The organism is Duganella sp. Root198D2, from assembly GCF_001428585.1.
In the GTDB taxonomy this organism is placed as follows: Bacteria; Pseudomonadota; Gammaproteobacteria; order Burkholderiales; family Burkholderiaceae_D; genus Rugamonas.
This window is the reverse complement of sequence record NZ_LMIC01000001.1, coordinates 55,817-112,296: the sequence shown is the minus strand read 5'-3', so window position 1 is coordinate 112,296 and position 56,480 is coordinate 55,817. Positions and strand designations below refer to the sequence as shown.

The window sequence follows — 56,480 nt, the reverse complement described above, 5'->3', positions numbered from 1 at the left end:
CGCCCGAACAGCAAGCCGCCCTGGCCGGCGCCCGCGCCGCCAATACCCAGGCGCCGAACAATGTGCTGGCCGCGCAGGCCCCGTCCGCTGCCGGTTCGCTGCTGCAGACCATCCTGTCGCTGGGCTTCGTCATTGCCCTGCTGGTCGGCCTGGCCTGGCTGCTGAAGCGCTTCGGCCCGAAACACATTACCGGCGGCAGCAAGGTCAAGCTGGTCGGTGCCCTGAGCGTCGGCGCGCGCGAGCGCATCCTGGTGGTGGAAGTCGGCGAGCAATGGATCGTTGTGGGCGCCTCGCCAGGCCGCATGAATGCGCTGGCTACCATGCCGCGCCAGGACAGCGGCGAAGCCGAACTGGCGGGTGCACAGGCCGCGCCGGGAGCCAATTTCGCCGAGTGGTTCAAACAGACGATTGACAAGCGCAATGGCAAATAAACGCGCACTGTGCCTCGCTGCCGGCGCCGTGCTAGTCCTGCCGCTGATTGCCGCCGCCGAACCGACCATCCCAGCCTTCACCAGCACGCCCGCGGCGGGCGGCGGCACCAATTACGGCCTGACGCTGCAAACGCTGATCCTGATGACGGCGCTGACCTTCATCCCGGCGGCGCTGCTGATGATGACCGGCTTCACCCGCATCGTGATCGTGCTGTCGCTGCTGCGCCAGGCGCTCGGTACGCAGTCGGCACCGCCCAACCAGGTCATCATCGGCCTGTCGCTGTTCCTGACCTTCTTCGTCATGAGCCCGGTGTTCGACAAGATCTACAGCGAGGCCTGGGTGCCGCTGCAGGACAACAAGATCAGCATGCAGCAAGCGATGGAACGCTCGGCCGCGCCGCTGAAAACCTTCATGCTGAAGCAGACCCGCCAGTCCGACCTGGCTCTGTTCGTGAAAATTTCACGCAGCCAGGAATTGCAGGGGCCGGAAGACGTGCCGCTCAAGATCCTGGTGCCGGCCTTCATTACGTCCGAGCTGAAGACCGCCTTCCAGATCGGCTTCGCCATCTTCATCCCCTTCCTCATCATCGACATGGTGGTGGCGTCGGTACTGATGTCGATGGGTATGATGATGATGTCGCCCGCCGTGATTTCGCTGCCGTTCAAGCTGATGCTGTTCGTGCTGGTCGATGGCTGGCAACTGCTGCTGGGTTCGCTTTCCCAGAGCTTCTACTAGCGAGGTGTGCGATGACGCCTGAAACAGTCATGACCATGGGCCGCCAGGCCATGGAAGTCACGCTGATGGTGGCGGCGCCGCTGCTGCTGGTGGCGCTGCTGATCGGCCTGGTGGTCTCGATCTTCCAGGCCGCCACCCAGATCAACGAAGCGACCCTGTCCTTCATCCCGAAACTGGTCGGCGTATTCGTCACCCTGGTGGTGGCGGGGCCGTGGATGATTTCCGTGATGGTCGACTACATGCGGCAAGTGCTGACCGGCATTCCATCGCTGGTCTCGTGAGCGATGCTGGTCGTTACCGCCGCTGAACTCAATACCTGGATCGCCGCCCTGCTGTGGCCGGCGGCCCGCATCCTGTCGCTGATCGCGGCCTCCCCTATTTTCGGCAATGCCCGCATCCCGCAGAACGTCAAGCTCGCGCTGGGCATACTGATCGCCATGGTGGTCGCACCGGCCGTGCCTGCCATGCCGGCCCTTGATCCCGCCGGCTGGGCCGGGCTTTCAGTGCTGGCGCGCGAAATCGTGATCGGCGCCGGCATGGGGTTCGCTTTGCGATTGGTCTTCGCGGCAGTGGAAATGGCGGGCGAGATTTCCAGCCTGACCATGGGCCTGGGTTTCGCCAGTTTCTTCGACCCGATGTCGCAAGGCCGCTCCTCGGCGGTATCGCAATTCCTGGTGTGGGTGGTGACGCTGGCCGTGCTGGCGGTGAATGCCCACCTGGTGCTGATCGAAGCGCTGGCGGAAAGCTTTTACACCCTGCCGGTGGCAGCCATTCCCTTCCACAACGATGGCTTCTGGGATTTGGCGCTGTGGGGCTCGAAGATCTTCACGGCCGGCCTGCAGTTGTCGCTGCCGATCGTCGCGGCGCTGCTCATCACCAACGTCGCGCTGGGCGTCCTGACGCGCGCCGCGCCGCAGCTGAACCTGTTCGGCATCGGCTTCCCGATCACCCTCGGCGTCGGCTTCCTGACGATCACAATGACCCTGCCCTACATGAGCATGCCGATCCAGGTGCTGGTCAACGAGGGCATAGAAAAAGCGCGGCAATTGCCGCGCGAGTGGGATAGCAGGAAAGCCCGGCCGCCGATGCCGGGCAAACCTCAGATCAAATTGAACAACGACAAGCCTGCCAGCGCCTTGTAGGATTTTTGCGCTGCTTCCAGCGTGGTTTGCTGCTGCGTGAAGCGCGAGATGGCTTCCACCGGATCCAGGTCGACCAGGTCGGAAATCTGGCTCGAGTACTGCAGGTTCAAATCCTCGCCTGCGCTGTCGAGATGATCGAGCTCGCTCAGGCGGGCGCCCACCGAGGCGCGCACCGACAGCACATTGTCCAGCGAATTGGTGATGTTCTGGTTGGCCAGGTTCAGCGCATTGGTCAATGCGGTGCCCGCCTGTGGCGTACCTGATGGACCGCGCAACGCAGCGATCAGCGTGGTCATGGTTTCGAACACCGACTGATTCTTGCTCGGATCGACATTGAACACGTCGCCGTTGGCCGGTGCGCCTGTGACGTCCATCTGGATGCCATCGAAGGCGATCGGCTGGCCGGACACGAATGGTACGTTGGAGGCGACCGCGGTGCCGGCAGTAACGTCGTTGACGGTATACGTGGTCACCGCCGGCGTACCGGTCACGCTAAAGTTCAGCGTGTAGTTGTGGCCCGTCACAGCCGAGGGTGTCTTCACCACGCCCGGCGAAATGATGCCGGTGCCGCCGCGCGTGTAGTTGGCAGGGTCGACGCTGGTCTGGAAGGTGCCGTTGCCGGTGATATTGCTTTCAAAGATAGCCGAACCGGTTTCGCTGGTGGCCAGCTTGCGCGACGACGCCACCTGCAGTTCGCGCTGGCCCTGGTCGCCGTTGTAGGTGGCGCCGGTAGCGGAACGGGTAAACGGCTTGATGTCGCTCTTGTAGCCGGAGAACAGGTAGGCGCCGGTGCCGTCGGTGGCATTGGCCTGGCCCAGCAAGTCTTCCAGGCGCCCTTCCAGTTCCTTGGCCAGCGCTTCGCGGTCGGCCAGGGTAAAGCCGGGGTTGCCGGCTGCGACGATCTTGCTCTTCACTTCCTGCAGCAGGTCGTCGGTGTTGGCCAGCGTATTGTCCACCAGCGACAGCGAGGAATTGGCATTGCTGCGGTTGGTGACGAACTGGGTGTTTATTGACTTCGACTGCGACACTTCCAGCGCGCGCGCCGAGGCAACCGGGTCGTCCGACGGGTTCACGACACGCCGCATGGTCGATAACTGCATCTGCGTCTTCTGCAACTGCGCCTGCAGCGTATTCAGCTGGCTGACGCCGTTCTCGTAAATCGTCCGGGTGGCAATACGCATGACCATGATGCTATTCCTTCAAAAATCTTACCTGCCCAGCGACAGCAGGGTATCGAACAATTCGCTGGCGACCTGGATCACTTTGCCAGATGCCTGGTAGGCCTGCTGGTAGCGCAGCAGGTTGGAAGCTTCTTCGTCCAGGTTCACCCCGGACACCGAATCGCGCGCGGCCTGGGCCTGCGCCACCGTGGTATCGGCCGCTGCGCCGGCAATCTGCACTTCGCGCGTCTTGTTGCCGACGAAGTTGACCATCTGCGCATAGCTGGCCTGGAAGGTCGCATGGCCATCGTCCAGGATGTTCTTCGTCTGCAGGCCGGCCAGCAGCACGCCATTGCGCGCGTCGCCTACGCCGCTGCCCGGCGAAATGGTGAACTTGTCGTTGTTGGCCGGGCTGCCGGTGATCTCGAATTCAATCCCCTGGAACGCCATCTTGGCCCCGGCGGTGTAAGGCACCGGCGTACCCGCCGGGTAGCTCGTGGTGGTGCCGTTGACCGTGACATCCACCGCCGTCGGGAAGCCGCTGAGCTGGTTGGTCGCACTGTTGTAGGTCAGCGTCACCGGCGCGGCAAGCTGGTTGCCCGGCAACAAGTAGTTCGAATTCACCGCACCAGCGCTGATCTTGCCGGTGCCGGTGTTCGTGGCCGGCAGCGAGGTGCTGATCGGCGCACCCAGCGCAATCTTGTTACGGTCCTTCAGTTCGACGCCGAAATCCTGCGCCGCGTTATAGGTCGGGCGCACCAGGAAATGGTCGGGGCCGCCTGCGGCACCGGTGATCGAAAACGCCACGCCGTCGATCACTTGCGGCTGGGCCTGCGGATACGGTGCGATGGTCGTGGTCGCGCCATCGCTGGCGCGCGTCACGACGAAGTCGGTACCGTTGTAGTTGATGTCGTAATCGGAGGTGGTCAGCTTGGCCGCGTCGACCACCACCGCATCGATTTTCACCGTGCTCGACGACGAATTGCGGGAGTCGTAGCCGACGTAGGCGTGGATGTCCTTGAAGAAGTTGCCGCCCAGGTTGCCATCCAGGTCGATGCCGAGCTTGTGCTGGTCGTTGAAGGCGTCGGCCAGGCCGGCCGCAATCTTGCCCAGGTTGGCATTCGCCACGTCCAGGCCGCTGTTGCGGAAGTCGATCAGGCCGCCCAGCTGGCCGCCGGTCAGGACGCTGTCCGGCAGTTGCGAGAAGGCGCCGCTCTGGGTTCGGTAGCCGACCACGATGCGCTCCGGGTCGGACGGCGAGGTGGCGGTGGCCAGTTCCTGGCTGCGGTTGCCGATCACCAGCGGCTGGCCGGTGCCGAACGAGACGTTCAGCATATTGTTCTCAGCCGGAATCACCGTAACCTTGATCTGCTTGTTCATCTCGGCGATCAGGGCATCGCGCTGGTCCATCAGGTCGCTCGGCAGGGCCGAAGGATCGACCGACAGGCCGGCAATCGTGTTGTTCATCTCGGCGATACGGCGCGCAAAGGAATTGATCTCGTTGACGCTGGAGGTAACGCCGGTGTTGACACCTTCGTTCAATTCCTTCATGCGGCTGGACAGGCCGTTGAAGCGCGAAGCCAGCGACTCGGCCGCCGACAGCATGGCCTGGCGCGCCGCGGTCGATTGCGGGTTGGAGTTGGCATTCTGCACGCCGCTGAAGAAGCTCTGCAGTGCCGGCCCCAGGCCGACCGTGGTATCGGCCAGCAGGTTGTCGATCTGGCTGACCTGGTTGAAATAGGTGTCGAGGTGGGACTGGTTGGTCTGCGCGCCCAGCAGTTGGCGATTCAGGAAATCGTCATAGACGCGCTTGATCTGCGCCACTTCAGTGCCAGTGCCGATGAAACCTTCGCCGCTCTGGATCGGCTGCGTGGTGCTTTGCACCGTTACCTGGCGGTTATAGCCGAGCACATTGGCGTTGGTAATGTTGTGCCCAGTGGTGGCCAGGCCCGTCTGGGCAGCCAACAAACCACTTTTACCGATGCTGAGTAAGGACATTTTGATAATTACCTTCGCTAGATATTCAGTTTACGGCACATCCGGACAAAACTTGATGTTTGTCAGGCAAGAGTGCGCTTGATAATGCCGGCCAGCTTGCTGGCATAGTTGGGGTCGGTAGCGTAGCCGGCCCGCTGCAGGCCCATGGCGAAGCCGGCGGCATCGGTGCCGTTGGCTGCTGCCAGCGCTTTTTCATAGCGCGGATTGCTGCTCAGCAGGCGGGCGTAGTCCTTGAAGCTATCGGCATAGCTGTCATAGGCGCGGAACTTCTCGACGCGGGTCTGTGCCTTGCCGTTGATATATTCGGTTGTGGCCGTTTCGACAACACGGCCCTTCCAGTCCGGGCCAGCCTTGATGCCGAACAGGTTATGGCTGTTGCTGCCATCGCGGCCCTTGATTTCGCGCCGGCCCCAGCCGGTTTCCAGGGCCGCCTGGCCCAGCATGAACTTGGCCGGAATGCCGGTGGCGCGGCTGGCCTCTTCGGCGTGGCTGGACAGCTTGTCCTGGAAGCTGCGCACATGGGCCGGCTTGTCGGAGGCGGCCGCCGGGTTCGCGCCGGCCTTGGCCACGGCCGCGGCGCCGCCGCTGGCCTCGATCGAACGTTGCAGCCTGGCTTGATCCATCAGGGCGCGCGTCATGGCCGGATCGGTCGGCACGCCATCCAGCGGCAGCGTTTTCGACAACTGGCGCACCAGCACATCGGCCAGGCCCAGGCCCTTTTTGGCGATGTCCTGGCTGGTCTGCTGGTCGAGCATGGTGGTGAACATCTTCGATTGCTGGCTATCCATCAAGCCATCTTGCGGCGTGGCGTCGCGCATGCTCTTCATCATCATGTTGACGAACATGGCTTCGAACTGGGTCGCCGTGGCTTTCAGCGCTTCCGGCGAACCGGCACGCGCCGACTGGCGCAGCTCGGACATGCCCTTGGTATCCATGGCAAGGTTGGAGCTCAGGTCGGCGGTAGCGGTACGCGGGATCATGGCGACGTCCTCAAATGATTTCCAGCTCGGCGCGCAGCGAACCTGCTGCCTTCATCGCCTGCAGGATGGCCAGCAAGTCTTGCGGGGAGGCGCCGATGGCATTGAGGGCTTTCACCACGTCGGCCAGCGACGCGCCGCCTTTCAGCATGATGACCTTGCCGGAATCTTTCTTGATGTCGACACTGCCCTGCTGGGATACCACGGTCTGGCCACCGCTGAGCGGGTTCGGCTGGCTGACCTGGGTGTCGGCATTGACCGATACTGACAGGTTGCCGTGCGAAATGGCGCACGTCTCAAGCGTCACTTCCTGGTTCATCACCACCGAACCGGTGCGGGCGTTCATGATGACTTTGGCGGCCTGGCGCGCCGGGCGCACGTCCATGCTTTCCAGGTCGCCGATGAAGGCCACCCGCGCATCGCTCGAGGATGGCGCGGTGACGCGGATGGTGCGGCCATCCTGCGCATAGGCCACGCCGGCGCCGTATTTATCGTTGATGGCGTGGACCACGCGGCTGGCGGTGGCAAAGTCGGTGTTGTTCAGTTCGAGGCGGATCTGGTTGCCGTCGCCCAGCGTGGTCGGCACCGCGCGTTCCACCGTAGCGCCGCCGGAAATGCGGCCGACCGACAGATGGTTGACGACGACTGCGGCGCCGCCACCCGGCGCTTGCGCACCGACGCCGCCCACCAGCACATTGCCTTGCGCCATGCCGTAGACCTGGCCGTCGGCGCCTTTGAGCGGCGTCATCAGCAGCGTGCCGCCGCGCAGCGATTTGGCGTTACCCATCGAGGACACGGTAACGTCGATCTGCTGGCCCGGTTGCGCAAAGGCCGGCAGGTTGGTGGTGACCATCACGGCTGCCACGTTCTTCAATTGCAGCGTGGTGCCAGGCGGCAGCGCCACCCCCATCTGCTGCAGCATGGAAGCCACCGATTGCACGGTGAACGGGGTTTGCGTGGTCTGGTCGCCGGAACCATCGAGGCCGACCACCAGGCCGTAACCCATCAACTGGTTCTGCCGTACGCCGGCAATGCTGGCCAGGTCTTTCAGGCGCTCAGCCTGCACGGCAGGCGCCAGCAGCAAGGCGGCGCAAAGGGCGAGGAGCTTGAAATTGTTCATGATCAGAAAGGCAGCAGGCTGAGGAAGAAGCGCGACAGCATCGACTGCACTTCAGCGCCATCGATATTGCTCTTGGTGCGGTATTCGACGCGCGCGTCGGCAATCGAGGTCGAAGCCACCGAATTGCCGTTGATCGAGTCCGGGTTCACCATGCCGGAGATGCGGATATATTCAGTGGCCTTGTTCATGCCGACCTGCTTTTCGCCGGCAATGACCAGGTTACCGTTCGACAGCACTTCCACCACGGTGGCGCCGATGGTGCCGCGGAAGCTGTTGCTCAGGGATTGGCTGTCGGCATCGGCAAATTTGTTGTCGGCGCTGGTGGCGATATTGGTGCCCAGCTTGTTCTGCAGCAGGCCGGGCACGCCGAAGTTGACGCTGCCCGACTTGTTGCCGGCGCTGGCGCCATTCTTGACGGCGGAGGTGCTTTCCGTGATGACGACATTGATGACATCGCCCACATGGCGCGCGCGGCGGTCTTCGAAAGCCGGGCGATAGCTGCTTTGCTGGTAGATCGCGCCATTGTTCTGCGCCACCGGCGGGTATGGCGGCGGCAGCGGACGGGCGCTGGTCGGGCCGTTGACGATCGAAGTCGGCGCAGCAACGCAGGCGGACAGCAGCACAGGCGCGATGAGGGTGGCGGCAAGACGGAATCGCATGGCGGGCTCGCTCTATTACAGCTGCGACAGGCGCTGCAGCATCTGGTCGGAAGTGGTGATCGCCTTCGAGTTGATTTCGTAGGCGCGCTGGGTCTGGATCATGTTCACCATTTCCTCGACCACGTTGACGTTCGAAGTTTCCACGTAGCCCTGCATGATCACCCCGGTACCGTTGGTGCCCGGCTGGTTCTGCGTCGCCGCACCGGACGAGCCGGTTTCCACGTACAGGTTCTCGCCCTTCGATTCCAGGCCGGTCGGGTTGATGAAGGTTGCCAGCTGGATGGCGCCGATCTGCTGCGGTGCGGCCTGGCCCGGCAGGGTGACCGACACGATGCCGTCACGCGCCACCGTAATGCTGGTGGCATTGATCGGGATGGTGATGGCCGGCTGCAGCACGAAGCCGCTGGAAGTCACCATCTGGCCATTGTTATCGCGCTGGAAGGAGCCATCGCGGGTGTAGGCCGTGGTGCCGTCCGGCAGCAGTACCGGGAAGAAGCCATTGCCGTTGACCATCAGGTCCTTGTCGTTGCCGGTCGACTGCGGGTTGCCCTGGGTGTGGATGCGCTCGATAGCCACCGGGCGCACGCCGGTGCCGAGCTGCATGCCCGATGGAAGCTGGGTCTGCTGCGAGGAAGCAGCGCCCGGCTGGCGGATGTTCTGGTACAGCAGGTCTTCGAAGACGGCGCGCGACTTCTTGAAGCCATTGGTGCTCACGTTCGCCAGGTTATTGGACACCACGTCCATCTGGGTCTGCTGCGCTTCCATGCCAGTCTTGGCAATCCACAGTGATCGAATCATTTGCCTGCCCCTTCAACAGTAAAACTAAGCGGTTTTTCTATGCAGGCATTATCCCGTGGCAAGGGTCAACTCAAAACGCCGATCTGGCCGGTTTTCCCCCGCCTATTCAAGTGTGTGGCATGGATCGATTAGCTCTGCTACTGCTTACGATTTGCCAAGTATTGCCAGAAAGACAGAGCACGAGTATTGCTCGGCCTGGTAGCCGGGGCATTATTGATGCGAACCCGGCCCGCAATCGAAACATTATGGGTGATGCCACTCGCCACAAGTCCATTCCTGCTCTGGGCGATAGAGCTGGCCGGTTAGCCGGCCGCGACGGAGTCGCGCACGAGGTTCGCTGGCTGTGCGGCCGGCAAAGGCTCGGGCCGCCCTACCCCATAACCCTGGGCGAAATCGACACCCATCGCACGCAAACAGGCCAGCACCGCATCGTCCTCGACGAATTCGGCGATGGTCTGCTTGCCCATCACATGCGCGATCTGGTTGATCGACTCCACCATGGCGCGCTCGGTCGGGCTGTGCAGGATGCCTTTGATGAAGCTGCCGTCGATCTTCACGTAGTCGACCGGCAGGTGTTTCAGGTAGGCGAAGGAAGACATGCCGGCACCGAAGTCATCGAGTGCGAAGCGGGCGCCTTGCGCTTGCAGGTCCTGGATCAGGGTTGCAGCCTGGGCCAGGTTGGCCACTGCCGCCGTTTCGGTGATTTCGAAACAGACGTCTTCCAGCGCCACGCCGGTGAGGCGCTGCTGCTCCAGCACGAACTCCAGCAAATCATCGTCGCACACGGAGGCGCCGGACAGGTTGATGGCCCAGCTGGTGCCAGCCGGTTGCTGTGCCAGCGCTTCAAAGGCGTGGCGGATCACCCAGCGATCGAGCAGCGGCATCAGGTCGTAGCGTTCGGCAGCCGGGATAAAGGCCATCGGCGGCACCAGACCGCCTTCCTCGTCCAGCATGCGCACCAGTACTTCGGCATGGGCCCGGCCGCCAGGTCGCAGCGGGGCGATGGTTTGCAGGTGCAGGCAGAAGCGGTCGTTTTCCAGCGCGGCGCGGATGCGCGAGACGGCTTCCATTTCCGTCTGCCGCACCGAGAGTTCGGCGTCGTCGTCGCTGTACAGGTGGATGCGGTTGCGGCCCTTTTCTTTCGCCATGTAGCAGGCGGCGTCGGCCGACTTCATCACTTCCTTCAGGCTGCTGCTGCGGCTATCGAGCAGCACCAGGCCGATGCTGACGCCGATGCGGTAGCTGCGCACGCCCCAGGCGAAATGCAGGTCGACCACGGCCTTGCGCACTTTCTCTGCGACGCGCAAGGCGTCTTCGTGGCTGCACTGGGTCAGCATGATGCCGAATTCGTCGCCGCCCAGACGGCCGACGATATCGCGCTCGCGCAGCGTGGCTTGCAGCAGCTGGCTCACTTGCTTGATCAATTCGTCGCCTGCGGCGTGGCCGCTGGTGTCGTTGATGATCTTGAAGCGGTCCAGGTCGAGGTACAGCACCGCATGCTCGCCGCCGCCGCCCTGGCGCAGGGCAGCCAGCAATTCGCGCAGGCGGCGTTCGAATTCGCGCCGGTTCATGATATCGGTCAGCTCGTCGTGCGTGGCCTGGTAACTCAGTTGGGCGGCGTGGCGGCGTGCTTCGCTGGCGTCGTGCAGCACAATGACCTGGCCGATGGCGGTTCCGTCGGGCGCGTGAATCGATGCTTCCGAGAGGTCGACCGGGAGCAGCTCGCCGTCGCCTGCCAGCACATGCAGCGCACCGCCCTCGCCTTCCAGCCGGCATACTTCATCCAACGGGCGGCCCAGCATGTCGGCGCCGGACATACCCAGCATCTGTTCAGCATTGCGGTTGCTGTAGCTGACGCGCTGCTCGCTATCCGTGGTGATGACGGCGTCGGCAATCGAACCCAGGGTCACCTGCATCAATTCTTTTTCGGCGAAGGCTTCCGCTTCGCTTTGGCGCAGTTGCTGCAGCAGGCGCTCGCGGCGGGCGAAGGAGCGGCGCAAGTAGCCGTGGCCGCTCCACGCCAGCAGCACTGCCGCCAGCACCAGCACGGCCAGCAAGGCGTTCGAGACCTGGCGCGCCGCGTCGTTGATGGCGGCCGCAAAGCCGATGGCGAGCGGCGTCAAGCGGCGGTCGATTTCCTGGATTTCCAGCAGTACCACCGGCGAGGAACGTGCGGCCGGCGGCATGCCATGCACGCGTTCCCCCAGCTCGCGCAGGCGCAGCAAGTGCTGGTCGCTGTGTTCCCAATAAGTGATGGCGCGCGCCATCAGGTACAGGTCTTTGAAATTGCGGTACAGCCAGACCATGCCGCGCACGTCTTCCTCGGCGTTGCGGCCGCCGAGGAATCCTTCGCGCACCACTTCCCGGTCCATTTGTTCCTTCTCCATTTCGCGCCGCGCGCGCATGTCGGACAGCGGCACTGCCAGTTCGGATTGGAATTGGGTGTAGTCCTGCTCGTCGGAAGTGACCAGGTAGCGCTGCAGGGAGGCGATGGCAGCCTTCTGGCCTTTGGACCAATGGCTTTCGCCGCTAACGTAGGCACGCAGCGTGGCGGCGATGGACAGGCTGAACACCGCGACCAGGGCGAGCGCAGCCACGGCCAGCACAAACGGCAGGACCACGGCGGCATATCGTTCCTCGCGAGGAGCCATGAACAAGGACAGCTAAACAGAAAGATTCCATGATGAGGAATCCAGGCGCGACGCGCAATGGTTCGCGCGCCACGCGTTGCCTCATAGCAACATCATTGACGCAATATTAATTCAAAGCCAAGATCTGTGTCGCTTTGGCAGCATTGTTTTCCGCGTTCTTCAACAGGCTCATTTGCGTTTCGAAGGAGCGCGCCAGGGTAATCATATTGACCATGGCATCGATCGGGTTGACGTTGCTGCCTTCCAGCGTGCCGTCCGCCAGGCGCACGCCCTGGTCGGGATCGGCCGGCAGGCCGCTTTGCTGGCGGAACAGGCCATCGTCGCCGCGCACCAGGCCTTTGACGTCCGGGTTCACCAGCTTGATGCGGCCCAGCACATTCGAGGGGCCAGGCTGGGTCTGGGTAGTGTCGATGGCCGACACCGTGCCATCGGCGGCAACGGCCACCTGGGCGTCGGGCGGAATGGCGATCGGGCCGTTCTCGCCCACCAGGGTCAGGCCGGCAGCCGTTTGCAGCATGCCGTTTTCGCTGACCTTCAGGCTGCCGTTGCGGGTGTAGGCCTCGGAGCCGTCGCTCGACTGCACGGCAATGAAACCATCGCCGCGCAAGGCCACGTCCAGCGCCCGCCCGGTCGTCTGCATAGCGCCGGCGCGGAAGTCCGAGCCGACGGTGTTGTCGACCACGAAGGTCCGGGTCGGCAAGCCTTCCGCCACCACGGGAACGGCGCGGAAGGAATCGAGCTGGGCGCGGAAGCCGGTCGTGGTTGCATTGGCCAGGTTGTTCGAGGTGGTGGCCTGCTGCTCCAGGATGTGGCGCGCGCCGGTGGCGGCGGTGTAGACAAGGCGGTCCATCGCTTGCTCGCTTTATCCGGTTAACGCAGGTTGACCAGGGTTTGCAGCACCGAGTCCTGGGTCTTGATGGTCTGCGCATTGGCCTGGTAGACGCGCTGCGCAGTGATCATGTCGACCAGTTCCTTGGTCAGGTCCACGTTCGACGATTCAACCGACGAGGAACGCAAATTGCCAAGGCCGCCCTGGCCCGGCGCACCGACCTGCGGCGCACCGGACGCCGAACTTTCCGCCCAGACGTTGTTACCGAGCGGGATCAGGCCGTCCGGGCTGGCGAAATTGGCCAGCACGAATTGCGCCAGGGGACGCGACTTGCCGTTGCTGTACTGGCCGATGATGGTGCCGCTGGCGTCAGCCGAGAAACGCTGCAGGCTGCCCGAAGAGTAGCCGTTCTGCGTCGATTCCTTTTCGCTGGTCGGCGAACCGTATTGGGTGGTGCCGACGAAGTTGGTGGAGATCGTCATGACCAGGTCGGCCCCGTTGTCCGGGAAGATCGGCAGGTTGATCGAGAACGGCAGGGTCTGCGGCGGCACCATCAGCGCCATTTTCGCTGCGCTCAGCTGGCCGTTGGTGTCGAAGCCCAGGGTGCCCACTTTCACGGCCGGCACTGTAATTGCCGCTGCCAGTTTCTGGTCGATGATGTCCGGGCTGTTGCCGGGGATGGCGCCAACGTCGGTCGGGGGCGTGTACACGGCGGCCAGTTTCGCCAGCTGGGCGGCAGTCGCACCGGCAGCGGTAGCGGCGGCGGTCATGGCGGCGCCGGCGGCTGCGGAGTAGGCCTGCTGTGCTGCCAGCATGCCGGCTGGATTGTTCGCGGCTGCGGCAGCATCGTAGGCCACGCGGGCTGCCTTGGCAGCCGGGTCGGCCAGTACGGCCTGCGCCACGGCCTTGGCACTGACCTGCACGCCATCGCTGCCGGCGTACACATCCCATACGCCGCTGCCCTTGTTCACGTAGAACATCGACATGGTGTGGGCATTGCCCAGGCTGTCGAACACGTCCATCACGGTCTGCTTGTTGTAGGTCAGCGGATCGCCAGCATCGAACGGCACTTTGCTCGGGATCGGCGAGGTGGACGACAGGTTGATCTTGAAGTTCGCTTCGGTGGTCTCGACCGGGGTCAGGTCGGCGGTGTCGATCTTGATCGGCACCGGTGCGCCGGCCAGGATGACGCCGTCCTTGGTGGCCAGGTAGCCGGTGATGGCATTGCCCTGGGCATTGGTGATGATGCCGTTCTTGTCGAGCAGGAACTGGCCGTTGCGCGAGTACTGCACTTCGCCGCTGGGCGCCACGGTGCGGAAGAAGCCGCCGCCATTGATCGAGATATCGAGCGGGTTGTTGGTGGTTTCGATGTTGCCCTGCGTGAATTGCTGCGCGATGCGCGAAATGCTCACGCCGATACCCGGGTTGTTGCCGGCCACGCCGTTCAGCGAGTTGGCGTACAGGTCGGCGAACTGTGCCTGCGAACCTTTGAAGCCCACCGTGCTCGCGTTGGCGATGTTATTGCCGATAACGTCGAGCGACTTGCCTGCGGCGTTCAGACCGCTGAGACCTTGTTGAAACATGGTATTTCCCCTATCAGGTTGGGCTTACAAAACTTGTTTGATGTCGTCCATGGTCAATTGACCGATGGCAGGAACATTGAGCCTGGTGCCGCCGGCGCCGGTGGACACGCTGGCCACGGTGCCGAAAGTCAGCGCCTGCAAGCCTTCGGCAGCCTTGCCGCCCAGGGTGCCGCTGACTTCCACGCTGTACATGCCATCGGGCGCGGTGCTGCCGTCAGCCAGTTTGCCGTCCCAGCCCAGCGGCAGCACGCCGGCATCGACCGACTGCAGCGAGAGCGAGTGCACCACCTTGCCGCTGGCATTCTTGATATCGATCTGCAGCGTGTCGACCGCGTTCTTCATCTCAACACCGAACAGGCCTTTGCTTGAAGCCAGTTGCAGGTTCTTGCCGGCCGCCAGCACGCCGTGGTTGATCAGGTTGGTCGCCTGCAGCGAAGCCGAATTGGCGTAATCCTTCTTCAGCGATTCGATCGTCTCGTTCAGCTTGTTGATGCCGGTGACGGTCTGCAATTGCGCCAGCTGGCTGGTCACTTGTGCGTTGTCCAGCGGGTTCAGCGGGTCCTGGTTTTTCAGCTGCGTGATCAGCAGCGTCATGAATTTGTCCTGGTCGGCAGTTACGCTCTTGTCGGAGCCGGTACTGCCGCGGGTATTGACCGCGTTGAGCAGGGCTTGCGTCGGCGTGCTGCCGCCAGTGACGGGGGTATTGGTGATGGCCATGGTTACTGTCCGATCGTCAGGGTTTTCAGCAGCATGGTCTTGGCTGCATTCATGGTTTCAACATTGGTCTGGTAAGAGCGCGAAGCCGACAGCATATTGACCATCTCATCGACTACGTTCACGTTCGGCATCGTCACATAACCCTTCTCGTCCGCCAGCGGATGCTTGGGGTCGTAGACTTGCTTGAGTGGCGACGGGTCTTCCACCACCTTGCTCACTTTGACCGAGGTGGCGGCGCCGTTGGCGCTCGGGGTGGCTTCGAACACCACCTGCTTGGCGCGGTAGGCTTCACCGCTGGCCGAGGTGGCGCTGTCGGCGTTGGCCAGGTTGGAGGCGACGACGTTCAGGCGCTGGGCCTGGGCGCTCATGGCCGAACCGGAAACGTTGAAAATGCTGAACAAGGACATTACTGGCCTCCCTGGATCGCGGCCAGCAGGCCTTTGATCTGCGAATTAATAAAGGTCACGCCTGCTTCGTAGCGCAATGCATTGTCGGCAAAGTTGTTACGTTCAACATCCATGTCGACCGTGTTGCCATCGACTGCGCCCTGCGCCGGGTGGCGGTACAGCAGCGGCGTGCCGTCCGGCAGCGTGCTGCCATCCTGCGGCGGACGCGGGAAGTGCTTGTTGGCCGTGGTTTGCAAGGGCTGCGGCGTGGCCGCGCGCTGCATGGCTTCCTGCAGGTTGGCGGAAAAGTCGATGTCGCGCGCCTTGTAATTCGGCGTGTCGGCATTGGCAATGTTCGACGCCAGTACGGCCTGGCGCTTTTCACGCAGGCTGAGGGCGGTTTCGTTGAACAGCAGGTAGTTGTCGAGTTTGCCTAACATGGCGCTTCTCCGCTTGATGACAGGTTCGATGATACGGAGCAATGTGCTTGCTTGATCGGAAGAGAAAGGCGGGGTTTTTGCCCTTATTCGCGGCTTGCGGCTTGCGCGCCGGGGCTAAGATGGGCAGCATGAAACAAGTCCTCATCATTGCAAGCCTGTTTGCCGCCAGCCTGGCCCATGCCGCTCCGGCCCGCATGGAGCCTGCTGCCCTGCGCCAGGTCGCCGAGCAATTCCTGCAAGTCCAGACTGCCGGCCTGCCGGGCAAGGTCACGGTCAGCGTCGGCGCGGTCGACCAGCGCCTGAACCTGGCGCCCTGCCCGGCCCCGGAAGCGTTCCTGATGCCGGGTGCGCGCGCCTGGGGCAAGACCACGGTCGGCGTGCGTTGTGCGGCGCCTTCGCCGTGGACGGTATATATTCAGTCCCAGGTATCGGTGTTAGGCAGTTATGTGGCCGCCGCCGTACCGCTGGTCCAGGGCCAGGCGATCGAAGATGCCCAATTGGCAATGATGCAAGGCGAACTGACCGCCCTGCCGCCGGGAATTGCGACCGACAAGGTGCAACTGGTCGGCAAGTCCAGCAGCATGTCGATTTCGGCCGGCACCCCGCTGCGGGTGGACATGGTCAAGGCCAAGCCGGTGATCCTGCAGGGCCAACTGGTCAAGCTGGTCACCAAGGGCAATGGCTTCTCGGTGTCGGCCGAGGGCAAGGCAGCCGGTTCGGCGGCCGAGGGCCAGGTGGTGGCAGTCCGCACCGGCAATGGCCAGCAAATCAGCGGAATTGCCCGCCTGGGTGGAATGGTCGAAGTAGCTTTTTGAACAAGTTTCACGATGCCAGCTAAAGTTTGGCCGCAGATTGCCGTTATAGACTCGTATGCCGGGGTAAGTACTCCAACCAGACGAGGATAAAGCTGTGAAGATCAACGATACATTGAAGAACACGCCGGGCTTGCCAAGTTCGCCCGCGACGGGCACGAACGCGCGCAGCGCGGACAAGGCCGCCGCAGCGACTTCCACCGCACCACAGGCAGGTACCGACAATGTGCGCCTGTCCTCGCAAGGACAGGCAATGGCGGCCAGTGGCGCTGCCGCCAGCAATGCCGTGTTCGACACGAAAAAAGTCGAGCGCATCAAGATGGCAATTGCTGACGGCCAGTTCCAGGTCAACTCGGAAAAAGTGGCAGACGGTTTGCTGGACACGGTCCGCGACCTGCTGCACGCACGTAAGCAACGCTAAGGAAACATGATGGCCGCTGTCTCCCCTAAACACAGCCTGCAGGCTGAGTTGAGCAAGATCACGGAATTGCTGGATGTCCTGAAACAGGAACAGCAAGACCTGGTAGCGGCCGACATCGACCACCTGACCTCGCTGACTCCGCACAAGTCGGCCCTGGTCAACGAAATGGCCACCCTGGCCACCGCGCGCCACCGCGCCCTCGCCGAGGCCGGTTATCCGGCGCTGGAACTGGGCATGGAATCGTGGCTGGAAGCCCAGCATGACGACGCCGCCAATATATTGTGGCAGCAACTGCTGGACCAGACCCGCGCGGCCAAGGAATTGAACCGCCTGAACGGCGTGTTGATCAACAAGCACCTGGGCCATACCCAGGGCGCACTGCAAGCCTTGCGCCCGGGGCAAACCACGGTCTACGGACCGAGCGGCATGACCACCGGCGGCACCACGCGCCGCGGCTTCATCGCCGGCTAAGCCTTTCGCAACCGGCACACCGCCGGACCTTTCGAATTAATGACTTTTTATGCAACCTTCTGCATAATGGGCGAATGCGCACATTTCTCTCAGGAATTATTCTGGCGGCCACGACCGCCCAAGCCGGTGCTGCCTCCGTTCATTCCGCCCTTGGCGGTGAACAATTCGGACTGCAGCCCGCCGACAACTACCGCCTGAGCAACGGCCGCTGCAACGACTGCGGCCAGAAGCAGGCCTTGTGGTACTTCCAGGATGAGGTGATTGCCCTGCCGGCTGCCGGTGCCAAGGATGCACCGGGCCTGGTCTGGCTGGGTTCGCCACAACTGGTGCCGCAGGCGCGCTTTGACGGAAAAGCGCTGCACACGGCCGATGGCGGCACGCTCGATTTCCGCCTGGCGCCGAAGATCGCGACCAACCGTTCCTACTTCAACGCCAGCTCGGAAGCCTTCTTCCGCCAGCGCGAAGTGCGCGTGCGCGGCCAGTGGGACGAGGCCGGCCAGCAGTTCGTGGCACGCACCATCTGGCCGCGCGACTATGTGATCGATGCGGGCAAGCTGCCAGTACAGCCCTTGTCCGGCGACGACGACCTGCAAGGTTTCGTACGTCATGCGGACGGCGGTGCGCGCGGCGAGTACGCGGTGCGCAAGGTATGGCAGCGGCCTGGCGCCGCGCCGGCCGACTTGTCCGGCAAGCCGGTGCTGGCCATGATGCTCAGCGGAGCCCAGGGCGACGACGACGAAGCATATGGCGGCCATTTCGCCATCGCCACCGGCCGGCTGGGGCCGCAGGGCGAGTGGTCGGACTGGCTGGTGAATAACTTCTACGGCCTCGATTCGACCAGCGAGAAAGGTATCGTCGCTTCGGCCCTGCCGATGGATAACTACCTGATGGACTTGAACAGCGGACAGCAGTATTACCGGCCGTCGTACATGCTGGTGGCGGTGTTGAAAGATCCGCGCACCGCGCAGGCCTACCAGGGCAATGTGAACCAGGTATTCCGCGCCTTCTATGCCCACCATTTCAGCTACCAGCACGCGGCTGCCAACTGCACCGGGATCAATGTCGACGTACTGCGCAAACTGGGCTGGCAATGGCCCCTGCAGGGTCCGACCAATCGCCTGAAGGCCGTTGGCGCTTTTGCCTACATGGCGGCGAAGGAAATGAGCATCGCCAGCGGCAAGAAGGCCTACAGCTATTTCACCGAGGAGCAGACGCGCCTGCATCCGGCGGTGGCGTTTGATGCGTTGGGCAAGGATTTGCTGAATGTGCTGGGCGGCCAGGCCGGGCGCCAGTTGAGCGGGTTCGAGCAGCAGCTGAAGTCGGATGTGGAGGCGGTGATGCTGGTGCGGATTCCGCAGATCCCTTCCAGCCGCGCGTTCGGTTCGGCGCCGGCGTATTCGATCGACGAGTTCATGGCGCGCGCGCCGGAGGATCGCAGCAAGTGGCAGGTGGTACCGGTGGAGCCACGGCCATTTCCTGAAGAGTTGATGGACGAGCAGGCGAAGCAGAACTTGCAGAAGTCGGCGTGGCCGGTGGCGGCGCTGGTACTGCTGGTTGCGACGATCGGAACTGCATGGCATTGGCGGCGCAGGCAGAAGCTGCGGGAGCAGGTGCCGCATCCGGAGCGGCTGCGCGCCTAAACCCGGTAAATCAGGGTCAGACCCAGGTCTGCGGCGGTCGCGTGTCAGGGTCTGACCCTTGGGTCTGACCCTGGTTTTACGGGTTGGGAATTTCGGTAGCCGGATCGGGGACCCCTGACAAAATCGTCACAGCCACCCGCCGATTCCGCGCCCGCGTCTCGGGATCGTCATTCGACGCCACCGGCTGGTTGTCCGCATGTCCCACCGCCGTCATGCGCGAAGCGGCAATCCCGGATTCGATAAACAGCCGCACCACAGTCCCCGCCCGCACTGCCGACAACTCCCAGTTCGACGGAAAAGCCGCATTCCTGATCGGCACATTATCGGTATGCCCCTCCACCTGCACATTGTGCGGGTCATCCTTCAGCAGCGTCGCCACCGCGGTCAGCGCCTCGCGCGACTCCCCGGTCAGCCTTGCATCGCCCGGATTGAACAGCACCGAAGCATTGATTTCCACGCTCACGCCCCGGCTATTCTGGGTCACCCTTACCTTGCCCTCTTTCACCAGCGGCGCCAGGGTACTGGCCAGGTCCTTGGCCAGCCGCGTCATCTGCTCCTTCTCCTTCTTGATCGCCTCGTTGCGCTTGCGCGAAGCGGGATTGGGAATCGGCAGGCTCTGGACTTCGGTATTGGTCGGGGGGGCAGCGCCAGCCCCGCCAAACGCATCGCCCAGCGCGTCGGAAAACACCTTGTACTTGCCAACGTTGACCGACGATACCGCGTACATCACCACAAAGAAGGCAAACAGCAGCGTGATGAAGTCGGCGTAAGAGATCAGCCAGCGCTCATGGTTCTCGGCGTCGTCGTCGAACTTGCGGCGTGCGCGGCGGTACTGCATGTCACGGCTCCCGCATCAGGGTCGCGATCCGCTCATCGATAACGCGCGTGAAGTCGCCGGTGGCGATGTCGTACATCACCGTGGCCGTCAGCTCCTGCAGGTAGACCTGGCGCGTGACGATGGTCTTGAGCTTGTTGGCGATCGGGTAGAAGAACAGGTTGGCCAGGCCGACCCCGTAAATGGTCGACACGAAAGCCACCGCAATGCCGGAACCGAGCTTGCTCGGGTCGGTCAGGTTTTCCATCACATGGATCAGGCCCAGCACAGCGCCCAGGATGCCGATGGTCGGCGAATAGCCGGCCGCCGATTCCCAGATGCGCACCGCCTGGCGCTCCGCCGTTTCGAAGGCGGTGATTTCCATGTCCAGCATCTGCCGCATCTTGTCCGGGTTGATGCCGTCCACGATCATGCGCAAACCCTTGGCGATGAACTTGTCCTTGGCGCCCAGCATGGGGCGCTCCAGCGCCAGCAGCCCGTCGCGGCGGGCCAGCATGCTCCAGTTATTGATATCGCGCGCCAACTGGGCGCGGTTGTCCGGCGGCGGCTTGAAGACCCAGCGCAGCATGGTCAGGCCACGGCGCAGGGTCGGCAAACGGGTTTGCAGCATGACAGCGCCGAACGTGCCGACTACCACGATGGCGAAGGCTGCCGGCTGCAGCAGGGAAGTGATCTTGCCGCCCTCCAGCCCCTGGCCGACGATGATGCCGGCCAGCGCCAGCAGCACTCCGGCTACGCTGGACCAGTCCATGCCTGCTCCCGCAGCGAGGCACGCAGGCGCGCCACGGCTTGTGTGTGCAACTGCGATACCCGGGATTCGGAGACGCCCATCACGGCGCCGATCTCCTTCAGGTTCAGCTCTTCCTCGTAGTAAAGGCCCATCAGCATTTTCTCACGTGGGGGTAGCGCATCAATCGCATCGATCACGGCCTGGCGGAAGTCGGTGTCGAGCAGCGCGCGCAGCGGATCGGCATCTTCATCATGGGCGTAGCGGTCGAGGAAGCTGTCGTTGCCGTCTTCCGCGTGAAAATCTTCGTAGTACACCAGTTGGTGGCCGCCGCCCTCGGACAGCATTTCCTGGTAATCGGCCAGCGACAGTTTGAGCGACTTCGCCACTTCCGACTCGGTCGGCGGGCGGCCCAGGCGCTGCTGCAGCGTGGCCATGGCGGTTTCAATCTTGCGCATGTCCTGCCGCATCGAGCGCGGCATCCAGTCGGAAGAGCGCAATTCATCGAGCATGGCGCCGCGGATGCGCATCACCGCGTAAGTCTCGAACTGGGCGCCGTGGGTTTCTTCATACCTGTTAATAGCGTCCAGCAAGCCGATCATGCCGGCCTGTACCAGGTCATCCACTTCCACACTGGGCGGCAATTTTGCCTTCATATGGTGGGCCAGGCGCTTGACCAACGGCATGTGCGTCGTCAGCAAGGAATCCTTGTCCACCTTCCCTTTGACCGTGTACATAAAGGTTCTAATTCTTTTCAGGCTCTAAAATGGTTGCAGCTCCCCATCGCAAAACGCCCTGCCAGCTGGCGGAAGGCCACTGACGCCCCGGCCAGGGGGAAGGCGTCCACCACCGCACGACCCAGCCGGGCTGCACGCTGCAGGTATTCGTCGGCCGGCACAGACCCCATGGAAACGAGGTTGACTGCCAGGTAACGGCTTGCCGCATGTGCCATATTATCGTAAACCACCCTTGCTTCGGCCTCCGAAGCGCCGGTGACCAGGATGCCGAACGGCCGGCGCCCAAGTTCATGGTTGAGCCGCTTGATCATCATATAAGCATTCTTGATCGAAGTGGCACTGTTTGACACCTGCACCACGATCTCGGAACTGGCCATCAAGGGTACCGGGAAGGCTTCGCCATCAAATTCGCCGTCCACCAGCACGATGCCGCTCTGGCTGGCCAGCACGCCGAAAGCCTTGGCCAGGCGGCGCCCTTCGTCCGGGCCACGGCGCGATTCGCCGCGCGTCATCGACACCACATTGAAGCCTTGCGGCGCCGCATGCAGCACCTGGTTCAGGCCGCAGTGCTGGCGCGCCACGTCGAGCAGGCTGGCGCCGTGGTCCAGGCCCAGGCGCGATACCACGCCGTGCGCGCTGGCGCAGGCGTCGACCAGCAGCACGTCGTTGCCCGCCTGCGACAGCGAGGCGCCCAGGTTAACCAGCATGGCGCCTTTGTCGTCCTGCGGCGTGGCCGACAGGAACGTGATGATGCGTGGCCGGGGGCCGGCCAGCATCCGGCGCAGGCCCTCGGCCTGGTCGAAATCGAAATTAGCCAAAGCGTACCTCGCGCAGCATTGGGTCGTGCACGGCGCCGGCTACCAGCAGCGGCAGTTCGGCGTCGCCGTATTTCGGGGCGGACTGGCCGCCGAAGGCGCGTCCCACCAGCGCCGCCGGATCGGCCAGGTGCAGGTCTTCCGGCACGCGCTGGCCGTTGGACGCGTAGAACAGGCGCAGCTTGTGGCGGATCACCACGTCCAGCGCGGAGCCGATCGAGGCGGCTTCGTCCAGCTTGGTGATGATGGCGCCGGCCAGGCCGCTGCCCTGGTAGGCGCGCACCACTTCGGACAGGGTTTCCTGGGTCGAGGTGGCATTCATGCACAGGATGCGCTGCACGTCGGTGCCAACGCCCTGCAACATGGCGACCTGCTCGGCCACCATCTGGTCGCGCTGGCTGACGCCGACAGTGTCAATCAGCACGGTGTGCTTGTTGCGCAGTTCATTCAGGGCGATGCGCAGGTCGGCTTCGTCTTTCACCGAGTGCACCATCACGCCCAGGATCTTGCCGTAGATGCGCAGTTGTTCGTGGGCGCCGATACGATAGGCATCGGTAGTGATCAGCGCCAGTTTTTCCGGGCCGTGGCGCATCACGCAGCGCGCGGCCAGCTTGGCGGTGGTGGTGGTCTTGCCGACACCGGTCGGGCCGACCAGGGCGAACACGCCGCCTTTTTCCAGCAGCGCGACTTCGTTGCTCATGGCGTTGATGTTGCGGGCCAGGACGGTGCGCATCCATTGCAACGCCTCGGCGCCGTCGCGGGCGGCCGGCAGCTTGTCGGTCAGGTAGCGTGCCAGGCTGGCGGAGAAGCCGGCGGCCAGCATTTCGCGCAGCACCACGGTCTTGTGCGGCTCGCGCTGCTGGGTGTTGGCGAAGGCCAGTTCGTTGAGCTGGGTTTCCATCATGCCGCGCATGGCGCGCAGTTCGCTCATCATGCTGGTCATTTCGGCAGCGGCCGTGGCTTTGGCGCTGGCGACCGCCTCCGCGACCAGCGAGGAAATGCGGTCCATGTCGACTGCCGGCGCGGCAGGTGCCGGTGCAGGTGCGATCGGGCGGGCCGGTGCGCGCGGCGCGGCTGGCGCCTGGCGGGCAGTGGCGCGTACCACCGCGGCGGCCGGCTGGGAGACCAGGGCCGGCGCCAGCTCCAGGTGCGGCGCGGGCGCTGACATCGGCGAATCCGGGGAGTGCGGGGCCAGGGCTGCGGCATCGTCGCCGGCCAGGGCCAGGATTTCCACCGCGCCGTCGACAGCGCGGTTGGAGAGGATCACCGCATCCGGGCCAAGCGCTTCGCGTACCTTGCGCAGCGCTTCACGAGATGTTGGGGCGGTAAATTTTTTAACGTTCATTTCCTGCTACTCCGGCTTATTCGCACATGGTCAAATTATTGACGATGCGTCGGGGTAACAATCGGTGGAATAGCTTGGGAAATGCCGCTTAATTCAAAACCGGCAAACCTGGGTCTGACCCGCAGGGTCAGACCCAGTCAGCGCCGCGGCCACCGGTTTGGGTGGTGCGCCGTTGATATTCGTCGAAAGTCAAAGACCTGGATTACCGGTTTTACTGCGCACCCACCAGCGAAGTAACCCGGATGGTCTTCGTCTCCGGAATCTCCGAATGCGACAGCACCTTGAGCTGTGGCAGCGCACGGCGCAGGAATTTGGACAGCAGTGGACGCAGGGCCCCCGGCACCAGCAGCACCGGCGTCACACCCAGCGCCTCCTGCTGCTGCGTTGCCGTCGCAGCCTGCTGCGCAATGGTATCGGCCAGCCCCGGCTCGATACCCGCTGAATCGCCGCCACTGGTCATGGCCTGCATCAGCAAACGTTCCAGGCGATTGTCCAGGGTCATGACCGACAGCTCGCCCCCGGCCGGGAACAGCTGCTGCACGATCGCCCGGCCCAGCGCCACACGCACTTGCGCGGTGAGGTCGTTCGGATCCTGGGTATGCGGGGTGAACTCGGCCAGCGTTTCGATAATGGTGCGCATATCGCGGATATGCACGCCCTCCGCCAACAAGTTCTGCAGCACCTTCTGCAAGGCCGACAACGACAGCATCTTCGGCACCAGGTCTTCCACCAGCTTCGGCGAATCCTTGCCCAGGTGATCCAGCAGCGACTGCACTTCGGCGCGGCCAAGCAGTTCGGAAGCGTGCGAAGTAATCAGGTGATTCAGGTGGGTTGCCACCACGGTGCCGGCATCGACCACGGTATAACCCATGCCGGTAGCCTGGTCGCGCAGCGAAGCATCGATCCAGATCGCTGGCAGGCCGAAGGCCGGGTCGGTGGTCACCATGCCGGGCAGCGTGCCGCTCGCCATGCCCGGATTGATCGCCAGGTACTGGCCGTTGAACGCCTCGCCGGTGCCAACCTCCACGCCCTTCAGCGTGATGCGGTAGGCGGAGGGCTTCAGCTCGAGGTTGTCGCGGATATGCACCGGCGGCGCCAGGAAGCCCACTTCCTGCGCAAACTTCTTGCGGATGCCCTTGATGCGCTTCAGCAGTTCTCCGCCCTGGGTCTTGTCGACCAGCGGGATCAGGCGATAGCCCACTTCCAGCCCGAGGGTATCGACCGCCAGCACGTCCTGCCAGGTTGCCTCTTCCTGCTCGGGCGCAGCCTGCGCCCCGGCCGCTGCACCGGCCGCACCGCCGCCGCCCGCACCGCCGGCCTCTTGCGTGGCATCCGCTTCCGCTTTCTCCTTCGCCTTTTTCTGCAGCATGTAGCCGGAACCGATCAGGGTCGATGCCAGCAGGATGAACACCAGGTTTGGCATACCGGGAATCAGGCCCATGCCGCCGATGATGGCGCCAGTGATGAACAGCACTTGCGGCTTGGCGAACAGCTGGCTGATCACCTGGGTGCCGATGTCGGTTTCGGAGGCCACGCGCGACACCACGATACCGGCCGCGATCGAAATCACCAGCGAAGGAATCTGCGCCACCAGGCCGTCACCGATCGCCAGCAGCACGTAGTTTTTCAGCGCGTCGGCAAAGCCCATGTCGTGCTGGATCATGCCCACCAGCAGGCCGCCCACCACGTTGATCACGGTAACCAGGATGCCGGCCACCGCATCGCCGCGCACGTATTTCGAGGCGCCGTCCATGGCGCCGTAGAACTCCGCCTCCTGCGACACTTCATTACGGCGGCGCTTCGCCTCCGGCTCGCCGATCAGTCCCGCATTCAGGTCGGCATCGATCGCCATCTGCTTGCCAGGCATTGCGTCCAGGGCGAAACGTGCGCCCACTTCAGCGATACGGCCCGCGCCCTTGGTCACGACCACGAAGTTAATGATGGTCAGGATCACGAACACCACGATACCGACCGTGTAGTTACCGCCGATCAGGAAGTGGCCGAAGGCCTCGATCACCTTACCTGCCGCATCCGGGCCGGTGTGGCCTTCGGTCAGCACGACACGGGTCGACGCCACGTTCAACGACAGGCGCAGCATGGTGGACACCAGCAGCACCGTCGGGAAAGCCATGAAGTCCAGCGGCTTGACCGTATACAGGCTGGTCAGCAGCACGATGATCGACAGTGCGATGTTAAAACTGAAGAACAGGTCGAGCACGAACGCCGGCAACGGCAAGATCATCATCGCCAGCAGCATGATGATCAGGATCGGTGCGGCCAAGGATTGGCCGTTGCCGACGATGCCTCTCATCCACGGCGGCATGTTCAGGGCGTTCATTCTCTTTTGCTCCGTTTATTTCTTGTTCAGTGGATCCATATCGTCCGGCACATCGAGCCTGGTTGGACGATCCGGGTAACGCAGGCCTGGACGATAGGCCTTGATCTGGTATACATAAGCCAATACTTCCGCCACGGCGGCGTACAGGCGCGGCGGGATTTCGTCGCCGATTTCGGTATGCTTGTGCAGCGCACGCGCCAGCGGCGGCGCTTCCAGGATGGCGACGCGGTGCTCTTTCGCCAGTTCGCGGATCCTGGCCGCCACCTGGTCGGTACCCTTGGCCACCACGCGTGGCGCGCCCTGCCCGCCTTCGGCGTACTTCAGCGCCACCGCATAATGGCTCGGGTTGGTCACCACGACGTCGGCGGTCGGCACTTCCTGCATCATGCGTTTCTTCGCCATGTCGCGCTGCAGTTGGCGGATCTTGCCCTTGATCTGCGGGTTGCCGTCCGACTCCTTGGACTCCTGGATCAGCTCCTGGCGCGTCATCTTCAGCTTGTTCGCGTAATGCCACATCTGGTACGGCGCGTCGATCAGGGCGATAAAGCCCAGTGCACCGACGATCACGATAAAGCTGAAGCCCAGCATATTCATCACGTGCGTGCTGCCGGCGTGCAGCGGCTCCACCATCAGGCCGATCGCCTCCTGCTGCTGGCGCGAAATGACCATATACGCCACCACGCCCACCACGATGGACTTGACGATGGCCTTGAGCAGTTCCACCAGCGAGTTGGTGGAAAACATATTGCCGATGCCCGTGATGGGATTCAGCTTCATGAAATTCGGGGTAAAGGCCTTGGCCGAGAACAGCCAGCCACCGACCAGCAGCGGCGACGCCAGCGCCACCACCATCACGGCGACGGCGATCGGCAGGCAGGCCAGCATGACCTGCACCACATCGACCAGGATGCGGTTCACCAGGACATCAGGATTGAACACTTGCTCGCGCGTCAGCGACAGCCCCGAGGTGAGGCTGCGGCTCAATTCGCGCACCAGGCCGGAACCGGTCATCCACAGACCGGCCCCCGCTGCCATGAGAACGGTAAAGGTCGCGACTTCGCGCGACCTGGGTACGTCCCCTTCTTCACGCGCCTGCTCGAGGCGCCTCTGTGACGCGGGTTCTGTTTTCTCGGCTTCGCTGTCTTCAGCCATTGACCGCTCCTGTTATCGACCGTGCCATTATCGCTGCGGCCGGGCAAGAGCTATCGCTGGAAAAAGCGGGGAAAACCGGCCTTACTCGGCCCCGTCGGCGGTGGTCGCGGCCTCTGGTACGGTCTTCGGACGGCCCAGCTGCCAGACCTGCTGGTCGATGGCGCCGAAAATGGACTTGCCGTCCGCATCCAGCATCTCGATCTTGATGGTGTCGCCGAAGGACATGAAGGAAGTTGTCGTTTTACCATTGGCAATCATCTCCAGGCAGCGCTTTTCGGCGATACAGGAGTAGCCCTTTTTCACATCCTTATTCGATACAGTGCCGGAGCCGACGATGGTGCCGGCGCGCGCGTTGCGGGTTTTCACAAGGTGCGAGATCAACTGGGCGAAGTTGAAGACCGTGTCGACGCCGGCATTCGGCTGGCCCACCAGCTTGCCGTTCCAGGTGGAACGCAGTGGCAGGTGCACCTTGGCATCCTTCCAGGCATCGCCCAATTCGTCCGGCGTGACGGCTACCGGGGAGAAGCTGCTGGCCGGCTTGGACTGGAAGAAGCCGAAGCCCTTCGCCAGTTCTTCCGGGATCAGGTTACGCAGGGAAACGTCATTGACCAGCAGCAGCAGGCGGATCTGCTGGAAGGCCAGGTCCGGCGCAGCGCCCATCGGCACGTCGTCGGTAATGACTGCGATTTCCGACTCGAAATCGATGCCCCATTCCTCATGCTTCAACTCGATGTCGTCGCAGGGGCCGATGAAATCATCGCTGCCGCCCTGGTACATCAGCGGATCTTCCCAGAACGAGGCCGGCATTTCCGCGTTGCGCGCCTTGCGCACCAGCTCAACGTGGTTGACGTAGGCGGAACCGTCGGCCCACTGGTAGGCGCGCGGCAGCGGGGCCATGCAGTTCGCGGGTTCGAAGTCGAAGCTGCGGCGCGCCTTGCCCTCGTTAAGCTGGCGGTACAGGTCATCGAGCTGGGGCGAGATGAAAGCCCAGTCATCGAGCGCGCGCTGCAAGCTGCGGGCAATGCCATCGGCGACCACGGCGGTCTTCAGGTCGCGGGAGACGACGACCAGCTGGCCATCGCGGGTGCCGTCTTTAAGGGTGGCGAGTTTCATATGGGAATGCTATCGAATCGGTAGAGATAATCAATTTTACCTCTTAGATACGAATCATTACCATTTGACTCAAGCAGAAAGGATTTCGACCATGGCAGCAATCGCAGCGAAGAAAATGAGCCAGGCAAGCACCCACATGGGGATTGCGTTCGGCCTGATGTACGTGCTGACCGGCTCGCTGGCATTCGGCGGCCTGGCTGCCGTGCTGGAGCCGGTGATCAACGTCGCGCTGCTGCCATTCCATGCGCGCGGCTGGCACACATTACGGATGCACTTCAATGCGCGCCGGCGAGCGCTTATCGCGGCAGAAAAGGTCTCGCAAACCATGATGCATGCGCTGATTGCGTTTGCCACGCTATACGCCGCTACCGGCTCGCTCGCCTTCGGCGGCCTGGCTGCTGTGCTGGAACCGATCATCAACGTGATTGCCCTGCCGTTCCACGACCGCCTGTTTGACCGCCATGTGCTGCGTCGCGCCCATGCTTCCGCCTGAGCAGTACTTCACCGTCCGGCCAAAGAGCCCTCCGCCCCTTCGTTTCGCGCCCCTGGCCGGTGTGCGACAACTAACCGACACGAACTCCCATGCGGCCTAGTCTCCCCACATCAGGGAACAGGGGACATTCATGCTTGCCGACAAAGATGCGATTGCAATGATCGCGGTGAAAGACCTGGCTGCGGCCGCCAGGTTCTATGGCGAAGTTCTTGGACTTGAAAAGCTCGACAGCCCGGAACGGGAAGTGCTGTTTTTCCGCAGTGGCGCGACAAGGATTAATGTCTATCACTCGCCATATGCGGGCAGCAACAAGGCGACTTGCCTTATGTGGAACGTAGGGAGCGAACTGGAAGCGATCGCAGCGCGCTTGAAGGCAGACGGCGTCAAGTTCGAACACTACGACATGCCCGGCCTGAAGCTCGAAGGCGACATCCACCGCGGCGACCGAATGAGCGTCGCATGGTTCAGCGATGTCGACGGCAACATCCTCAGCATTGTGAACGGATAGGAGGCCATATGAATCCGAAAGCACTTCCCTTGATTGTTGGCGCGCTTCTTTCAGGCCGGTTGCTGGCGGCCCCGCCGGATGTGGAAAAGGAATTCGCTTCGATGGATGCCGACCGTGACGGCAAAGTGTCCACAACCGAGCATGCAGCCGCGGCCAGGCAGATGTTCGGGAAGATGGACGCCAATCAGGATGGCAAGGTGAGCGCCGCGGAAATGGCTGCGGCCCACCAGGCGATCACTGGCCAGGCGGCGAAGAAGAACGATATGCCGGCGGCCGAGAAAATCAAGGCTGTCGATTCCGACGGGGACGGCGTGCTCACAGCCGAAGAGCACAGCAAAGCGTCGGCATCCATGTTCGCAAAAATGGATACCGACAAGGACGGCTTCCTGGGCAAGCAGGAGATGGCCGCTGGACACGCGGCCATGATGAAGAAGCCGTAATCAGGCCGGCGCCAGCAGCGCAAGCTGTTCAGGTGTGAGATAGCACCATTCGCCTTCCTGCAGGCCGAGAGCGTCGAGTTGCAGTTGGCCGATGGCGGAACGATGCAGCGCGGAACAGTGATTGCCGGCAGCAGCCAGCATGCGCTTGACCTGGTGGTATTTGCCCTGCTCCAGCACGATCTCCAGCAGGTTTTCACCGCGCTTGATGCAGGTGACAGCGGCCAGCGGGGCCGGCTCATCGTGCAGCTGCACGCCGGCCAGCATCTGTGCCACCAGCTCATCGCTTACCGGTTCCGCCGTGGTGGCCAGATAGACCTTGGGCACATGGCGCTTGGGCGAAGACTGGGCGTGGATGAACGGGCCGTCGTCGGACATCAGCAGCATGCCGGTGGTGTCGTGGTCGAGCCGGCCGACCGGTTGCACTTCGCGCCAGGTGAATTGCTCAGGAAGCAAGGTCAGCACACCAGGATGATGGCTGGGCTTGCGGGAGCATTCGTAGTCGGAAGGCTTGTACAGTGCAATATAGAGATGTTCGCGATAAACCCACTCTTCGCCGAACACTTCCAGCACCAGGCCGTTGGTTTCGATAGTCGCTTTATAGTTGTCCTGCACTTCGCCGCCGATGGAAACGTCACCGTCTTCAATCAGCGCGCGGCAGTATTTACGGGTGCCGAAGCCTTGCGACTGCAGGATTCGGTCGAGGGATAATTTACTCATGGGGCGGAATTTTACCGGATTTACGCTACCGCAAGCCTCCCTATTGATGCAGATCAAAGGGCGTGACAGTCGAGTTGGTACACTTAAATAGCATTAGGAATCTGCTGACTGGGCTATAGGAATTTCTTTGGGAGATCTCAGCAATGAAGCTCTATATCAACCGTAGGTCGTTGGCACAGGCCCATGCCGCTTCTCTGGAAACCAAATTGGCTGTAGCGCGCTGGAGCGGCCAGGCTGGCGTTATGCCGCAAGCATTGTGGCGGCGCCAGCAGGAAACGGAATTGCTGGAGTGGCTGGTACAAGGCGGTTTTTCCACCGAAGACCTCGACGCAGAAACGAAAACAGCGGCCAGGGGCCGCCGTTCTCTTGCCTCCCAAAGAGACAGTGACGAGGAATGTGAATTCACTCAAGTCCGCATCCGTAATGCGGCTGCGTAGTCTGCCTCAAGATTTGATTGCTGATCGCCCTCCCCTTGAATCGAACTACACCGTCAATATAGTCCACGTCGGGGAAATGGCAAGCAAAAATGCCAATGTTAATTGCTGAGCCATTCGCGGCCGCAGCCTAGCGCAAGCTAGGCTTGGCCGCGTCTGCAGCGGCCTTGATCGCGCCATAACCAACGGCAGCACCAAACTTCTTCAGCACGCGCTCAGGCAGGTTCTCATGCTGGGTATAGTCGACAATGTCTTCTGCTTTCACCACGTCGCGCGCCACGCTGTCCACGCTGCCCAGGTCATCGGCCAGGCCCATCTCGATGGCGCGCGCGCCAGTCCAGTAGAGGCCGGAGAACATGTCGGGCGTTTCCTTCAGCCGCTTGCCACGGCCGGTACGCACCACCTCGATGAATTGCGCGTGGATTTCTTTCAGCATGGTCTGGGCATGCTGCTTCTGCTTTTCCGACTGTGGGCTGAACGGGTCCATGAAGCCCTTGTTCTCGCCAGCGGTCAGCAGGCGCCGTTCGACGCCCAGCTTTTCCATGGTGCCGGTAAACCCGAAGCCGTCCATTAGGACCCCGATCGAGCCGATGATGCTGGCCTTGTTGACGTAGATGCGGTCGGCGGCGGACGCGATGTAATAGCCGCCCGAGGCACATATTTCATCGACCACCACATACAGCGGCTTTTGCGGATAGCCGTGGCGCAGGCGGCGGATTTCGTCCACGATCATGCCGGCCTGGACGGCGCTACCGCCCGGACTGCTGATGTGCAGGACGATGGCGACCGAGCCGGTGTCCGAGAAGGCCTTATTCAGTGCGGGAATGACGACGTCGGCAGCGCCGCTGCCTTCGGCTTCGATGCTGCCCTCGATTTCGATCAAGGCAGTATGGCGGCCAAGGGCCTCGGCGTCGCCGCCCATCAGGTTGACGCCAAAGTAGCTGGCCAGGGCGAAGAAAATGATGGCCAAGGTCGACACCTTGAAGAAGATGCTCCAGCGGCGGTTGGCGCGTTGTTCTTTCAGCGTGGCGAACACCAGCTTTTCCAGCACCTCGCGCTCCCACTTGATGGGCGGGTTCTCGGCTGGCGCGGCCGGCTGGCTGTTATTGTTGTCGTTGTTATCACTCATGGTCGTGGGCGAACATAGTCGTCAGGCTGCCAGTAAATGTTTTCATCGCGTTCAGTCACGGCAATCGGGCGCAGGCGGCCGCCGCGGCATGGGCCGCCGGCGCACTGGCCATTTTCCGGCATATAAATGGCGCCGTGCGTGGAGCACATGATATAAAGGCCGCTCGATTCGAAGAACTCACCCTCGGCCCAGTCCAGTTCAATCGGCACATGGGCGCAGCGGTTCAGGTAGCCATACACCTTGCCGCCGTAGCGCACCACAAAGCCGGTGGTGTCTTCGCCGCCGGCGCGCAGCGGGAAGCGGATGCCTTTGCCACCCTCCAGCAGCAAGTCGGCAGCGCACACCAGGACTTCAGCATCCATCACGCATACTCATTCAGCCACTGGTGCAGCTGCGGCACTGTGCGCGCCGAGAACACCGGGTTGCAGGCAGACAGTTGCTCCAGCGGATGGGCGCCATATTCGACGGCGATGCCCGATGATCCCGCATTTTGCGCCATCATGAGGTCGTGTGTGGTGTCGCCAATCATGACGGTGCGACGCAAATCCTGGCCCAGTTCGCGCGTCAGTTCCTGCAGCATCGCGGGATGTGGCTTGGAAAACGTTTCGTCAGCGCAACGCGTCGCATCGAAGGTCGACAGCAGCCCTGCCGCATTGAGCGCGCGGTTCAGGCCTACGCGACTCTTGCCGGTGGCAACGGCGAGGAAGAAGCCTTGCTGCGACAAATCCTGCAACATTTCAGGCACACCATCGAACAAGGTCAGTTCGTGGTCTTTTGCCAGGTAGTGATAGCGGTAGCGCTCAATCATGCGCGGATAGACCTTGGGGTCGAGGCCGGGCATCGCCACTTGCATGGCTTCGCCCAAGCCCAGGCCAATGACATGGGCTGCCTGCTCCCGGCTGGGGATGGGCAGGGCCAGGTCCCTGGCGGCGGCCTGGATGCATTTCACGATGGTGGCGGTGCTGTCCATGAGCGTGCCATCCCAATCGAAGACGATCAGGTCAAATTGCTTACGCGGCATTATTTTTTTCTCAATTCAATGGTTTCCCCAAGCTTACCAAGAATCGCTGGCATTCGGCGGCCAAAGGCGCATTCAGGGTCATTTGCTTGCCCGTTTCCGGATGGGTAAACGTAATCTGGTGGGCGTGCAGGAACATGCGTTTCAGCGCACCACGTGTTTCAGTCGCTTTCTGCAGCGCCTTGTTGAGCGCGAAATCGCCGTATTTATCGTCACCTGCGATAGGGAAGCCCGAAGATTGCAGATGAACGCGAATCTGGTGGGTGCGCCCGGTCTTCAGCTCGGCCTCCAGCAGGGCAAAGCCTTCGAATTTCTGCAGCAGGCTGAATACCGTGTGCGAAGCCTGGCCATCGGCTTGTACCCGCACCCGCCGCTCGCCATCCGCCAGCGTGAATTTATGCAAAGCCAGCTTGACGTGCTGGCGCTTGTTCTTCCAGTCGCCCACGGCCAGGGCCAGGTAGCGCTTGTCGGTCAGGCCGTCGCGCATCTGGTCATGCAGGTTGGTCAAGGCGGTACGCTTCTTGGCGATCAGCAGCAGGCCGGAAGTTTCCCGGTCGAGGCGGTGCACCAGCTCCAGGAACTTGGCGTCCGGGCGGGCAGCGCGCAGTTGCTCGATGACGCCAAACGAGACGCCGGAACCGCCATGCACGGCAACGCCGCAGGGCTTGTTAATCACCAGCAAGTTGGCGTCTTCGAAAATGACTTCGAACTCGGCGGCAGGGACAATGACTTCTTGCTTTTCAGCAATTCGAATTGGTGGAATGCGGACCAGGTCGCCGTCATTCAGGCGGTACAACTGGTCGATGCGGCCTTTGTTGACCCGCACTTCACCCGAGCGCAGGATACGATAGATGTGGCTCTTCGGCACACCTTTGCAAACACGCAACAGGTAGTTATCGATCCGCTGACCGGCCTCTTCTTCAGTGATCGTCACGAATTGTGCTTGCGGCAGGACCTGTTGGGGGGAAGCGGAATCGGCTTTTTGCGACTTGTTTTGGCCGGGCTTCCCAGAATTTCTCTCTAAGTCCTTCATTTTGAATATATAATCGTTATGCCGCAGTTTATCTGCTGCATGTGTAAAGAATTAAACGTACATTTTACACAGGGGCGTATCTACTGGCCTCGCCAAACGCAAATTCGGTAGAAAAAATTGTATACGCACATTCGTGCGCCGATCAGGGTCGCAACCATTGTTGCCATCGGCTCGAGCGCCCGTGTGCTGAATTAGACTGGCTGGATTGTTAGGATAAGTCCGGCGAGCAAGCACTACAGTCGTTGCTCGCTGGTTGATGAAGTGGATTACGCTTGCCGTTTCGCCAAGGCACCATACAAGATGTCCTGGCCCGACGATGTGCGCACGCCTGCATTCTCCCGCCACCCGGCAACGCTCGGGCCGTTGGATGATGTTGCACGCAGTGCGCAAACTCGGCATGACGATTTGCTTCATGCGCCCAATGCGGCGGCAGCGCTTCGCGCCTGCCGCATGACGAGGCATTTCCCCCTACAGCCTCCTTAATTCACGCGTATATCCTTGTACTTCGCCGTCTCCACGGAGGCGGCTTTGACATGGCCCAAGGGTCGCGGAGTTAATAAAAATGAAACGCATGTTGTTTAATGCTACGCAGCAAGAAGAGCTGCGCGTAGCAATTGTCGACGGTCAAAAGTTGATCGACATCGACATCGAGACCGCCGGACGAGAGCAGCGCAAGTCCAATATCTACAAAGGCGTCATCACTCGAATCGAACCCTCCCTCGAAGCTTGCTTCGTCAGCTACGGCGAAGACCGCCACGGCTTCCTCCCCTTTAAAGAAGTTGCCCGCACCTATTTCCGCGAAGGCGTCGACGTGCGCAATGCATCCGTCAAGGAAGCACTGCGCGAAGGCCAGGAAATCATGGTCCAGGTGGAGAAGGAAGAGCGCGGCAATAAAGGCGCGGCACTGACCTCCTTTATTTCGCTGGCTGGCCGCTACCTGGTGCTGATGCCGAACAACCCGCGCGGTGGCGGTGTCTCGCGCCGGGTGGAAGGCGAAGAACGCCAGGAACTGCGCGAAACCATGGACAAGCTGGACCTGCCGCAAGGCATGTCGGTGATTGCCCGTACCGCCGGCATCGGCCGTACCGTGGAAGAGCTGCAGTGGGACTTGAACTACCTGATGCAACTGTGGCGCGCCATCGAAGGCGCCTCCAAGGCAGCCAACGGCGCCTTCCTGATCTACCAGGAATCGTCCCTGGTGATCCGCGCCATCCGCGACTACTTCCAGCCTGATATCGGCGAGATCCTGATCGACACCGACGAGATCTACGAACAGGCGCACCAGTTCATGTCGCACGTGATGCCGGACATGGTGCATCGCGTGAAGCGCTACAGCGACGACGTGCCGCTGTTCTCCCGCTTCCAGATCGAACACCAGATCGAAACCGCGTACTCGCGTACCGTGCCGCTGCCATCCGGCGGCGCCATCGTGATCGACCATACCGAAGCCCTGGTCTCGATCGACGTCAACTCGGCCCGCGCCACCCGCGGCTCGGACATCGAAACCACCGCCTTCCACACCAACTGCGAAGCCGCCGACGAAGTGGCGCGCCAGCTGCGCCTGCGCGACTTGGGCGGCCTGATCGTGATCGACTTCATCGACATGGAAGTGTCGAAGAACCAGCGCGAAGTGGAACAGCGCCTGAAAGACGCCCTGCACCACGACCGTGCGCGCGTCCAGATGGGCAAGATTTCCCGCTTCGGCCTGATGGAACTGTCGCGCCAGCGCCTGCGCCCTTCCCTGTCGGAAGGTTCGCACGTGACTTGCCCGCGCTGCTCGGGCACCGGCCACATCCGCGATACCGAATCGTCCGCCCTGCAGGTGCTGCGCATCATCCAGGAAGAGGCGATGAAGGAAAATTCCGCCGCGATCCACGTCCAGGTGCCAGTCGACGTGGCTGCCTTCCTGCTGAACGAGAAGCGCGGCGAAGTGCTGAAGATCGAGACCCGTCACCGCATCACCGTGATCCTGATCCCGAACAAGCACCTGGAAACCCCGCATTACAAGCTGGAACGCATCAAGCACGACGATCCACGCCTGGAAGACCACGCTGCCTCCTACACCATGGCCGAAGCTGCCGAGACCGACATGTCGTTCTCCAAGCGCCACAAGGAAGAAGCCAAGCCGCGCCAGGAAGCCGTCGTCAAGACCATTACTCCGGAGCAACCAGCACCGCTGGTGGAACACAAGCCGGAAGCTGCCAAGCCAGCTGCTGCGCCACGTGCTGCCGCCGTCGCAGCGCCGGCAGAAAAAGGCTTCTTCGCCAAGCTGATCTCCTTCTTCACCGGTGGTGACAAGGAAGAGCCAGCGCAGCCGAAAGCACCGGTCATCGTCACCAAAGCACCAGCCAACGCCGAACGCGGCGACCGCAAGGACCGCGGCCAGCGTGGCCGCAACCGCGGCGGTAAAGGCGGCCGTGGTGAACGCGAAGACCGCGAGCCAGGTTCCCGTCCAGGCGCCGAGGAAGCAAAACCGGCCGCAGAAGCGCGCAAGCCACGCGAACAGCGCGAGCCGCGCGAAACGCGTGAACCACGCCAGCCGCGCGAACCGCGCGAGCCACGTGAACAGCGCGAAGGCGCCGAGGCAGCCCAGGCCCAAGGCCAGCGAGCCGAGCGCGAGCCGCGTGAACCACGCCAGCCACGCCAGCCGCGTGAGCCACGCGCTGAGAAACCTGTTGCGGCCGAGGCCAAGGCCGAGGAATTGGCACTGGCTGCAGCCGGCGTGGGTCCGGTTGGCACCGGCTCCGGCGCGCCTGACACGCCGGTACTGGTGAAAGCTGTCGCCAACACCGGCCCAGAGGGCGAAGACGCAGACGGTGCGGAAGGTGGCGATGAGCCGCGCCGCCGCCGCCGCCGCGGTGGCCGTAACCGCAACCGTCGTGAACGTGAAGGCGCCGAGGGCATGGACGGCGTGGACGGTGCCGAAGGCGCCGAAGGCGCAACCGAGGCAACGTTCACCGTTGCTCCAGATGAAGGCGTTGTTGCCCCGGCCGCGGCTCCGCTTGTTGCCGATGCAGCGCCTGCTGCCATCGCTGTGGAACCGGCATCGACCGAGGCTGCCAGCGCCGCTGCTGCCGAAGGCGCCGCCGCTCAAGCTGTGGCTACCGCGGCTGTCGAAGCTCCCGTGGTTGCCGAGCCAGTTGGTGCCGCGCCGGTTGCCACTGCTGCCGCCGCGGCGCCAGTCGAGGCAGCGCCAGCCGAGGCAGCACCAGTGGTTGCCGCTCCAGTGCCGCCAGCCGCTGTGGACCTGCCAGTTGCCGCGCCGGCAGCTGCGGAACCGGTCGAAGTGGAAGCTGTTGCAGCTGCTCCAGCTTCGCCACAAGGCGTGCTGCCGTTCGCGGATGCCGCTCAGGCAGTCGCCGAACCGGCAACCGCGGAAGAAGTCGCTGCCGACGTGGTCGAGCCAGCGGCCGCTCCGGTTGCTGCTGCGCCAGCGCCAGCCCCAGTTGCGCCAGCGCCAGTTGCCCCAGCGCCAGCTCCTGTAGCTGCCCCGGCGCCAGCTCCTGTAGCTGCTCCGGCGCCAGCGCCGGCCGCAGCCAAGGCTGACGTCAACGCCATGCTGGCCGCTGCCGGCCTGTCGATGGCAGTGACCGACCCGGCCAAGGCGCGTGCCGCGCAGGAGGCGGCCGCCGCAGCCGCCACCTCACAGCCGATCCGCGTGCCTCGCGAGCGCAAGCCGCAGGAAGCTGTCGCCAGCGAGCCGTTGGTGCAGGTTGAAACCAAGGTGAATGGCTAAGCAGCCTGGCACTGACGAAAAAGGGAAGCCGAGCGCTTCCCTTTTTCATGTCCCATTGTCGGAAGCCTTCCTGTACTGGCTCAAATTGGGCTTCATCAGCTTCGGCGGCCCGGCTGGCCAGATCGCCCTGATGCATGCCGAACTGGTTGAGCGCCGGCGCTGGATCTCCGAACAGCGCTTCCTGCACGCCCTGAACTACTGCATGCTGCTGCCCGGCCCCGAGGCCACGCAGCTTGCCATCTACATCGGCTGGCTGATGCACCGCACCCTGGGCGGCATCCTTGCCGGCGTGCTTTTCGTACTTCCTTCACTTTTACTGCTGATCGGCCTGTCCTGGGCCTACATGGCCTATGGCAGCCTGCCCGCCATCGCCGGCATCCTGTACGGCATGAAGCCGGCCGTCGTTGCCATCGTGCTGGCCGCGGCCTGGCGCATTGGCAAACGCACGCTGCGCAATCGCCCGCTGCTGGCGATCGCACTGGGCGCCTTCACTGCCATCAGCTTCATCAAGCTGCCCTTCCCTGCCATCGTCGCCACGGCTGCCCTGCTGGGCTGGCTGGGCGGCCGCCTGCGCCCGGACCTGTTCGCGCTGGGCGGCGCCGCGCACGGCCCGGCCGCAACGCAAGGCGCGCATGCCGCCGCCCTGATCGACGATGACACGCCAACCCCGCAGCACGCCCGCTTCAGCTGGGCCGCACTGGCCCGCGTCGCCGGCGCCGGCAGCGCATTGATGGCGGCTGGCTGGCTGCTGCTGGCCTGGATATTCGGCGTCGACAAACCGCTGGCGCAAATGGGCTGGTTCTTTACCAAGGCCGCCATGATGACCTTTGGCGGGGCTTACGCCGTGCTGCCCTACGTCTACCAGGGGGGCGTCGAGCATTTCCAGTGGCTGACAGCGGCCCAGATGGTAGACGGCCTGGCCCTGGGCGAAACCACGCCGGGCCCGCTGATCATGGTGGTCGCCTTTGTCGGCTTTGTCGGCGCCTGGACGCAGGAGGCGATTGCCGGCCATCCCGCCCTGGCAGGCGTGCTGGGCGCCACCGTGGCGGCCTGGTTCACCTTTGTCCCTTCGTTCGTCTTCATCCTGGCCGGCGGCCCGCTGGTCGAATCCACGCGCGGCAATATCCGCATGACCGCGCCGCTGACCGCCATTTCCGCCGCCGTGGTGGGCGTCATTGCCAGCCTGGCACTATTTTTCGGCGTCCACGTGTTCTATCCGGCCAACCGCTGGGAATGGCCGGCCGTGGCAATCGCCGCTGCCGCCGCCATCGCCTTGATGCAGTACAAGCAAGGAACAATCCGCGTATTACTAGCCTGTGCAATTGCTGGCGTCGTGCTATCGTACCGGGTGTAACCGCACACCCAGCATGACCGAAAAAATCATCCTCCTGAATGATGGCCGCAGCCTGGCGCCGGCCATCCCGGCAACATTAGTGGCGCCCACCGGCAGCCTGTTGGACAGCTTCGCCCGTCCGCTGCACGACCTGCGCATTTCCATCACCGACCGCTGCAACTTCCGCTGCGTCTACTGCATGCCGAAGGAAGTGTTCGACAAGGACTACCAGTACCTGCCGCACAACGCCCTGCTGACGTTTGAAGAGATCACGCGCCTTGCCCGCCTGTTTGTCGAACACGGCGTCGAAAAGATCCGCCTGACCGGCGGTGAACCGCTATTGCGCAAAGACCTTGAGCGGCTGGTCGGCATGCTGGCCGAACTGCGCACCGTGAGCGGCAAACCGCTCGACCTGACCCTGACCACCAATGGCTCCCTGCTGGCCCGCAAAGCCCGGTCGCTGAAAGACGCCGGCCTGCAGCGTGTGACCGTCTCGCTCGACGCGCTGGACGACGCCACTTTCAAGCGCATGAACGATGTCGACTTCGCAGTGGAAGACGTGCTGCACGGGATCGACGTGGCGCACAGTGTCGGCCTGGGCCCGGTCAAGGTAAACATGGTGGTCAAGCGCGGCATGAACGAGCAGGAGATCCTGCCGATGGCACGCCATTTCAAAGGGTCGCCCGTCATCTTGCGCTTCATAGAATTCATGGACGTCGGCACGTCGAACGGCTGGAACATGCACGACGTGGTGCCATCGGCGGAGCTCGTGCGCATGATTGGCGCCGATATGCCGCTGCTCCCCGTCGATCCGAACTACAGCGGCGAAACGGCCGAACGCTGGCGCTATGCGGACGGCGGCGGCGAGATCGGCGTAATCTCCAGCGTGACGCAGGCCTTCTGCAAGGATTGCTCGCGTGCGCGCCTGTCGACCGAGGGCAAACTCTACACCTGCCTGTTCGCCTCGCGCGGCCACGACCTGCGCGCCCTGGTGCGCGAAGGCCGCAGCGACGCGGAAATCTCGTCCGCCATCGGTGCGCTGTGGAGCGTGCGCGCCGACCGCTATTCAGAACTGCGCACCATCAATACCGAAGGCCTGGCGCCGGGCGCCGGCCGCAAAGTCGAAATGTCATATATTGGGGGTTGAGCCGGCGATGGGACAAAACATCAGTGCATTGATCCTGGCAGGCGGACGCGGCACCCGCATGGGCCGCGTCGACAAGGGCTTGCAGCCGTTCCGCGGCGGCACGCTTGCCTCCCAGGTGCTGCAGCGGCTTGCGCCCCAAGTAGCCAGCGTGACCATCAACGCCAACCGCAACCTCGGCGCCTACAGTGCACTTGGCGTGGAAGTGCTGCCGGACGAACTGGAAGGCTACGAAGGCCCGCTGGCCGGACTGCAAACCGGACTGCGCCATTGCGCGACCGACCTGCTGCTGACAGCCCCATGCGACTCCCCCTTCCTGCCGGCGGACCTGGCGCAGCGCCTGTACGACGCACTGAATGCGCAAGGCGCCGACCTCGCCGTGGCGTCGACGCTGGAAACCGGCGAAGACGGCAAAACACGCACGCAACTGCATCCCGTATTCTGCCTGGTACGCAAGAGCGCCCTGCCCGCGCTGGACGACTACCTGCAGTCCGGCTCGCGCAAGATGGATGGCTGGTACAAGTCGATCAAGGTGGCCGAAGTGCTGTTCAACGACGCTGCGGCCTTCCGCAACATCAATACGCTGGCCGAATTGCAGAATGAGGAAGATGCCGCCGCCAACCCTTCGCTGAAAGACGTGGCCAGCTGCCTGTCCGGTTACGATCCGGACGCGCTGCCGGTGCGCACCGCGCAGCGCATCATCCGCGACTTCATCCAGCCGCTGCGCGGCATCGAGAAAGTCGCGCTGCGCAGTGCCCTGGACCGCGTACTGGCGGCGGACGTGATTTCACCGATCAACGTGCCGGCGCACGACAACTCCGCCATGGACGGTTTCGCCTTTGCCGGCACCCAGCTGAAAGCCGACGGCAATACCACGCTGAAGGTGATCGGCACCGCCTACGCCGGCCGGCCGTCCGCCTTGAAGCCCGGACCTGGCGAATGCGTGCGCATCATGACCGGCGGCGTCATGCCCGAGGGCTGCGACACGGTGCTGCCGCAGGAACTGGCGGCCGACCTGAGCGACGTCGCCGTGACAATTGCGGCAAACACCGTGCGCACCGGCGACAACCGCCGCTTCAAGGGTGAAGACCTGGCCGCCGGCACGCCAGCCCTGCGGCAAGGCAAGGTGCTGCGCCCGGCCGACCTGGGCCTGCTCGCTTCGCTCGGCCTGGCCGAGGTGCCGGTGCAGCGCCGCCTGCGCGTGGCCTTCTTTTCCACCGGCGACGAATTGCGCTCGATCGGCGAGCCGCTGGCAGAGGGCTGCGTCTACGACAGCAACCGCTACACCCTGTTCGGCATGCTGCAGCGGCTTGGCTGCGATATCGTCGACATGGGCATCGTGAAAGATGACGCGGCATCGCTCGAAGAAGCCTTGCGCACAGCCTGCGAGTGCGCCGATGCCGTGATCACTTCCGGCGGCGTGTCCGTTGGCGCGGCCGATTACACCAGGCAGGTCATGGCCACGCTGGGCGACGTGCACTTCTGGAAGATCGGCATGCGCCCCGGCCGCCCGATGGCTTTCGGCCGCATCCGCTCCAACGGCCACAGCGCTTATCTGTTCGGCCTGCCGGGCAATCCGGTGGCAGTGATGGTTACCTTCTATTTCTTCGCCCGCCACGCCCTGCTGCGCATGATGGGTGCGGACTCGCCTGGCGACCAGTTGCTGCGGGTGCGCTCCGCCCAGCCGATCCGCAAGAAGCCCGGCCGCACCGAATACCAGCGCGGCATCATTGTCACCGCAATGGACGGCACGCGCGAAGTGCGCATCACCGGTTCGCAAGGCTCCGGCATCCTGCGCTCGATGTCGGAAGCGAACTGCATGGTGGTACTGCACGACGAGCAAGGCAATGTGGCCGAGGGCGACCTGGTCGACGTGATCATTTTCGACGGTCTGGTTTAGGGGACCAGCAATGCCTGGATCTCCGGTTTCCCGTAGTTGTCGCGGGTGACCATGACGGCATCGGTCAGGATGGTCTGGTCTTTCATGGCCGCGCCCCGCGCAGCCGCCAGCGCCGCTTTCATGGAGAGATAGCCCATCTGGCGCGGGTCCTGCACCATCAAGCCGTTGATTTCCTGCTTGCTCAATCCATCCAGCAGGAAGTCGGTGGTGTCGAATGCGACGAATCTCTTCTTTCCGGCAAAACCCGCTTGCCGCAGCGCCCGCAGCATGCCGTCGCTGGTCGATTCATTGACGGCGAATATGCCGTCAAGACCAGGGTGTTTCTCCAGCATCAGCGCTGCGCCGCGCGCCGCTTTGCCGCGTGTGCCGCCGCCATATTCGTCGGCCACGATGTTGATACGCGGTGCGTTCTTCTTCATGTAATCGATAAAGCCCTCGGCCCGCTCTTCCGTGGATCCGCTGCCTTCGATGGTGCGCAAGATCGCCACACTGCCCTGCCGGTTCAGCAGGCCGGCCAGGCGTTCGGCCGCCAGCCTGCCTGCCGCAAAATTGTTGGTGGTGATGAAGTTGGTGTGCGCCTTACCGTCCAATGCGGAATCCACGGCAATCACCTTGATCCCTAGCGCAGCAGCATATTCGACCGGCGCCACCAGGCGGCTGCGATCGGTCGCGGCGATGATGACAGCGTCGACGCCCACTCTGGAATAGATGCGCAGGATCTCGATCTGCGAGTCGACGTCGTCGTTGTGCGCCGGGCCGCGCCAGGTCAATTGAACATGCCCGTCCTCCCGCATCGCGCGCTCGACTCCCTGTCGCATGAAAGTCCAGAAAACCTGGTCGCGCGACTTGGGGATGAAGACGACATCCAGGTCCTTGGCCGATACCGGGCACGCCGCCAGAGCGATATAACTCAGCAGGAGCAAGATCCATTTTTTCATGATCTCACTATCTTACCCCCTGCCATGCGCCAGGGAGCGCCTTCAGCCACATCCGATCTCCACCCGATTCAGTAACGGTAGCAGTGCGCCTGCTGCGGCTCGCTGCGCACCAGGGCGGTGGTCCAGGCGGGGTTGGTGGCTTGCTGGCACTTGACCAGGACGTCGGACCAGGCTTTCAGGTTGGCCTCGGACGCGCCCTTCTTCCACGCTTCGTCCATGGCGCGCGCCACTGCTGTTTGCTGGCGCGGGGCGCCTAGCGGACGGCCGAAACTGTCGCGTGCGGGGGCTAAATCAAGGGGTGCGCGCAGGGCCGGCTTTGCGGCCTGGAGTTCAGGTTCGCCGCCCCACGCGCCGACTGAAGCTGGCAACAGCAGTGCTAACGCGAGGCGGGCGGCTGCTTTCATCACTCAGATGGGGCTGTCGGCGTCTGCGTCACTGTTGTCCGCCGCGCCCAGCATGAGCAAGGCTTCTTCAGGGGGCAGCGCTTCGACGGATTTCAGCTTACGGGCCATCTGGCGGCTGCGAACTTCGGCATTTTCGATATTGCGCGCGGCGCGTTCCAGCGTGGTCTTGGTCGCGGCAAGCACGTCGCCGAATTTCGCGAATTCGGTCTTCACGGCGCCCAGCACTTGCCATACTTCGGACGAGCGTTTTTCCAGCGCCAGCGTGCGAAAGCCCATTTGCAGGCTGTTCAGCAGCGCAGTCAGCGTGGAAGGACCGGCGATGCTGACGCGGTTCACGCGCTGCAGTTCATCTGCCAGGCCAGGGCGGCGCATCACTTCCGCGTACAAGCCTTCGGTCGGCAGGAACAGGATGGCAAAGTCGGTCGTCATCGGCGGCGAGACGTATTTTTCAGAGATCGTCTTCGCCTCGCCGCGCACAGCGCGTTCCAGCTCGCGGCCAGCGGCGGCTACGCCTTCGGCGTCGGCGCGGTCGGCCGCCTCCAGCAGGCGTTCGTACTGTTCTTTCGGGAACTTGGCATCGATCGGCATCCACACCGGCGCCCCGCCCTCTTTCTGGCCTGGCAGCTTGAGCGCGAATTCGACGCGGGCATTGGTGCCGGGTATGGTCTCGACGTTCTTGGCGTATTGATCCGGCGTGAGGATTTGCTCGAGCAGCATTTCCAGCTGTACTTCGCCCCAGGTGCCGCGCGTCTTCACGTTGGTCAGTACGCGCTTCAAATCGCCCACCCCCAGCGCCAGCTGCTGCATTTCGCCCAGGCCCTGGTGCACGCGCTCCAGGCGTTCGGACACCTGGCGGAACGATTCGGTCAGGCGCGTCTCCAGCGTTTCATGCAGTTTTTCGTCGACCGTCTTGCGCATTTCCTCCAGCCGCGCGCCGTTATCGGCCTGCAGCTCGCGCATCCTGGTCTCCAGCGCCACACGCACCTCCAGCAGGCGGCGCGTATTCGATTCGGTCAGGACCTCGATCTGGCGGCGCATGGTTTCCAGCTGCTGCACGGTGGCAGCGTGCGACTGCGACAGCATATTGCCCATTTCCTGGCGCTGCGCCTGCGCGGTAGCCTGCAACTGCAGCCGCACTTCACGCTCGACCCGGTCCAATTGGTCGGCAACATCGCCGCCGCGGCTACGCAGCAGCGCAACAATTTGCAGCACGAAGATGACGGCGGCCAGCGCCAGCAGGATGGTCAACTCCATCAATCGGCCTTGTTCCGCATCCAGTCCGCGGTCTGGTAGAACGACTCCATCAGCCGCAAACGCAGGTCTTCTTCGATGCCGACATCCTGCATCGCCCACGCCATGCAGCGCAGCCATTGGTCGCGCTCACTGGAGCCGACTGCGAAAGGCAGGTGGCGTGCGCGCAGGCGCGGGTGGCCGAAGCGTTCGATAAACAGGTCCGGACCGCCCATCCAGCCGCTGAGGAACCAGAACAGCTTGTCGCGCGAGCCGTCGGTGCTGGCCGGATGCATGGCGCGGATGCCGGCGAACTCCGGCTCCAGTTCCATCAGGTCGTAAAAACGGTCAACCATCGCGCGCAGCATGGTTTCACCGCCGATGACTTCGTAAAGGGTGCGTGCTTCATCATTCATAAAGCAATGATAGCGCATGGACGTATTGATGTGGATCAAGCATAGTGTTGATTCTGCGCAAAATGCGCCAACAAACCGCCATCATTGCCAGATGATCCGACGCCTTATCCGAACCCGCCTGCGTGCCCGCAGTGCCGAGGAAATCGCCGACCTGCGCCTGGCTGCGTTAAGCTGGCTCGGAATCACCTGCTTTCCACTGTATTACGCGATTTTCGGCTGGCTGGTGCCGCAGCCTTATGAAAACCTGGCGGCGCGCATGATTGGCACTGCGCTCGGGATCGGCGGCCTGCTGGCACGCCGCCTGCCGCCGCGGCTGCGCGATCGCTACACCCTGGTGCTGGTGACCTACGAGCTGCCCTTTTTCTGCACCTTCATGTTCCTGATGAACCACGCCAACGTGACCTGGTCGCAGGTGATGCTGGTGATGCTGGTTGCGCTGTTCCATTTCGACTTCCACCTCGCGCTGCGTGCCGGCGCCATCGGCATATCCAGCGCCATGCTGCTGGCAATCGCGCTGGGTGCCGGCGACGTGCTCGTTTCCACGGAAGTGCTGCAATTGCTGCCCGTGCAGTTGTTCCTGGCCGGCTGGATGTGGGTCTTCTCGCAAAGCCGGAAAGCGCTGGAAGAAGAAAAGCTGGAAGGCCTGGGCGAAGGCCTGGGCGCCGTGGCGCATGAAATGCGTACGCCGCTGGCCAGCCTCGATGCCAACGTGCGCGGCCTGTCGCGCATGCAGCAGCGCGCCGGGCAGGACAATCCGGTAATGCGCCAGGCACTCGGGCGCATGCAGTACGAGGTGCGCCACATGAATCATATGATCGACCTGTTCCTGCTTAGCGCGCAGGCAGTACGGCAAAAGCTGGACGCGCACGAAACCGTGTCCATGCTCGATACGGTCGAATCGGCGCTGCGCCGCTATCCTTTCACGGGCGAGGTCCAGCGCCAGCTGGTGGCGCTGCAGGTGCGCAGCGATTTCCGCTTCGGCGGCCAGAACGAACTGGCCATCATGCTGCTGCTGAACCTCCTGCGCAATGCGATGCAGGCGGTGCAGCGCGCCGGCAAAGGCCGGGTCAGGATCGTGATCGACGGCGCCCGGCCGGTGCCGCGCGTTCTGGTGATCGATACCGGCTGCGGTATCGCACCGCACCACCTGCCGATGATTTTCCAACGCTTCTTCACATATCCAGAGCATAATGGCGCCGGCATCGGCCTGGCTTTATGCCGCCAGGTGATGCAAGCTTGGCAAGCGAAACTGCATTGTGTCTCACGCGAGCACGCATATGCTATCTTTGTGCTCGAATTCCCCTTAAAAGCAAGCCGTTGAACCATGAAACTGCCCGTTTACGCCCACCCAACCATGACCGTCCTGGTGGACGACAGCGATACCTTCCTCCATAGCCTGGTATTCCAGCTCGATCCTATGCAGGCCAGCGTATGCTTCCATGACCCGCTGCAGGCGCTGGAATGGTTCAAGGCCAATGCCCAAAGCAGCGAACTGCCGCTGCAGGTCGATTTCGACAATCCTAACCAGTCGGCGGAGCAGCGCAATGTGGCAGTGGACCTGGAGCGGATCTACCGGATTTCCGGCCAGCCCCGGCGTTTTTCCATTCCCTCGGTGCTGGTGGTCGACTATTCGATGCCGCAAATGAATGGCGTGGCGTTCTGCCAGGCGATCCAGCACCTGCCCTGCAAGAAGATCCTGTTCACAGGCCAGGCCGATGAAAAGATCGCGGTGGATGCCTTCAACCGCGGCCTGATCGACCGCTATATCAAGAAAAGCGCAGACGATGCGCTGGACCGGCTGGAAGAAGAAGTGGCGGCGCTGCAGAAGGCGTTCTTCCAGGAGCAGTCGGAAACCCTGCTGGACATGCTGGTGCTGCACGAATTCAGCTTCCTGCGTTGCGGCGCGCTGGCCAGGGTAGTGCAGCAGCTGTACCAGGAGCACGGCTTCGTCGAACATTACCCATTCCCCAGCCCGAGCGGCATCCTGTTCTTCAAGGCTGACGGCTCGGCGCAGCTGATGGTGGTGGAGACGGCGCGCGGTTACGAATCCCAGGTGGAAATGGCTCGCGACAGCGGCGCCCCGCAATCGCTGGTGGAGGCACTGGAAGAAAAGCGCATGCTGCCCTTCTTTCCGCCCGATGGCATGTATTCGGACGAGGTGGGCCAGCATTGGCACCGCTACTGCAAGGCGCCGCAGGTGTGCAAGGGGCTGGAAACCTATTACTGGGCCCTGTTCGAAATCGAGCCTGCCCTGCTCGATATCCAGCCTACCCCTTACGCAGAATTCCTGCGCCAGCATACGCCGCCGCTGGCGGCGTAATCCCCATCAAGCCTCCCGCAGCGTCTGCAGGGGGGGGTGATTCAGCACATTGCGCAGGCCAAGCGAGCCGCCGACCGCGGCGCACGCTGCACCTGCCAGCAAGCCTGCCAGCCAGACCCAGGGACTGAAAGTCCAGGCGAACTTGAACTGGTAAGTCGCCAGGCCCCATCCCATCATCCCTGCCCCGGTGGCGGCCAGCAGGCCGCCCAGGCCCCCGACCAGCATGAACTCGATCAGTTGCGCTTGCGACAGCTGGCGGCGGGTGGCGCCAAGGGCGCGCAGCAGGCCGGCCTCGCGGCGCCGTTCGTCCTGCGAGCCCATCAAGGCGGCATACAGTACCAGCACGCCGGACAACAGGGTGAAGGCAAACAGGAATTCCACCGCCTGGATCACCTGGTCCAGCACCGATTGCACCTGGCGCAGGATGCCGCCCACGTCAATAATGGTCAGGTTGGGGAATTCACGCGACAGCGCATTGCCGGCCACCAGGGCTTCCTTCGGCAAGTGGTAGGACGTAATCCAGGTTTGCGGCGTGTCGGCCATTACGGCGGGATTGATGATGACGAAGAAGTTCACCCGCATCGAGCCCCATTCCAGCTTGCGCAGGCTGGTAACCTTTGCCTCCACCGGCGAGCCGGCGATATCGAAACGCATCGTGTCGCCCAGCTTCAGGCCCAGCGTCCTGGCGATGCCTTCCTCGACCGAAGCTTCGCCCGCGCTGCCGCGCATTTCCCATTTACCGGAGGTGACCCGGTTCTGGGACGGGAGCTCGGTCATGGTCGACAGGTTGAACTCGCGTTCGGCCAGCCCTTTCGCGCGCTCGTCGGTGTAGCTCTCGCTGGTGATAGCCTTGCCATTCACCGCCACCAGGCGGCCGCGTATCATCGGGAACAGCGGCACGTCCTTCACCCCGGCTCCTTTCAGGCGCGCAGCGATGGCGTCCTTCTGCTCCGGCTGGATGTTGATGATGAAGCGGTTCGGCGCATCCGGCGGCATGGTATTGCGCCAGGCCGACATCAAATCGCCGCGCACCACGGTCAGCAGCAGCAACGCCATCAGGCCGAGCGACAGCGACACCACCTGCACCACGGTGGCGCCGGGACGGCGGCGCAGCGAGGTGACAGCGAAGCGCCACGAGTGGTGCGAAAACGCGTTGCGCAGCGGACGCAAGGCCTGCAGTCCAAGCCAGCCCACCAGCGCGAACACGGCGCAGCCAAGCAGGAAGCCGCCGCCGGTCATGCCGGCCAGCTTGACGTCATTCGATTGCCACAGCAGCAGCGCGCCGAAAGCTGCGATGCCAAGGCCATAAGTCGCCAGTGCAGCCGGCTTGGGGGCGGCCGCTTCGCGGCGGATGACGCGGTTGTGCGGCACGTTGCGCAATTGCAGGATCGGCGGCAGCGCGAAGCCGGCCAGCAGGATCATGCCGGTAGCCAGGCCTTGCAGCGCCGGCAGGAAGCTCGGCGCCGGAATATCGGCGGCCACCAGGCTGCCAAGCAGTTGCAGCAGCACGTAGTGGGCGCCAAAGCCGAGCAGTACGCCGAGCAGGCTGCCGGCCAGGCCGACCAGCAGGAATTCAACGAGGTAGATCACCGTCACCTGGTTTTGCGTCAGCCCCAGGCAGCGCAGCATGGCGCAGGAATCGAGATGGCGCTGCATGAAGCGGCGTGCCGCCATCGCCACCGCCACGGCAGCCAGCATGGCCGACAGCAGGCCGACCAGCGACAGGAAACGGTCCGCGCGGTCGAGCGTGGCGCTCATTTCAGGGCGCCCTTCTTCCAGCGATTCAAGGCGCACGCCGCGCACGTTATCCTTTTTGAGCAGGGCTTTGAGCCATTCGCCGTATTCCTGCGTCGGCTTGGAGCTGGCGCCGGGTCCTGCCACCAGCAGCCGGTAGCCGACGCGCGAACCTTCCTGCACCAGATTCGTGGCGGGCATATCGGACAGGGCAAGGAAAACGCGCGGCGCGAAGTTGATGAAGCCACCGCCCCGATCCGGTTCCGCGGCAATCAGCTGCGTCACGCGGAACTGCTGGTCGCCCAGCTGCACCGTGCCGCCCACGGCGACGTCCAGCGCAGCCGCCAGCGCCGGGTCGATCCAGATCGTGCCCGGTTGCGGCGCGGCAGGCGCCGGGCTGCCGATGCTTTCATTGGCCTGCGCAATATCGGTATTGACCTTGACGCGGCCGCGCAGCGGATAGCCCGGGCTGACGGCTTTCAGCGTTACCAGCACGGAGCGGGCGGTATCGCCCTGCCCGGCCTGTGCCATGCTGGGAAAGGCCAGCGTATCGGCCACCAGCAGGCCGCGCTTCCGTGCTTCGTCGCGCCAGGCCGCAGGCACCGGATTATCGGCCACCACCACCAGGTCGGCGCCCAGCAACTGGTGCGCATCGCGGTTCAGCCCGCTGCGCAGGCGATCGATGAAGAAGCCGGCGGCCGCGAGCGCCGCCACCGCCACCACCAGCGCAACCAGCAGGAAGCGCAATTGCCCGGCGCGCCAGTCGCGCACCGTCATCCTCAGGGCTTGTCGAAACATTGATTGTCAGGCCAGGTTAAACCACGTTGAAGGCAGAGAAGTAGCTATCCACCTCATCCAGCAACTTCTGCTTTTCGTCCGCCGGCAGGAAAGCCGCTTCGAAACTGTTGCGCGCCAGCTGGTGCGCATGCGCCAGGCCGAGCGGCAGGGCGTCGAACAGGGCGACGAAGTTGTCGTTCATATAGCCGCCGAAGTAGGCCGGATCGTCTGAATTCACCATCGCCACCAGGCCCGCGTCAAGCAGGTCCAGCAGGTTATGGTCCTTCATCTGGTCGAACACGCGCAGCTTGGTGTTGGACAGCGGGCAGACGGTCAGCGGCATGCGCAGCGCGGCCAGGCGGCGCGTCAGCGCCGGATCTTCCAGGCAGCGCACGCCGTGGTCGATGCGTTCCACCTTGAGCAGGTCGAGCGCGGTTTCGATATAGGCTGGCGGGCCTTCTTCGCCGGCATGCGCCACCAGATGCAGCCCCAGGTCGCGGGCGCGCGCAAACACGCGCGCAAATTTTTCCGGCGGGTGGCCGACTTCCGAAGAATCGAGGCCGACGCCAATAAATTGATCGCGGTATGGCAGCGCAGCGTCCAGCGTGGCCAGCGCATCTTCCTCGCTCAGGTGGCGCAGGAAGCACAGGATCAGCTTGGCGCTGATCGGGCCTTCTTCGCAGGCGCGGTGGATACCATGAATTACATCGCCAATCGGCACCCCGCGCGCGGTGTGGGTCTGCGGGTCAAAAAAAATCTCCGCATGGCGCACATGGTCGGCTTTGGCGCGCTGCAGGTAGGCCATGGTCATGTCGTAGAAGTCCTGCTCTTTCAGCAGCACGCTGGCGCCGGCGTAGTAGATGTCGAGGAAGGATTGCAGGTTGGTGAAGGCATACGCGGCGCGCAGCGCCTCAACCGAGGGATAGGCCAATTTGACGCCATTGCGCTCGGCCAGCGCGAAGATCAGTTCCGGCTCCAGCGAGCCTTCGATGTGGATGTGCAGTTCGGCCTTCGGCATGTTTTGCACGATGGAGCGCATTTGGGTGGTCATGTCTGTTCTCTCTCGCTTTGGACGTGTTGTGCATCATACTTCACATGTGCTGCAGAGTCGGGCCAGCCGTGCTACTGTGGTGCCAACGCGCGAGGGGACGAGCACCGGCTTTACTTCTAGATCCATTAGAGCAATAATAAATTTCATCAACGTAAGATGCGTTTCGAGCCCGGCAACCATCCCTCCCGCCGGCTAATAATGATCCAGCTCTGAGCCTCGGGCAATCCCTGGCACCTCAAGCAAGCTGGCAAAGCATTGAGCAGGCCTGCAGCCCATAGCTTCGACTGCCGACCATGTGACTAGTAGATTTTTCATTAAAGGACATTCACATGACCATTTTTGACAACTACGCAGCACGCTACGAGCGCACCAAGGAAGAGGAAATGTCCCTCTCCGAATATCTCGCGCTTTGCAAAAAGGACCGCCTGACCTACGCTTCGGCGGCGGAACGCATGCTGGCTGCGATTGGCGAACCGACCCTGGTTGATACGCGCAACGATACGCGCCTGTCCCGCATCTTCGCCAACAAGGTCATCAAGATTTATCCCGCCTTCCGCGAGTTCTACGGCATGGAAGACGTCATCGAACAGGTGGTCGCCTACTTCCGCCATGCCGCGCAGGGGCTGGAAGAGCGCAAGCAGATCCTCTACCTGCTGGGCCCGGTCGGCGGCGGCAAGTCTTCGATTGCGGAAAAGCTCAAGCAATTGATGGAAGAAGTGCCGTTCTACTGCCTGAAAGGCTCGCCGGTGAACGAATCGCCGCTCGGCCTGTTCAGCGAGGGGGAAGACGGCACCATCCTGGAGGAAGACTACGGCATTCCGCGCCGCTACCTGCGCAACATCCCTTCGCCATGGGCGGTCAAGCGGCTGCATGAATTCAATGGCGATATCAACCAGTTCCGCGTGGTCAAGCGCTACCCTTCGGTGCTGAAACAGACCGCCATTTCCAAGACCGAGCCGGGCGACGAGAACAACCAGGACATTTCCTCCCTGGTCGGCAAGGTCGATATCCGCAAGCTGGAAGACTATGCCCAGGACGATCCGGACGCTTACAGCTATTCCGGCGGCCTGTGCCTGGCCAACCAGGGCCTGATGGAATTCGTCGAGATGTTCAAGGCGCCGATCAAGGTGCTGCACCCTTTGCTGACCGCCACCCAGGAAGGCAATTACAAGGGCACGGAAGGCTTTGGCGCGATTCCGTTCGAAGGCATCATCCTGGCGCACTCGAACGAGTCCGAATGGAAGAGCTTCAAGAACAACCGCAATAACGAGGCATTCCTCGACCGTATCTATATAGTGAAGGTGCCGTACTGCCTGCGCGTCACCGACGAAATCAAGATTTACGAGAAGCTGCTGCACAATTCTTCGCTCGACAAGGCGCCTTGCGCCCCGGGCACGCTGCGCATGATGTCGCAGTTCGCCATCCTGTCGCGCCTGAAAGAGCCGGAAAACTCGAGTATTTTCAGCAAAATGCTGGTGTACGACGGCGAAAACCTCAAGGATACCGACCCGAAAGCCAAGTCGATCCACGAGTACGTGGACTACGCCGGGGTGGACGAGGGCATGAACGGGCTGTCGACGCGCTTCGCCTTCAAGATCCTGTCCAAGGTCTTCAATTTCGACTCGACCGAGGTGGCGGCCAATCCGGTGCACCTGCTCTACGTGCTGGAACAGCAGGTCGAACGCGAGCAGTTCCCGCCGGAGACCGAACAAAAGTACTTCTCCTATATCAAAGAGCACCTGGCCCAGCGCTACGTCGAATTCATCGGCAAGGAAATCCAGACTGCCTACCTCGAGAGCTACTCCGAATACGGCCAGAATATCTTCGACCGCTATGTGACCTTTGCCGACTTCTGGATCCAGGACCAGGAATACCGCGACCCGGATACCGGCGAGAGCTTCGACCGCGAATCGCTGAACAACGAACTGGAGAAAATCGAGAAGCCGGCCGGCATTTCGAACCCGAAAGACTTCCGGAATGAGATCGTCAACTTCGGGCTGCGCGCGCGCGCCAATAACGGCGGCAAGAATCCGGCCTGGACCAGTTACGAGAAATTCCGCACCGTGATCGAAAAGAAAATGTTCTCCAACACCGAAGAACTGCTGCCGGTGATTTCCTTCAACGCCAAGGCCAGCGCCGAGGACGCCAACAAGCATGCCGACTTCGTGGCGCGCATGGTGGAAAAGGGTTACACGGCCAAGCAGGTGCGGCTGCTGTGCGAATGGTATCTGCGCGTGAGGAAGTCGTCCTGATAGAGAAGTGGGATAATCAGGACGCGCCAATCAAGCAGGCAGGAGGAACATGACTTACCTCATCGACCGTCGTTTGCAGGGCAAGAACAAGTCCGCGGTCAACCGCGAACGATTTTTGCGGCGTTACAAAGGCCAGATCAAGGATGCCGTCGGGCGCGCCATCAAGGGGCGCTCGATCACCGACATCGAGAATGGCGAAAAAGTATCCATTCCCGTCAAGGACGTGAACGAGCCCTCGTTCGGCCACGCCCATGGCGGCGTCTGGGAAGTAGTCAACCCCGGCAATGAGGAATACCAGAAAGGCGACTTGATCAACCGCCCCAAAGGCGGCGGGGGCAGCGGCCGCGGCCGCGCAGGCAACAGCGACCAGACCAGCGAAGATGATTTCATCTTCGAATTGTCGCGCGAAGAATTCATGAACTACTTCTTCGAAGACCTGGAACTGCCGCACATGATCAAGACCCAGCTCACGGCAACCACCGAGTTCAAGCCGCAGCGCGCCGGTTACACGGTGTCCGGCACGCCGTCCAATATCCACGTGCTGCGCTCGCTGCGCGGCGCCCTCGGCCGCCGCATCGCCGTGGGCGGCAATTCGCGCAAGCGCCTGATCGAGGCCGAACGCGAACTGGAGGAATTGCTGGTGGCCGGCGCCCCGCTCGACGATCCGCAAGTGATCGAGCTGAAAAAGCTGATCCACCACCTGCACACGCGGCTGCTGGCCATCCCCTTCATCGACCCCTTCGACCTGCGCTATTCCAACCGCATCAAGGTGCCGAAACCGATGACCCAGGCCGTGATGTTCTGCATCATGGACGTGTCGGGCTCGATGGACGAGCAGCGCAAGGATACCGCCAAGCGCTTCTTCATCCTGCTCTACCTCTTCCTCAAGCGCGTGTACGACAAGATCGAGGTGGTGTTCATCCGCCACCATACGGCAGCGTCGGAAGTGGACGAGAACGAGTTCTTCCATTCGCGCGAATCGGGCGGCACCGTGGTCTCCTCCGCCCTGCACCTGCTGAACAAGGTGATCGACGAGCGCTTTGGCGGCGGCAGCTGGAACGCCTATGTGGCGCAAGCGTCCGACGGCGACAACTGGGACAACGATTCCGTGCTGTGCCGGCAACTGCTGGTCAATACCATCATGCCCAAGGTGCAGTACTACACCTATGTCGAGATCACCGACGGCCCGCCGCAGAACCTGTGGGAGCAATACGCCCAGATTCCCGAATACCACCAGCACTTCGCCATGCAGAAGATAGTCACGCCGGCCGATATTTACCCGGTGTTCCGCGAACTGTTCAAGAAGCAGCCAAAATGAACCAGATGAGCAAGCGCCCCCCGCATCCACGGGCCCTGCCGGAGCAATCCGAATGGACGTTTGAATTGATCGAGCAGGCGCACGGGGAAATCCGCCGCGTGGCGCAAAACTTCGGGCTGGACACTTATCCGAACCAGCTGGAGATCATTACTGCCGAGCAAATGATGGATGCCTACACCTCGGTCGGCATGCCAGTTTCATATGCACATTGGTCTTTCGGCAAGCACTTTCTTGCCACGGAAAAAGGCTACAAGCGCGGGCAGATGGGGCTGGCCTATGAGATTGTGATCAACTCCAATCCCTGTATCGCCTATCTGATGGAGGAGAACAGCCTGACCATGCAGGCGCTGGTGATTGCCCATGCTGCCTACGGCCACAATTCTTTCTTCAAGGGCAACTACCTGTTCAAGACCTGGACCGACGCGGACGCGATTATCGATTACATGGTGTTTGCCAAGAATTACATTACCGAGTGCGAACAGCGGCATGGCATCGATGCCATTGAATTGCTGCTCGACTCTTGCCACGCGATCCAGAATTACGGCGTCGACCGCTACAAGCGGCCGGCCAAGCTCTCGCTGGCGCAGGAAGCGATGAAACAGAAGGAGCGCGAAGCCTACCTGCAATCGCAGATCAACGAGCTGTGGCGCACCGTGCCGCGCCGCGAAGAAGAAGCGGTCGACAAGCCGGCGCCGCGCTTCCCGCCCGAGCCGGAAGAAAACCTGCTGTACTTTATAGAGAAGTACGCCCCGCTGCTGGAGCCATGGCAGCGCGAGATCGTGCGCATCGTGCGCAAGATCAGCCAGTATTTCTACCCGCAGCGCCAGACCCAGGTCATGAATGAGGGCTGGGCCACGTTCTGGCATTACACCATCCTCAACCAGCTGTACGACGAGGGCGTGGTCAGCGATGGCTTCATGATGGAATTCCTGAAGAGCCATACCAATGTGGTGTACCAGCCGCCGGTGCATAGCCCCTATTACAACGGCATCAATCCGTATGCGCTGGGGTTCGCGATGATGTCTGACATCCGCCGCATCTGCGAGAACCCCAGCACGGAAGACCGCGAATGGTTCCCCGATATCGCCGGCAGCGACTGGAAGAAGACGCTTGACTTCGCGATGCGCAACTTCAAAGATGAAAGCTTCATTGCGCAATACCTTTCGCCGCGCCTGATCCGCGAGTTCCACTTCTTTGCTGTATTGGATGACGACAAGAACGACAAACTGGCGGTCTCGGCCATCCATGATGAACTGGGCTACCGCTACGTGCGGCAAATGCTGGCCGACCAGTACAACCTGGGCAACCGCGAGCCTAATATACAGGTGTGGTCGGTGAATACCCGCGATGACCGCGCCCTGACACTGCGCCACACGCAGTACAACCGCCGTCCCCTCAACCAGCAGGCCAACGAGGTTCTGAAGCACGTGGCCCGCCTGTGGGGATTTGACGTTCACCTGGATACGGTCTCCCCGGATGGCCAGGTGATCAGCACCATCGAGTGCAAGCGCGAGAAGCGCAACCGGGTGATCTGACCGCCGCTTTTGACAGAGTTAAGTCGAAGCAACACACTTCGCCAAATTTCCTTAGCCTCGCCAGCATTGTTGGCGAGCTTTCTTTCGTCTTACGGAAAAAATGATGAAGATCAATCGCAAGGGCGAAAGATTGGTCAATTTTCTCTTGCTTTTTCTGCCAGACCGCTTTGCAATAGTCTGGTAACAGCCTGCCAATATGGGGCTAAGGGCATGAAATTTAAACGGTTTTCAAGACAAAATTCTATGCAAAAATCCAAAATTCGTATGTATAATTCGCCGACGTCCCGGATGCGGCTGTAGCTTTGTGTCGCCATTTTGGGGGTTTAAAAGGTAGCAACACAAGAGTTGGTATTGGAGAAAGCAGGCATGAATTTCAGTGATAACGAGAAAATTGCCGGGAAGAAGAACTATACGGGCATCGCGTTCGTCGTAGTCCTGCACCTGTTAGCTGGTTACGGCATCGTATCTGGCCTGGGCAAGAAAATGATTAGCAAGATGATCGAACCGGTGGAGACCAAGATCATCGAGGAGGTAGCCCCGCCTCCGCCAAAAGAACTGCCGCCACCGCCACCTCCACCAGAGATGAA

At 62.5% G+C, this 56,480-nt stretch carries 53 protein-coding genes (2 of these 53 running past the window's edge); 22 read left to right on the top strand and 31 right to left on the bottom strand.

Annotated elements, in window-relative coordinates; genetic code table 11:
• The 4 genes in view from fliO to fliR are tightly spaced (at most 11 nt apart) and all read left to right on the top strand, a layout consistent with a single transcriptional unit that may run on beyond the window.
• On the top strand, positions 1-431 hold the 3' portion of the coding sequence (gene fliO / locus ASE26_RS00550; protein ID WP_055930718.1) for a flagellar biosynthetic protein FliO. It extends 187 nt beyond the left edge of the window; 431 of the gene's 618 nt are visible here — the last part of the coding sequence; the start codon falls outside the window, past its left edge; it ends in the stop codon at positions 429-431.
• Complete coding sequence (gene fliP / locus ASE26_RS00545) at positions 421-1,167, top strand: flagellar type III secretion system pore protein FliP (RefSeq protein WP_055930715.1); 747 nt, start codon at positions 421-423, stop codon at positions 1,165-1,167. The genes fliO and fliP overlap by 11 nt, the downstream gene beginning before the upstream one ends.
• An 11-nt stretch (positions 1,168-1,178) precedes the next feature.
• Positions 1,179-1,448, top strand: a complete 270-nt coding sequence (gene fliQ / locus ASE26_RS00540) for a flagellar biosynthesis protein FliQ (RefSeq protein WP_055930712.1) — start codon at positions 1,179-1,181, stop codon at positions 1,446-1,448.
• A gap of 3 nt (positions 1,449-1,451) precedes the next feature.
• Positions 1,452-2,309 (top strand): flagellar biosynthetic protein FliR, encoded by an 858-nt coding sequence (fliR, locus tag ASE26_RS00535; RefSeq protein ID WP_082507294.1) that lies wholly within the window; start codon positions 1,452-1,454, stop codon positions 2,307-2,309.
• Here the strand turns inward: fliR and flgL are convergent.
• From flgL to flgB, 12 genes are all read right to left on the bottom strand, one after another.
• The gene (gene flgL / locus ASE26_RS00530; RefSeq protein WP_307144384.1) at positions 2,267-3,496 is read right to left on the bottom strand and encodes a flagellar hook-associated protein FlgL; all 1,230 of its coding nucleotides are present in this window, start codon (positions 3,494-3,496) and stop codon (positions 2,267-2,269) included. The genes fliR and flgL overlap by 43 nt on opposite strands.
• A gap of 21 nt (positions 3,497-3,517) precedes the next feature.
• Entirely contained in the window at positions 3,518-5,467 is a 1,950-nt protein-coding gene (gene flgK, locus ASE26_RS00525) for a flagellar hook-associated protein FlgK (protein ID WP_082591264.1), read from the bottom strand.
• Positions 5,468-5,529: 62 nt separating this feature from the next.
• A complete protein-coding gene (gene flgJ / locus ASE26_RS00520; RefSeq protein WP_055930707.1) occupies positions 5,530-6,447 on the bottom strand; it encodes a flagellar assembly peptidoglycan hydrolase FlgJ in 918 nt (305 codons plus the stop codon).
• Positions 6,448-6,457: 10 nt separating this feature from the next.
• Complete coding sequence (locus tag ASE26_RS00515) at positions 6,458-7,564, bottom strand: flagellar basal body P-ring protein FlgI (RefSeq protein ID WP_055930704.1); 1,107 nt, start codon at positions 7,562-7,564, stop codon at positions 6,458-6,460.
• A gap of 2 nt (positions 7,565-7,566) precedes the next feature.
• Positions 7,567-8,223: a flagellar basal body L-ring protein FlgH gene (locus ASE26_RS00510; protein ID WP_057245427.1), complete on the bottom strand. Its 657-nt coding sequence runs from the start codon at positions 8,221-8,223 to the stop codon at positions 7,567-7,569.
• A 15-nt stretch (positions 8,224-8,238) separates the two neighbouring features.
• Positions 8,239-9,021 carry a flagellar basal-body rod protein FlgG gene (gene flgG / locus ASE26_RS00505; protein ID WP_055930698.1) on the bottom strand — a complete coding sequence of 261 codons (783 nt, stop codon included), beginning with the start codon at positions 9,019-9,021 and terminating at the stop codon, positions 8,239-8,241.
• A 302-nt stretch (positions 9,022-9,323) separates the two neighbouring features.
• Positions 9,324-11,672 (bottom strand): EAL domain-containing protein, encoded by a 2,349-nt coding sequence (locus ASE26_RS00500; protein WP_055930695.1) that lies wholly within the window; start codon positions 11,670-11,672, stop codon positions 9,324-9,326.
• Between the two features lie 106 nt (positions 11,673-11,778).
• Complete coding sequence (gene flgF, locus ASE26_RS00495) at positions 11,779-12,522, bottom strand: flagellar basal-body rod protein FlgF (RefSeq protein ID WP_055930692.1); 744 nt, start codon at positions 12,520-12,522, stop codon at positions 11,779-11,781.
• Between the two features lie 20 nt (positions 12,523-12,542).
• Positions 12,543-14,084, bottom strand: a complete 1,542-nt coding sequence (locus ASE26_RS00490) for a flagellar hook protein FlgE (protein ID WP_055930689.1) — start codon at positions 14,082-14,084, stop codon at positions 12,543-12,545.
• A gap of 24 nt (positions 14,085-14,108) precedes the next feature.
• Positions 14,109-14,801, bottom strand: coding sequence for a flagellar hook assembly protein FlgD (locus ASE26_RS00485; protein ID WP_055930686.1), 693 nt, complete (start codon positions 14,799-14,801; stop codon positions 14,109-14,111).
• Between the two features lie 2 nt (positions 14,802-14,803).
• Positions 14,804-15,208 carry a flagellar basal body rod protein FlgC gene (flgC, locus tag ASE26_RS00480; protein ID WP_055930683.1) on the bottom strand — a complete coding sequence of 135 codons (405 nt, stop codon included), beginning with the start codon at positions 15,206-15,208 and terminating at the stop codon, positions 14,804-14,806.
• Entirely contained in the window at positions 15,208-15,627 is a 420-nt protein-coding gene (gene flgB / locus ASE26_RS00475) for a flagellar basal body rod protein FlgB (RefSeq protein WP_055930681.1), read from the bottom strand. Before flgB ends, flgC begins: the two co-directional genes overlap by 1 nt.
• Positions 15,628-15,755: 128 nt before the next feature.
• Between flgB and flgA the strand changes: the two genes are divergently transcribed.
• From flgA to ASE26_RS00455, 4 genes are all read left to right on the top strand, one after another.
• Positions 15,756-16,442 (top strand): flagellar basal body P-ring formation chaperone FlgA, encoded by a 687-nt coding sequence (flgA, locus tag ASE26_RS00470; protein ID WP_057245554.1) that lies wholly within the window; start codon positions 15,756-15,758, stop codon positions 16,440-16,442.
• A gap of 94 nt (positions 16,443-16,536) precedes the next feature.
• A complete protein-coding gene (flgM, locus tag ASE26_RS00465; RefSeq protein WP_055930678.1) occupies positions 16,537-16,860 on the top strand; it encodes a flagellar biosynthesis anti-sigma factor FlgM in 324 nt (107 codons plus the stop codon).
• Positions 16,861-16,866: 6 nt separating this feature from the next.
• On the top strand, positions 16,867-17,331 hold the full coding sequence (locus ASE26_RS00460; protein ID WP_229207136.1) for a flagella synthesis protein FlgN: 465 nt from the start codon (positions 16,867-16,869) through the stop codon (positions 17,329-17,331).
• Positions 17,332-17,405: 74 nt separating this feature from the next.
• Positions 17,406-18,971: a hypothetical protein gene (locus ASE26_RS00455; protein WP_055930671.1), complete on the top strand. Its 1,566-nt coding sequence runs from the start codon at positions 17,406-17,408 to the stop codon at positions 18,969-18,971.
• A 76-nt stretch (positions 18,972-19,047) separates the two neighbouring features.
• Here ASE26_RS00455 and motD read toward each other — a convergent pair whose 3' ends face one another.
• From motD to ASE26_RS00415, 8 genes are all read right to left on the bottom strand, one after another.
• Positions 19,048-19,809 carry a flagellar motor protein MotD gene (motD, locus tag ASE26_RS00450; RefSeq protein ID WP_055930669.1) on the bottom strand — a complete coding sequence of 254 codons (762 nt, stop codon included), beginning with the start codon at positions 19,807-19,809 and terminating at the stop codon, positions 19,048-19,050.
• Position 19,810: 1 nt separating this feature from the next.
• Positions 19,811-20,557: a flagellar motor protein gene (locus ASE26_RS00445; protein ID WP_055930664.1), complete on the bottom strand. Its 747-nt coding sequence runs from the start codon at positions 20,555-20,557 to the stop codon at positions 19,811-19,813.
• Positions 20,539-21,270, bottom strand: coding sequence for an RNA polymerase sigma factor FliA (locus tag ASE26_RS00440; RefSeq protein ID WP_055930661.1), 732 nt, complete (start codon positions 21,268-21,270; stop codon positions 20,539-20,541). Before ASE26_RS00440 ends, ASE26_RS00445 begins: the two co-directional genes overlap by 19 nt.
• Positions 21,271-21,287: 17 nt before the next feature.
• The gene (locus ASE26_RS00435; RefSeq protein WP_055930658.1) at positions 21,288-22,088 is read right to left on the bottom strand and encodes a hypothetical protein; all 801 of its coding nucleotides are present in this window, start codon (positions 22,086-22,088) and stop codon (positions 21,288-21,290) included.
• Positions 22,081-23,430: a flagellar biosynthesis protein FlhF gene (gene flhF / locus ASE26_RS00430; protein ID WP_057245426.1), complete on the bottom strand. Its 1,350-nt coding sequence runs from the start codon at positions 23,428-23,430 to the stop codon at positions 22,081-22,083. Before flhF ends, ASE26_RS00435 begins: the two co-directional genes overlap by 8 nt.
• Positions 23,431-23,641: 211 nt before the next feature.
• Positions 23,642-25,768 carry a flagellar biosynthesis protein FlhA gene (gene flhA / locus ASE26_RS00425; protein WP_055930653.1) on the bottom strand — a complete coding sequence of 709 codons (2,127 nt, stop codon included), beginning with the start codon at positions 25,766-25,768 and terminating at the stop codon, positions 23,642-23,644.
• Between the two features lie 15 nt (positions 25,769-25,783).
• Positions 25,784-26,920: a flagellar biosynthesis protein FlhB gene (flhB, locus tag ASE26_RS00420; protein ID WP_055930650.1), complete on the bottom strand. Its 1,137-nt coding sequence runs from the start codon at positions 26,918-26,920 to the stop codon at positions 25,784-25,786.
• An 81-nt stretch (positions 26,921-27,001) separates the two neighbouring features.
• The gene (locus tag ASE26_RS00415; protein WP_057245425.1) at positions 27,002-28,033 is read right to left on the bottom strand and encodes a fumarylacetoacetate hydrolase family protein; all 1,032 of its coding nucleotides are present in this window, start codon (positions 28,031-28,033) and stop codon (positions 27,002-27,004) included.
• A 91-nt stretch (positions 28,034-28,124) separates the two neighbouring features.
• On the opposite strand from ASE26_RS00415, the gene ASE26_RS00410 reads away from it, so the two are divergent.
• From ASE26_RS00410 to ASE26_RS00400, 3 genes are all read left to right on the top strand, one after another.
• The gene (locus ASE26_RS00410) at positions 28,125-28,526 is read left to right on the top strand and encodes a DUF2061 domain-containing protein (protein WP_057245424.1); all 402 of its coding nucleotides are present in this window, start codon (positions 28,125-28,127) and stop codon (positions 28,524-28,526) included.
• Between the two features lie 130 nt (positions 28,527-28,656).
• Positions 28,657-29,034: a VOC family protein gene (locus ASE26_RS00405; protein WP_055930643.1), complete on the top strand. Its 378-nt coding sequence runs from the start codon at positions 28,657-28,659 to the stop codon at positions 29,032-29,034.
• Between the two features lie 8 nt (positions 29,035-29,042).
• A complete protein-coding gene (locus ASE26_RS00400) occupies positions 29,043-29,474 on the top strand; it encodes an EF-hand domain-containing protein (protein ID WP_057245423.1) in 432 nt (143 codons plus the stop codon).
• Here ASE26_RS00400 and ASE26_RS00395 read toward each other — a convergent pair whose 3' ends face one another.
• Complete coding sequence (locus ASE26_RS00395; RefSeq protein ID WP_057245422.1) at positions 29,475-30,191, bottom strand: pseudouridine synthase; 717 nt, start codon at positions 30,189-30,191, stop codon at positions 29,475-29,477.
• 143 nt (positions 30,192-30,334) lie between these two features.
• Between ASE26_RS00395 and ASE26_RS00390 the strand changes: the two genes are divergently transcribed.
• Complete coding sequence (locus tag ASE26_RS00390) at positions 30,335-30,628, top strand: hypothetical protein (protein ID WP_055930634.1); 294 nt, start codon at positions 30,335-30,337, stop codon at positions 30,626-30,628.
• 127 nt (positions 30,629-30,755) lie between these two features.
• On the opposite strand, the gene ASE26_RS00385 is transcribed toward ASE26_RS00390, so the two are convergent.
• Genes ASE26_RS00385 through rluC form a run of 4 tightly spaced genes read right to left on the bottom strand, consistent with a single transcriptional unit; the run spans position 30,756 to position 33,805 of the window.
• Positions 30,756-31,754 (bottom strand): S49 family peptidase, encoded by a 999-nt coding sequence (locus ASE26_RS00385; RefSeq protein WP_055930631.1) that lies wholly within the window; start codon positions 31,752-31,754, stop codon positions 30,756-30,758.
• On the bottom strand, positions 31,751-32,116 hold the full coding sequence (locus tag ASE26_RS00380; RefSeq protein ID WP_055930627.1) for a Rieske 2Fe-2S domain-containing protein: 366 nt from the start codon (positions 32,114-32,116) through the stop codon (positions 31,751-31,753). The genes ASE26_RS00385 and ASE26_RS00380 overlap by 4 nt, the downstream gene beginning before the upstream one ends.
• Complete coding sequence (locus ASE26_RS00375; RefSeq protein WP_055930624.1) at positions 32,116-32,775, bottom strand: HAD-IA family hydrolase; 660 nt, start codon at positions 32,773-32,775, stop codon at positions 32,116-32,118. The genes ASE26_RS00380 and ASE26_RS00375 overlap by 1 nt, the downstream gene beginning before the upstream one ends.
• Positions 32,776-32,785: 10 nt before the next feature.
• Positions 32,786-33,805 (bottom strand): 23S rRNA pseudouridine(955/2504/2580) synthase RluC, encoded by a 1,020-nt coding sequence (rluC, locus tag ASE26_RS00370; protein WP_055930622.1) that lies wholly within the window; start codon positions 33,803-33,805, stop codon positions 32,786-32,788.
• A gap of 562 nt (positions 33,806-34,367) precedes the next feature.
• Here rluC and ASE26_RS00365 point away from each other — a divergent pair.
• Genes ASE26_RS00365 through glp form a run of 4 tightly spaced genes read left to right on the top strand, consistent with a single transcriptional unit; the run spans position 34,368 to position 41,918 of the window.
• On the top strand, positions 34,368-37,541 hold the full coding sequence (locus tag ASE26_RS00365) for an Rne/Rng family ribonuclease (protein ID WP_055930619.1): 3,174 nt from the start codon (positions 34,368-34,370) through the stop codon (positions 37,539-37,541).
• A complete protein-coding gene (gene chrA / locus ASE26_RS00360) occupies positions 37,534-38,895 on the top strand; it encodes a chromate efflux transporter (protein WP_057245421.1) in 1,362 nt (453 codons plus the stop codon). Before ASE26_RS00365 ends, chrA begins: the two co-directional genes overlap by 8 nt.
• A 13-nt stretch (positions 38,896-38,908) precedes the next feature.
• Positions 38,909-40,021 (top strand): GTP 3',8-cyclase MoaA, encoded by a 1,113-nt coding sequence (gene moaA / locus ASE26_RS00355; protein ID WP_057245420.1) that lies wholly within the window; start codon positions 38,909-38,911, stop codon positions 40,019-40,021.
• A gap of 7 nt (positions 40,022-40,028) precedes the next feature.
• Positions 40,029-41,918, top strand: a complete 1,890-nt coding sequence (gene glp, locus ASE26_RS00350) for a gephyrin-like molybdotransferase Glp (RefSeq protein ID WP_055930609.1) — start codon at positions 40,029-40,031, stop codon at positions 41,916-41,918.
• Here the strand turns inward: glp and ASE26_RS00345 are convergent.
• The 4 genes from ASE26_RS00345 to ASE26_RS00330 form a co-directional block, all read right to left on the bottom strand.
• Positions 41,915-42,856, bottom strand: coding sequence for a substrate-binding domain-containing protein (locus tag ASE26_RS00345; protein ID WP_055930606.1), 942 nt, complete (start codon positions 42,854-42,856; stop codon positions 41,915-41,917). The two genes, glp and ASE26_RS00345, sit on opposite strands and share 4 nt — an antisense overlap.
• A 68-nt stretch (positions 42,857-42,924) precedes the next feature.
• The gene (locus tag ASE26_RS00340; protein WP_055930603.1) at positions 42,925-43,260 is read right to left on the bottom strand and encodes a hypothetical protein; all 336 of its coding nucleotides are present in this window, start codon (positions 43,258-43,260) and stop codon (positions 42,925-42,927) included.
• Between the two features lie 3 nt (positions 43,261-43,263).
• Positions 43,264-44,514, bottom strand: coding sequence for a DNA recombination protein RmuC (locus ASE26_RS00335; protein ID WP_057245419.1), 1,251 nt, complete (start codon positions 44,512-44,514; stop codon positions 43,264-43,266).
• Positions 44,514-44,906: a group II truncated hemoglobin gene (locus ASE26_RS00330; RefSeq protein WP_055930597.1), complete on the bottom strand. Its 393-nt coding sequence runs from the start codon at positions 44,904-44,906 to the stop codon at positions 44,514-44,516. The genes ASE26_RS00335 and ASE26_RS00330 overlap by 1 nt, the downstream gene beginning before the upstream one ends.
• A 91-nt stretch (positions 44,907-44,997) precedes the next feature.
• On the opposite strand from ASE26_RS00330, the gene ASE26_RS00325 reads away from it, so the two are divergent.
• Positions 44,998-46,227 (top strand): sensor histidine kinase KdpD, encoded by a 1,230-nt coding sequence (locus tag ASE26_RS00325; RefSeq protein WP_055930594.1) that lies wholly within the window; start codon positions 44,998-45,000, stop codon positions 46,225-46,227.
• A 3-nt stretch (positions 46,228-46,230) separates the two neighbouring features.
• Positions 46,231-47,226, top strand: coding sequence for a response regulator (locus ASE26_RS00320; protein WP_055930590.1), 996 nt, complete (start codon positions 46,231-46,233; stop codon positions 47,224-47,226).
• Between the two features lie 6 nt (positions 47,227-47,232).
• On the opposite strand, the gene ASE26_RS00315 is transcribed toward ASE26_RS00320, so the two are convergent.
• A complete protein-coding gene (locus tag ASE26_RS00315; protein WP_057245418.1) occupies positions 47,233-49,758 on the bottom strand; it encodes an ABC transporter permease in 2,526 nt (841 codons plus the stop codon).
• 16 nt (positions 49,759-49,774) lie between these two features.
• Positions 49,775-50,788, bottom strand: a complete 1,014-nt coding sequence (locus ASE26_RS00310) for an adenosine deaminase (RefSeq protein ID WP_055930584.1) — start codon at positions 50,786-50,788, stop codon at positions 49,775-49,777.
• Positions 50,789-51,117: 329 nt separating this feature from the next.
• Between ASE26_RS00310 and ASE26_RS00305 the strand changes: the two genes are divergently transcribed.
• From ASE26_RS00305 to ASE26_RS00290, 4 genes are all read left to right on the top strand, one after another.
• Positions 51,118-53,040: a PrkA family serine protein kinase gene (locus tag ASE26_RS00305; RefSeq protein WP_055930581.1), complete on the top strand. Its 1,923-nt coding sequence runs from the start codon at positions 51,118-51,120 to the stop codon at positions 53,038-53,040.
• Positions 53,041-53,089: 49 nt separating this feature from the next.
• Positions 53,090-54,358 (top strand): YeaH/YhbH family protein, encoded by a 1,269-nt coding sequence (locus ASE26_RS00300; protein ID WP_055930578.1) that lies wholly within the window; start codon positions 53,090-53,092, stop codon positions 54,356-54,358.
• Positions 54,359-54,363: 5 nt separating this feature from the next.
• Positions 54,364-55,893 carry a SpoVR family protein gene (locus ASE26_RS00295; protein ID WP_156398010.1) on the top strand — a complete coding sequence of 510 codons (1,530 nt, stop codon included), beginning with the start codon at positions 54,364-54,366 and terminating at the stop codon, positions 55,891-55,893.
• Between the two features lie 366 nt (positions 55,894-56,259).
• Positions 56,260-56,480: the 5' end (the start) of an energy transducer TonB gene (locus ASE26_RS00290; protein ID WP_055930572.1), read on the top strand. 442 nt of this gene lie beyond the right edge of the window; only the first 221 of its 663 coding nucleotides appear in the window; the start codon lies at positions 56,260-56,262; its stop codon lies beyond the right edge, outside the window.

Bases quoted from the DNA above. Each gene is read 5' to 3' on its own strand.
- ASE26_RS00310 (WP_055930584.1), bottom strand. From the start codon at position 50,788: ATGACCACCCAAATGCGCTCCATCGTGCAAAACATGCCGAAGGCCGAA.
- ASE26_RS00490 (WP_055930689.1), bottom strand. From the start codon at position 14,084: ATGTTTCAACAAGGTCTCAGCGGTCTGAACGCCGCAGGCAAGTCGCTC.
- motD (WP_055930669.1), bottom strand. From the start codon at position 19,809: ATGCAGTACCGCCGCGCACGCCGCAAGTTCGACGACGACGCCGAGAAC.
- ASE26_RS00510 (WP_057245427.1), bottom strand. From the start codon at position 8,223: ATGCGATTCCGTCTTGCCGCCACCCTCATCGCGCCTGTGCTGCTGTCC.
- ASE26_RS00380 (WP_055930627.1), bottom strand. From the start codon at position 32,116: ATGGATGCTGAAGTCCTGGTGTGCGCTGCCGACTTGCTGCTGGAGGGT.
- flgL (WP_307144384.1), bottom strand. From the start codon at position 3,496: ATGGTCATGCGTATTGCCACCCGGACGATTTACGAGAACGGCGTCAGC.
- flgK (WP_082591264.1), bottom strand. From the start codon at position 5,467: ATGTCCTTACTCAGCATCGGTAAAAGTGGTTTGTTGGCTGCCCAGACG.
- ASE26_RS00335 (WP_057245419.1), bottom strand. From the start codon at position 44,514: ATGGAGTTGACCATCCTGCTGGCGCTGGCCGCCGTCATCTTCGTGCTG.
- fliQ (WP_055930712.1), top strand. From the start codon at position 1,179: ATGACGCCTGAAACAGTCATGACCATGGGCCGCCAGGCCATGGAAGTC.
- ASE26_RS00410 (WP_057245424.1), top strand. From the start codon at position 28,125: ATGGCAGCAATCGCAGCGAAGAAAATGAGCCAGGCAAGCACCCACATG.
- rluC (WP_055930622.1), bottom strand. From the start codon at position 33,805: ATGAAGGACTTAGAGAGAAATTCTGGGAAGCCCGGCCAAAACAAGTCG.
- chrA (WP_057245421.1), top strand. From the start codon at position 37,534: ATGGCTAAGCAGCCTGGCACTGACGAAAAAGGGAAGCCGAGCGCTTCC.
- ASE26_RS00460 (WP_229207136.1), top strand. From the start codon at position 16,867: ATGATGGCCGCTGTCTCCCCTAAACACAGCCTGCAGGCTGAGTTGAGC.
- ASE26_RS00340 (WP_055930603.1), bottom strand. From the start codon at position 43,260: ATGAAAGCAGCCGCCCGCCTCGCGTTAGCACTGCTGTTGCCAGCTTCA.
- ASE26_RS00390 (WP_055930634.1), top strand. From the start codon at position 30,335: ATGAAGCTCTATATCAACCGTAGGTCGTTGGCACAGGCCCATGCCGCT.
- ASE26_RS00440 (WP_055930661.1), bottom strand. From the start codon at position 21,270: ATGTACACGGTCAAAGGGAAGGTGGACAAGGATTCCTTGCTGACGACG.
- flgJ (WP_055930707.1), bottom strand. From the start codon at position 6,447: ATGATCCCGCGTACCGCTACCGCCGACCTGAGCTCCAACCTTGCCATG.
- flgF (WP_055930692.1), bottom strand. From the start codon at position 12,522: ATGGACCGCCTTGTCTACACCGCCGCCACCGGCGCGCGCCACATCCTG.
- ASE26_RS00415 (WP_057245425.1), bottom strand. From the start codon at position 28,033: ATGAAACTCGCCACCCTTAAAGACGGCACCCGCGATGGCCAGCTGGTC.
- ASE26_RS00330 (WP_055930597.1), bottom strand. From the start codon at position 44,906: ATGAATGATGAAGCACGCACCCTTTACGAAGTCATCGGCGGTGAAACC.
- ASE26_RS00515 (WP_055930704.1), bottom strand. From the start codon at position 7,564: ATGAACAATTTCAAGCTCCTCGCCCTTTGCGCCGCCTTGCTGCTGGCG.
- ASE26_RS00305 (WP_055930581.1), top strand. From the start codon at position 51,118: ATGACCATTTTTGACAACTACGCAGCACGCTACGAGCGCACCAAGGAA.
- moaA (WP_057245420.1), top strand. From the start codon at position 38,909: ATGACCGAAAAAATCATCCTCCTGAATGATGGCCGCAGCCTGGCGCCG.
- ASE26_RS00400 (WP_057245423.1), top strand. From the start codon at position 29,043: ATGAATCCGAAAGCACTTCCCTTGATTGTTGGCGCGCTTCTTTCAGGC.
- ASE26_RS00300 (WP_055930578.1), top strand. From the start codon at position 53,090: ATGACTTACCTCATCGACCGTCGTTTGCAGGGCAAGAACAAGTCCGCG.
- ASE26_RS00385 (WP_055930631.1), bottom strand. From the start codon at position 31,754: ATGAGTGATAACAACGACAACAATAACAGCCAGCCGGCCGCGCCAGCC.
- flhA (WP_055930653.1), bottom strand. From the start codon at position 25,768: ATGAACGCCCTGAACATGCCGCCGTGGATGAGAGGCATCGTCGGCAAC.
- ASE26_RS00445 (WP_055930664.1), bottom strand. From the start codon at position 20,557: ATGGACTGGTCCAGCGTAGCCGGAGTGCTGCTGGCGCTGGCCGGCATC.
- ASE26_RS00325 (WP_055930594.1), top strand. From the start codon at position 44,998: ATGATCCGACGCCTTATCCGAACCCGCCTGCGTGCCCGCAGTGCCGAG.
- flhB (WP_055930650.1), bottom strand. From the start codon at position 26,920: ATGGCTGAAGACAGCGAAGCCGAGAAAACAGAACCCGCGTCACAGAGG.
- flgB (WP_055930681.1), bottom strand. From the start codon at position 15,627: ATGTTAGGCAAACTCGACAACTACCTGCTGTTCAACGAAACCGCCCTC.
- ASE26_RS00320 (WP_055930590.1), top strand. From the start codon at position 46,231: ATGAAACTGCCCGTTTACGCCCACCCAACCATGACCGTCCTGGTGGAC.
- flhF (WP_057245426.1), bottom strand. From the start codon at position 23,430: ATGAACGTTAAAAAATTTACCGCCCCAACATCTCGTGAAGCGCTGCGC.
- ASE26_RS00405 (WP_055930643.1), top strand. From the start codon at position 28,657: ATGCTTGCCGACAAAGATGCGATTGCAATGATCGCGGTGAAAGACCTG.
- flgG (WP_055930698.1), bottom strand. From the start codon at position 9,021: ATGATTCGATCACTGTGGATTGCCAAGACTGGCATGGAAGCGCAGCAG.
- ASE26_RS00375 (WP_055930624.1), bottom strand. From the start codon at position 32,775: ATGCCGCGTAAGCAATTTGACCTGATCGTCTTCGATTGGGATGGCACG.
- ASE26_RS00345 (WP_055930606.1), bottom strand. From the start codon at position 42,856: ATGAAAAAATGGATCTTGCTCCTGCTGAGTTATATCGCTCTGGCGGCG.
- flgC (WP_055930683.1), bottom strand. From the start codon at position 15,208: ATGTCCTTGTTCAGCATTTTCAACGTTTCCGGTTCGGCCATGAGCGCC.
- ASE26_RS00455 (WP_055930671.1), top strand. From the start codon at position 17,406: ATGCGCACATTTCTCTCAGGAATTATTCTGGCGGCCACGACCGCCCAA.
- ASE26_RS00395 (WP_057245422.1), bottom strand. From the start codon at position 30,191: ATGAGTAAATTATCCCTCGACCGAATCCTGCAGTCGCAAGGCTTCGGC.
- ASE26_RS00485 (WP_055930686.1), bottom strand. From the start codon at position 14,801: ATGGCCATCACCAATACCCCCGTCACTGGCGGCAGCACGCCGACGCAA.
- ASE26_RS00365 (WP_055930619.1), top strand. From the start codon at position 34,368: ATGAAACGCATGTTGTTTAATGCTACGCAGCAAGAAGAGCTGCGCGTA.
- glp (WP_055930609.1), top strand. From the start codon at position 40,029: ATGGGACAAAACATCAGTGCATTGATCCTGGCAGGCGGACGCGGCACC.
- fliR (WP_082507294.1), top strand. From the start codon at position 1,452: ATGCTGGTCGTTACCGCCGCTGAACTCAATACCTGGATCGCCGCCCTG.
- ASE26_RS00315 (WP_057245418.1), bottom strand. From the start codon at position 49,758: ATGTTTCGACAAGCCCTGAGGATGACGGTGCGCGACTGGCGCGCCGGG.
- fliP (WP_055930715.1), top strand. From the start codon at position 421: ATGGCAAATAAACGCGCACTGTGCCTCGCTGCCGGCGCCGTGCTAGTC.
- ASE26_RS00500 (WP_055930695.1), bottom strand. From the start codon at position 11,672: ATGGCTCCTCGCGAGGAACGATATGCCGCCGTGGTCCTGCCGTTTGTG.
- ASE26_RS00295 (WP_156398010.1), top strand. From the start codon at position 54,364: ATGAGCAAGCGCCCCCCGCATCCACGGGCCCTGCCGGAGCAATCCGAA.
- flgA (WP_057245554.1), top strand. From the start codon at position 15,756: ATGAAACAAGTCCTCATCATTGCAAGCCTGTTTGCCGCCAGCCTGGCC.